The organism is Gordonia polyisoprenivorans NBRC 16320 = JCM 10675, assembly GCF_000241325.1.
GTDB lineage: Bacteria > Actinomycetota > Actinomycetes > Mycobacteriales > Mycobacteriaceae > Gordonia > Gordonia polyisoprenivorans.
In genome coordinates this window covers 57672-115007 of record NZ_BAEI01000085.1, presented here as the reverse complement: position 1 = coordinate 115007, position 57336 = coordinate 57672, and the positions used below count along the sequence as shown (strand labels likewise).

General features: G+C 66.9%; 53 protein-coding genes, 1 tRNA gene, 1 pseudogene and 2 riboswitches (2 of these 57 running past the window's edge). Of the genes and pseudogenes, 34 read left to right on the top strand and 21 right to left on the bottom strand.

All coding sequences use genetic code 11. The features are described 5' to 3' along the window. Both GOPIP_RS23500 and GOPIP_RS23495 read left to right on the top strand, forming a co-directional pair. Window positions 1-235: the 3' portion of a 4Fe-4S dicluster domain-containing protein gene (locus tag GOPIP_RS23500; protein WP_006372331.1), read on the top strand. It extends 29 nt beyond the left edge of the window; only the last 235 of its 264 coding nucleotides appear in the window; the start codon falls outside the window, past its left edge; the stop codon is at window positions 233-235. Continuing rightward, a complete protein-coding gene (locus GOPIP_RS23495) occupies window positions 232-3333 on the top strand; it encodes an FAD-dependent oxidoreductase (RefSeq protein ID WP_006372330.1) in 3102 nt (1033 codons plus the stop codon). The genes GOPIP_RS23500 and GOPIP_RS23495 overlap by 4 nt, the downstream gene beginning before the upstream one ends. Window positions 3334-3412: 79 nt before the next feature. On the opposite strand, the gene cynS is transcribed toward GOPIP_RS23495, so the two are convergent. Continuing rightward, window positions 3413-3865, bottom strand: a complete 453-nt coding sequence (gene cynS / locus GOPIP_RS23490; protein ID WP_006372329.1) for a cyanase — start codon at window positions 3863-3865, stop codon at window positions 3413-3415. A gap of 119 nt (window positions 3866-3984) precedes the next feature. After that, window positions 3985-4221: a DUF4190 domain-containing protein gene (locus tag GOPIP_RS23485; protein ID WP_006372328.1), complete on the bottom strand. Its 237-nt coding sequence runs from the start codon at window positions 4219-4221 to the stop codon at window positions 3985-3987. Between the two features lie 208 nt (window positions 4222-4429). On the opposite strand from GOPIP_RS23485, the gene GOPIP_RS29205 reads away from it, so the two are divergent. Next, window positions 4430-4897, top strand: a complete 468-nt coding sequence (locus tag GOPIP_RS29205) for a hypothetical protein (protein WP_196813425.1) — start codon at window positions 4430-4432, stop codon at window positions 4895-4897. A 498-nt stretch (window positions 4898-5395) separates the two neighbouring features. On the opposite strand, the gene GOPIP_RS23470 is transcribed toward GOPIP_RS29205, so the two are convergent. Beyond that, a tRNA-Leu gene (locus GOPIP_RS23470) sits at window positions 5396-5472 on the bottom strand. A 166-nt stretch (window positions 5473-5638) separates the two neighbouring features. Here GOPIP_RS23470 and GOPIP_RS23465 point away from each other — a divergent pair. The 3 genes from GOPIP_RS23465 (at window position 5639) to GOPIP_RS23455 (ending at window position 9609) form a co-directional block, all read left to right on the top strand. Then, window positions 5639-7996 carry an MMPL family transporter gene (locus tag GOPIP_RS23465; RefSeq protein WP_006372325.1) on the top strand — a complete coding sequence of 786 codons (2358 nt, stop codon included), beginning with the start codon at window positions 5639-5641 and terminating at the stop codon, window positions 7994-7996. Beyond that, entirely contained in the window at window positions 7950-8630 is a 681-nt protein-coding gene (locus tag GOPIP_RS23460) for a TetR/AcrR family transcriptional regulator (protein WP_006372324.1), read from the top strand. The genes GOPIP_RS23465 and GOPIP_RS23460 overlap by 47 nt, the downstream gene beginning before the upstream one ends. Window positions 8631-8751: 121 nt before the next feature. Continuing rightward, the gene (locus tag GOPIP_RS23455) at window positions 8752-9609 is read left to right on the top strand and encodes a Bax inhibitor-1/YccA family protein (RefSeq protein ID WP_035728780.1); all 858 of its coding nucleotides are present in this window, start codon (window positions 8752-8754) and stop codon (window positions 9607-9609) included. 68 nt (window positions 9610-9677) lie between these two features. Here the strand turns inward: GOPIP_RS23455 and GOPIP_RS23450 are convergent, their stop codons facing one another. Further along, entirely contained in the window at window positions 9678-10901 is a 1224-nt protein-coding gene (locus tag GOPIP_RS23450) for an acetyl-CoA C-acetyltransferase (protein ID WP_006372322.1), read from the bottom strand. A 59-nt stretch (window positions 10902-10960) separates the two neighbouring features. Beyond that, a complete protein-coding gene (locus tag GOPIP_RS23445; protein ID WP_006372321.1) occupies window positions 10961-11563 on the bottom strand; it encodes a TetR/AcrR family transcriptional regulator in 603 nt (200 codons plus the stop codon). A gap of 85 nt (window positions 11564-11648) precedes the next feature. Here GOPIP_RS23445 and GOPIP_RS23440 point away from each other — a divergent pair, with 85 nt between their 5' ends. Next, the gene (locus tag GOPIP_RS23440; RefSeq protein ID WP_006372320.1) at window positions 11649-13064 is read left to right on the top strand and encodes an MDR family MFS transporter; all 1416 of its coding nucleotides are present in this window, start codon (window positions 11649-11651) and stop codon (window positions 13062-13064) included. 19 nt (window positions 13065-13083) lie between these two features. Here the strand turns inward: GOPIP_RS23440 and GOPIP_RS23435 are convergent, their stop codons facing one another. Next, window positions 13084-14022 carry an SGNH/GDSL hydrolase family protein gene (locus GOPIP_RS23435; RefSeq protein ID WP_006372319.1) on the bottom strand — a complete coding sequence of 313 codons (939 nt, stop codon included), beginning with the start codon at window positions 14020-14022 and terminating at the stop codon, window positions 13084-13086. Window positions 14023-14161: 139 nt separating this feature from the next. Here GOPIP_RS23435 and GOPIP_RS23430 point away from each other — a divergent pair, with 139 nt between their 5' ends. From GOPIP_RS23430 to ilvA, 3 genes are read left to right on the top strand one after another with little or no spacing between them, the layout of a single operon-like run. Next, on the top strand, window positions 14162-15562 hold the full coding sequence (locus GOPIP_RS23430) for a cystathionine beta-synthase (protein ID WP_014359406.1): 1401 nt from the start codon (window positions 14162-14164) through the stop codon (window positions 15560-15562). A 40-nt stretch (window positions 15563-15602) separates the two neighbouring features. Next, entirely contained in the window at window positions 15603-16757 is a 1155-nt protein-coding gene (locus tag GOPIP_RS23425; RefSeq protein WP_006372317.1) for a cystathionine gamma-synthase, read from the top strand. Window positions 16758-16765: 8 nt separating this feature from the next. Then, window positions 16766-17965, top strand: a complete 1200-nt coding sequence (gene ilvA, locus GOPIP_RS23420) for a threonine ammonia-lyase (protein WP_006372316.1) — start codon at window positions 16766-16768, stop codon at window positions 17963-17965. Between the two features lie 46 nt (window positions 17966-18011). On the opposite strand, the gene GOPIP_RS23415 is transcribed toward ilvA, so the two are convergent. Beyond that, entirely contained in the window at window positions 18012-18530 is a 519-nt protein-coding gene (locus GOPIP_RS23415) for an SRPBCC family protein (protein ID WP_006372315.1), read from the bottom strand. 79 nt (window positions 18531-18609) lie between these two features. On the opposite strand from GOPIP_RS23415, the pseudogene GOPIP_RS29970 reads away from it, so the two are divergent. After that, a pseudogene (locus tag GOPIP_RS29970) lies at window positions 18610-21910 on the top strand (AfsR/SARP family transcriptional regulator). Here GOPIP_RS29970 and GOPIP_RS23405 read toward each other — a convergent pair. From GOPIP_RS23405 to GOPIP_RS23395, 3 genes are all read right to left on the bottom strand, one after another. Beyond that, window positions 21892-22728, bottom strand: coding sequence for an ABC transporter permease (locus GOPIP_RS23405; RefSeq protein WP_006372312.1), 837 nt, complete (start codon window positions 22726-22728; stop codon window positions 21892-21894). The pseudogene GOPIP_RS29970 and the gene GOPIP_RS23405 overlap by 19 nt on opposite strands. After that, a complete protein-coding gene (locus GOPIP_RS23400) occupies window positions 22725-23762 on the bottom strand; it encodes an ATP-binding cassette domain-containing protein (protein ID WP_006372311.1) in 1038 nt (345 codons plus the stop codon). Before GOPIP_RS23400 ends, GOPIP_RS23405 begins: the two co-directional genes overlap by 4 nt. A gap of 89 nt (window positions 23763-23851) precedes the next feature. Next, window positions 23852-24154: a hypothetical protein gene (locus tag GOPIP_RS23395; RefSeq protein WP_006372310.1), complete on the bottom strand. Its 303-nt coding sequence runs from the start codon at window positions 24152-24154 to the stop codon at window positions 23852-23854. Between the two features lie 274 nt (window positions 24155-24428). On the opposite strand from GOPIP_RS23395, the gene GOPIP_RS23390 reads away from it, so the two are divergent. From GOPIP_RS23390 to GOPIP_RS23380, 3 genes are all read left to right on the top strand, one after another. Then, a complete protein-coding gene (locus tag GOPIP_RS23390) occupies window positions 24429-25202 on the top strand; it encodes a hypothetical protein (RefSeq protein ID WP_006372309.1) in 774 nt (257 codons plus the stop codon). 124 nt (window positions 25203-25326) lie between these two features. Continuing rightward, window positions 25327-26040, top strand: a complete 714-nt coding sequence (locus GOPIP_RS23385; RefSeq protein WP_006372308.1) for a DUF4352 domain-containing protein — start codon at window positions 25327-25329, stop codon at window positions 26038-26040. A 94-nt stretch (window positions 26041-26134) separates the two neighbouring features. Beyond that, on the top strand, window positions 26135-26992 hold the full coding sequence (locus tag GOPIP_RS23380) for a hypothetical protein (RefSeq protein ID WP_006372307.1): 858 nt from the start codon (window positions 26135-26137) through the stop codon (window positions 26990-26992). Window positions 26993-27016: 24 nt separating this feature from the next. Here the strand turns inward: GOPIP_RS23380 and GOPIP_RS23375 are convergent, their stop codons facing one another. From GOPIP_RS23375 to GOPIP_RS23360, 4 genes are all read right to left on the bottom strand, one after another. Next, complete coding sequence (locus GOPIP_RS23375; RefSeq protein WP_006372306.1) at window positions 27017-27916, bottom strand: SGNH/GDSL hydrolase family protein; 900 nt, start codon at window positions 27914-27916, stop codon at window positions 27017-27019. 115 nt (window positions 27917-28031) lie between these two features. Beyond that, a complete protein-coding gene (gene greA / locus GOPIP_RS23370; protein WP_006372305.1) occupies window positions 28032-28526 on the bottom strand; it encodes a transcription elongation factor GreA in 495 nt (164 codons plus the stop codon). Window positions 28527-28664: 138 nt separating this feature from the next. Continuing rightward, the gene (locus GOPIP_RS23365) at window positions 28665-29417 is read right to left on the bottom strand and encodes a queuosine precursor transporter (protein WP_006372304.1); all 753 of its coding nucleotides are present in this window, start codon (window positions 29415-29417) and stop codon (window positions 28665-28667) included. Continuing rightward, on the bottom strand, window positions 29414-29902 hold the full coding sequence (locus GOPIP_RS23360) for a DUF4307 domain-containing protein (RefSeq protein WP_006372303.1): 489 nt from the start codon (window positions 29900-29902) through the stop codon (window positions 29414-29416). Before GOPIP_RS23360 ends, GOPIP_RS23365 begins: the two co-directional genes overlap by 4 nt. Before the next feature lie 162 nt (window positions 29903-30064). On the opposite strand from GOPIP_RS23360, the gene mca reads away from it, so the two are divergent. From mca to GOPIP_RS23345, 3 genes are read left to right on the top strand one after another with little or no spacing between them, the layout of a single operon-like run. Then, a complete protein-coding gene (gene mca, locus GOPIP_RS23355; RefSeq protein WP_006372302.1) occupies window positions 30065-30931 on the top strand; it encodes a mycothiol conjugate amidase Mca in 867 nt (288 codons plus the stop codon). Then, window positions 30928-31248: a hypothetical protein gene (locus tag GOPIP_RS23350; protein ID WP_006372301.1), complete on the top strand. Its 321-nt coding sequence runs from the start codon at window positions 30928-30930 to the stop codon at window positions 31246-31248. Before mca ends, GOPIP_RS23350 begins: the two co-directional genes overlap by 4 nt. A gap of 49 nt (window positions 31249-31297) precedes the next feature. Continuing rightward, window positions 31298-33334 carry a thioredoxin domain-containing protein gene (locus GOPIP_RS23345; protein WP_006372300.1) on the top strand — a complete coding sequence of 679 codons (2037 nt, stop codon included), beginning with the start codon at window positions 31298-31300 and terminating at the stop codon, window positions 33332-33334. Window positions 33335-33343: 9 nt separating this feature from the next. Here GOPIP_RS23345 and GOPIP_RS23340 read toward each other — a convergent pair whose 3' ends face one another. Beyond that, window positions 33344-33949, bottom strand: coding sequence for a TetR/AcrR family transcriptional regulator (locus GOPIP_RS23340; RefSeq protein WP_006372299.1), 606 nt, complete (start codon window positions 33947-33949; stop codon window positions 33344-33346). Window positions 33950-34029: 80 nt separating this feature from the next. On the opposite strand from GOPIP_RS23340, the gene GOPIP_RS23335 reads away from it, so the two are divergent. Next, complete coding sequence (locus GOPIP_RS23335) at window positions 34030-34425, top strand: DUF4345 domain-containing protein (RefSeq protein ID WP_006372298.1); 396 nt, start codon at window positions 34030-34032, stop codon at window positions 34423-34425. On the opposite strand, the gene GOPIP_RS23330 is transcribed toward GOPIP_RS23335, so the two are convergent. Together GOPIP_RS23330 and GOPIP_RS23325 are read right to left on the bottom strand one after the other, a co-directional pair. Next, a complete protein-coding gene (locus GOPIP_RS23330; RefSeq protein WP_006372297.1) occupies window positions 34394-35251 on the bottom strand; it encodes a patatin-like phospholipase family protein in 858 nt (285 codons plus the stop codon). The genes GOPIP_RS23335 and GOPIP_RS23330 overlap by 32 nt on opposite strands. Before the next feature lie 32 nt (window positions 35252-35283). Next, entirely contained in the window at window positions 35284-35907 is a 624-nt protein-coding gene (locus tag GOPIP_RS23325) for a histidine phosphatase family protein (protein WP_006372296.1), read from the bottom strand. 151 nt (window positions 35908-36058) lie between these two features. Here GOPIP_RS23325 and GOPIP_RS23320 point away from each other — a divergent pair, with 151 nt between their 5' ends. The 5 genes from GOPIP_RS23320 (at window position 36059) to GOPIP_RS23300 (ending at window position 42026) form a co-directional block, all read left to right on the top strand. Beyond that, window positions 36059-36655 (top strand): TetR/AcrR family transcriptional regulator, encoded by a 597-nt coding sequence (locus GOPIP_RS23320; RefSeq protein WP_006372295.1) that lies wholly within the window; start codon window positions 36059-36061, stop codon window positions 36653-36655. Between the two features lie 63 nt (window positions 36656-36718). Continuing rightward, window positions 36719-37675, top strand: coding sequence for a DUF7064 domain-containing protein (locus tag GOPIP_RS23315; RefSeq protein WP_006372294.1), 957 nt, complete (start codon window positions 36719-36721; stop codon window positions 37673-37675). After that, complete coding sequence (locus tag GOPIP_RS23310) at window positions 37672-40221, top strand: PEP/pyruvate-binding domain-containing protein (RefSeq protein ID WP_006372293.1); 2550 nt, start codon at window positions 37672-37674, stop codon at window positions 40219-40221. The genes GOPIP_RS23315 and GOPIP_RS23310 overlap by 4 nt, the downstream gene beginning before the upstream one ends. A 132-nt stretch (window positions 40222-40353) precedes the next feature. Continuing rightward, window positions 40354-40755 (top strand): YciI family protein, encoded by a 402-nt coding sequence (locus tag GOPIP_RS23305; RefSeq protein WP_244421207.1) that lies wholly within the window; start codon window positions 40354-40356, stop codon window positions 40753-40755. An 8-nt stretch (window positions 40756-40763) separates the two neighbouring features. Continuing rightward, on the top strand, window positions 40764-42026 hold the full coding sequence (locus tag GOPIP_RS23300) for an RNA polymerase sigma factor (protein ID WP_006372291.1): 1263 nt from the start codon (window positions 40764-40766) through the stop codon (window positions 42024-42026). Here GOPIP_RS23300 and rocD read toward each other — a convergent pair whose 3' ends face one another. Then, window positions 42027-44141, bottom strand: a complete 2115-nt coding sequence (rocD, locus tag GOPIP_RS29760; protein WP_081482557.1) for an ornithine--oxo-acid transaminase — start codon at window positions 44139-44141, stop codon at window positions 42027-42029. It abuts the gene before it with no gap. Between the two features lie 97 nt (window positions 44142-44238). Between rocD and GOPIP_RS23290 the strand changes: the two genes are divergently transcribed. From GOPIP_RS23290 to GOPIP_RS23270, 5 genes are all read left to right on the top strand, one after another. Beyond that, the gene (locus GOPIP_RS23290) at window positions 44239-44685 is read left to right on the top strand and encodes an Lrp/AsnC family transcriptional regulator (RefSeq protein ID WP_006372289.1); all 447 of its coding nucleotides are present in this window, start codon (window positions 44239-44241) and stop codon (window positions 44683-44685) included. Between the two features lie 222 nt (window positions 44686-44907). Continuing rightward, window positions 44908-45942: an alpha/beta hydrolase gene (locus GOPIP_RS23285; protein ID WP_014359426.1), complete on the top strand. Its 1035-nt coding sequence runs from the start codon at window positions 44908-44910 to the stop codon at window positions 45940-45942. After that, on the top strand, window positions 45935-46447 hold the full coding sequence (locus tag GOPIP_RS23280; RefSeq protein ID WP_006372287.1) for a hypothetical protein: 513 nt from the start codon (window positions 45935-45937) through the stop codon (window positions 46445-46447). Before GOPIP_RS23285 ends, GOPIP_RS23280 begins: the two co-directional genes overlap by 8 nt. Window positions 46448-46756: 309 nt before the next feature. Beyond that, complete coding sequence (locus tag GOPIP_RS23275) at window positions 46757-47854, top strand: 3-deoxy-7-phosphoheptulonate synthase (RefSeq protein ID WP_006372286.1); 1098 nt, start codon at window positions 46757-46759, stop codon at window positions 47852-47854. A 95-nt stretch (window positions 47855-47949) separates the two neighbouring features. Beyond that, entirely contained in the window at window positions 47950-48339 is a 390-nt protein-coding gene (locus GOPIP_RS23270; protein ID WP_006372285.1) for a helix-turn-helix domain-containing protein, read from the top strand. Window positions 48340-48352: 13 nt separating this feature from the next. Here the strand turns inward: GOPIP_RS23270 and GOPIP_RS23265 are convergent, their stop codons facing one another. The 3 genes from GOPIP_RS23265 to GOPIP_RS23255 all read right to left on the bottom strand — a co-directional run bounded on the left by GOPIP_RS23265 (window position 48353) and on the right by GOPIP_RS23255 (window position 51296). Further along, a complete protein-coding gene (locus GOPIP_RS23265; RefSeq protein ID WP_006372284.1) occupies window positions 48353-48958 on the bottom strand; it encodes a ClpP family protease in 606 nt (201 codons plus the stop codon). Beyond that, the gene (locus GOPIP_RS23260; protein ID WP_006372283.1) at window positions 48955-49569 is read right to left on the bottom strand and encodes a ClpP family protease; all 615 of its coding nucleotides are present in this window, start codon (window positions 49567-49569) and stop codon (window positions 48955-48957) included. Before GOPIP_RS23260 ends, GOPIP_RS23265 begins: the two co-directional genes overlap by 4 nt. Window positions 49570-49679: 110 nt before the next feature. Beyond that, on the bottom strand, window positions 49680-51296 hold the full coding sequence (locus tag GOPIP_RS23255; RefSeq protein ID WP_006372282.1) for an alkaline phosphatase D family protein: 1617 nt from the start codon (window positions 51294-51296) through the stop codon (window positions 49680-49682). Between the two features lie 121 nt (window positions 51297-51417). Then, window positions 51418-51608: riboswitch (cobalamin riboswitch) on the top strand. Window positions 51609-51697: 89 nt separating this feature from the next. On the opposite strand from GOPIP_RS23255, the gene GOPIP_RS23250 reads away from it, so the two are divergent. The 6 genes from GOPIP_RS23250 to GOPIP_RS23225 all read left to right on the top strand — a co-directional run. Further along, window positions 51698-52771, top strand: coding sequence for a FecCD family ABC transporter permease (locus GOPIP_RS23250; protein WP_006372281.1), 1074 nt, complete (start codon window positions 51698-51700; stop codon window positions 52769-52771). A 31-nt stretch (window positions 52772-52802) separates the two neighbouring features. Continuing rightward, on the top strand, window positions 52803-53576 hold the full coding sequence (locus GOPIP_RS23245) for an ABC transporter ATP-binding protein (RefSeq protein WP_006372280.1): 774 nt from the start codon (window positions 52803-52805) through the stop codon (window positions 53574-53576). After that, on the top strand, window positions 53573-54580 hold the full coding sequence (locus GOPIP_RS23240; RefSeq protein WP_006372279.1) for an ABC transporter substrate-binding protein: 1008 nt from the start codon (window positions 53573-53575) through the stop codon (window positions 54578-54580). Before GOPIP_RS23245 ends, GOPIP_RS23240 begins: the two co-directional genes overlap by 4 nt. Before the next feature lie 18 nt (window positions 54581-54598). Next, window positions 54599-54805: riboswitch (cobalamin riboswitch) on the top strand. Between the two features lie 116 nt (window positions 54806-54921). Then, entirely contained in the window at window positions 54922-55962 is a 1041-nt protein-coding gene (locus GOPIP_RS23235; protein ID WP_006372278.1) for an ABC transporter substrate-binding protein, read from the top strand. Window positions 55963-56000: 38 nt separating this feature from the next. Next, window positions 56001-57035, top strand: a complete 1035-nt coding sequence (locus tag GOPIP_RS23230; RefSeq protein ID WP_050955315.1) for a FecCD family ABC transporter permease — start codon at window positions 56001-56003, stop codon at window positions 57033-57035. Continuing rightward, window positions 57032-57336: the start of an ABC transporter ATP-binding protein gene (locus tag GOPIP_RS23225; RefSeq protein WP_006372276.1), read on the top strand. Its footprint extends 505 nt past the window's final position; 305 of the gene's 810 nt are visible here — the first part of the coding sequence; the start codon lies at window positions 57032-57034; its stop codon lies off the right edge, out of view. The genes GOPIP_RS23230 and GOPIP_RS23225 overlap by 4 nt, the downstream gene beginning before the upstream one ends.

Below are 57336 nucleotides of genomic sequence, written 5' to 3'. Positions count from 1 at the left end.
CGCCGACTACTCCTGTGTGGAATCGTGCCCGGTCGGGTGCATCCATCCGTCGCCCGACGATCCGGAGTTCGATCGGGTGGAACAGCTGTTCATCGATCCGGACACCTGCATCGGCTGCGGCGCGTGCGTGGCGGCGTGCCCGATCGATGCGGTGTTCGACGCCGACCGACTGCCCGCGCGGTGGAAGGCCTACGAACAGATCAATCGCGACTACTTCACCGGAGGCCTGAAGTGATCGCGCCCGAGTCCTACCGCATCGCGGTGGTGGGATCGGGGCCCGCGGGGATGTACACCGCGCGTCATCTGCTCTCGGCCGGCATCGCCGGAACCTACCTCGACGGACGAATGGTCTCCTTGACCGATCGGCCGATGGAGGTCGACATGTTCGACAAGCTGCCGACGCCGTTCGGACTGATCCGGGGTGGCGTCGCACCCGATCATCCGGACAAGAAGCTCATCGGTCACCTCTTCGAATCCGTCGCCACCCGAGAAGGATTCCGGTTCTGGGGCAACATCGACGTCGGCCGGGACATCGGCGTCGATGAGCTCGCCCGGTGGTATGACGCGGTCATCCTGGCGGTCGGCGCCGCCGCCGATGCGCCCCTGGGAATTGCGGGTGAGGAGTTGCCGGGCAGCCTGTCGGCGCGTGAGTTCGTCGGTTGGTACAACGGAACTCCCGAATACGCGGCACTCGATCTCGATCTCGACACCGAACGTGCGGTCATCATCGGCAACGGGAACGTGGCGCTCGACGTCGCTCGTGTCCTCGCCACGCCGCCGGCCACACTGCGTCGGACCGACATCGCCGAACATGCCGCCGAGGAACTGCAGCACAGCAGGATTCGGGAGGTGGTGGTTCTCGGTCGGCGCGGGCACCTGGCCGGTGCGTTCGCCGCCGCGGAACTCGAGGAACTCGGTGACCTCCCGGGCGTCGACGTCGTCGCGCACCCGCAGGAGCTGGCGACGGTCGAGGACATTCCGGCCGCCGGGCCACTGCGGCGAAAGCACGACAGCCTGATCCGGTACTCGCAGACGACACCCCTCGACGACAACCGCCGAATAGTGCTGCGGTTCCTCGCAGCGCCGGTCGCCCTGATCGGACAGCAGCGCGTCGAGGCCGTCCGGGTGATGCGCAACCGAAGGGTCGGTGATTCCTGGACCGTCGAGCAGACCGGGGACACCGAAACGCTGCCGTCCGGTGTCGTGGTGCGCGCCACCGGATATCGCGGACAACCGTTGCCCGGCATCCCGTTCGACTCCGCACGGGGGGTGATCCCGAATGTGGACGGTCGGGTGGAGAACATGCCCGGTGTCTACGTCAGCGGATGGATCAAACGGGGTCCGGTCGGCGTGATCGGCACCAACAAGAAGTGCGCCCGAGACACCGTGCGCTCACTGCTGGCCGACCTCGACGCGGACCGCTTGCCGCGAGCGGGTGCGCGTGACCGCGCGGCGCTGGACACCTGGGTGCACCAGCGCCGACCCGAGGTCACCACCTTGCCCGGCTGGCGCGGCATCGACATCCGCGAACGGCTCGACGGCAGCGACGTCGGAAGCCCGCGACGCAAGATCGTCGACGCCGACGAACTGGTGCGCACAGCCCGCTCACATCGCCCGACCCCGCCGCGGCGCCACGATGTGATCGTCATCGGGTCGGGTCTGGGCGGATTGTCGGCGGCGGCATGCCTGGCCGCTGCGGGCAAGTCGGTCCTGGTTCTCGAACAACACGAGATCCTCGGCGGTTGTTCGCAGGTATTCCGGCGTAAGGGCAAGTGGGAGTTCGATTGTGGAGTCCACTATGTCGGGGGATGCGTCCCGGGATCGGACAACTTCATCCCCGCGGTGCTGCGCGGCCTGGGGGTCGAGGACCGCATCGAATGGTCGCGGATGGACGACGATGGCATGGACACCGTCTCGTTCCCGGACCACACCTTCCGCGTCCCCACCGATTGGCATCGCTTCGCCGACGAACTCGCCGCGACGTTTCCCGGTGACGCCGCGGGCCTGGCGAGCTGTGTGCACGAGTTGCGTTCGGTGGGAGAGGCGTTCGAACGTCTCAATGACGTCCCGCATTCGGTCCGCGCGGTGCTGCCGCTGGCCACCCGCCCCCGCGAGGCGGCCCTGGTCGCCCGGGCCCTCGAGCAGCCCATCGCGAGGCTGTTCGACCGTCACCATCTCGGGCTCGAGGCCCGCGCAGCATTGCTGTCACTGATCCACCTGCACAACACGCCGCCGGCCCGGACCCCGGCGTTGCTGGTGGCGGCGCTGCTGCAGCACTACTTCAAGGCGGGGGCATACTTCCCGACCCAGGGTGGGCAGGTATTGGGGGCGAACCTGGCCGAGGTCATCGAGGCCAACGGGGGAGAGATTCGCACCAAGGCCCGGGTGGCGTCGATCGACGTCGAGGATGGACGCGTGCGCGGGGTCACCCTGTGCGACGGCGAAATCTGTCACTCCGACATCGTCATCAGCAACGCCGACGCACACCGAACCTTCTTCGACCTGGTCGGCCCCGAGCATCTGCGTCGTCGCACCCTGGACCGCATGCGTCGGTTCCGGCGCCCCCACTCCATCTTCTCGACGTACATCGCCGCCGACATCGACATCTCGACGATCCGGCCGGCAACCAACTACATCCTGCACGGTCGGTACGACGTCGCAGAGACCTATCGGCTCCTCGATGGCGGGGACTGGGATCCGCAGGGCTGGCTGGCGATCAGTTCGCCGACGCTGAAGACGCAGGGCGTCAAGCACTTCGGCGCCGAAGGGCACAGCAGCATCGAGGCGTTCACCGCGGTGCCCGCCGAGTACGAGTTCTGGGGTGGCGGCGACCCGATGGCCGGCACCGCCTACAAGTGGTCCCCGGAGTACGTCCGTCGCAAGGCCGAGATCGAGGCGGCGGCCATGGAACGGGTCCTCGCCGCGATGCCCGAACTCGACGGCCACATCGTGTGGCAGGAGTCCGCGACGCCGATGTCGCATGAGCGATACACGCTCTCGCGCATGCCGTACGGGCCGGAGAACGCCAAGGACCAGATCGGTCCGGGACGTCGTCTGTCGGTGCGCACGGAGATCGACGGTCTGTTCCTCGCGGGCGCCTCGACGGTGCATCTCTACGGGATCGCGTTCACCCTTCGCGGTGGTGTCGGAACCGCATCGCACATCCTGGGACGCGATCTGCTCGCGGAGTTCCGTCGCGGCGTGGTGCTGGGAGACCGTTCGGCCCTGCCGGACCACGGACCCGACTGGGACCCGTTCGAGGCCTCCGGCGGGTATGCGTGGAAGGGGCAGAACAAGGAACGCTCACGGGCGGAGGCCGTCGCCGCCCGGTGAACCGGTCATACGGCGCTACAACGCGATACACGACTGCGCGGGTGATCGAGAACTTCAGTGACGAACCGACGGGTATCGGTTACCAGCGGTAGTCGAGAAACTTCCCGTCGAAGGTGACGACGACGCGGTCGCCGTCGGGATCGGATCTGCGCGCGAAGTCGACCCTGAAGTTGATGGCGCTCATGATGCCGTCGCCGAACTCTTCGTGGATCAGTTCCTTGAGCGCCGGGCCGTATACGGCGAGCGCCTCGTGGAAACGGTAGATCGTCGGGTCCGATGCGGCGGCGTCGTCGGCGGTGCGGGTCGGTTGGCGCACGAGACTTTCCACGACCCTGTCGTCGAGTCCCAAGAAGGCACACAGCGTGATCGCCTTGTCGGCGGGGACCGGATGTTGGCCCAGTAGCGCCGCGACCGTCCACACCAGCGGTGCGTCGATGTGCTCGGCGATGTCGGCCCAGGTCAGGCCCCGTCGAATGCGTTCGGCGACGATCAATTCCGCGGCGTGTGATTTCGGCATGATGGCGGTGGTCATCGGGTCTCCTCTGCTGGTGCGGATGGCTTATCCACCTTGACCACCGTGGTGGCATTCGTCCACCGGAAAGCCGATCCCGCCGCGCGATACGCGGCGGGATCGGCCCGGGGCTTGGTGACTCAGTGGCTCGTGACGGCGATGATCACCCCGATGATGCTCAGCACGATGGAGATCCAGCCCAGCACGATCCCGGCCTGGGCCTTGCCGTGCCCGACGGGGGATTCGGTCTGCGCCTGACGACCGACGATGATCGCCGGGATTCCTGCGATCAGGCCGAGACAGAAGATCGAGACGATCCCCAGCACCAGACTGACCGTGGCCTTCGTATTCTTCTGCACCGGGTTGATGACGTTCATGAATTAGTCGGTCCTTGAATATGGCCGTGTCGGAGCACGGTCGTGGATATGGCCGTCTGTCGACTGTCGGATTCCCGGATGTGGATGATTTGGTGATCGCCGATCCGGGGTCAGCAGACTTTATACAGAAGCGGTGGACAGCGGCAACACGAGTGCGGTATTTGTTCATCGGACACTTTCGTGTCCGTTCACGACGAGGAGAAAATCGATGCGCCGCTCCACTCTCATTGCTGCCACCGCCACGATGGCCGCCACTGTCCTATTTGCCGGATGCGGGACGAGTTCCGATTCGTCGTCGACGGACAACAGCAGTTCGGCGACGTCATCGATGGCTGCGGTGGCCCTGTCCAAACCGGATTTCATCAAAGCCGCCGACGCCATCTGCGCAGCAGATAATTCCCAGGCGTCGCAGAGCGCGTCGAGTATTCCGGCCGGCCCGTCGGGCGCCGAGCAGCAGAAGGATCTCTTTCTCAGCACATATCGCACCGAACTCCAGAAGCTGCGCGCCCTGACGCCGCCGCCCGAGGACCAGGCCGCCGTCAACGACATCTGGAACGCCCTGGACCAGGGCCTATCCGCCGTCGCCAGCAGCCCGGCGGGTCAGTTCGAGAACCCATCGCTCGACAAGGCCAACCAACTGGCGAAGGCCTATGGGATGAAGGTCTGCGGCAGCTGAGTGACCGGGTGTGAACGACCGGTTACCGGGGGCAGTTGTTTCCCGGTAACCGCGTGTTCAGTTATTGGTGGAGCCGAATATCGATTACCGCCGTTTCGCTCGTACAACCCAGGGGCTGCACCGGCGCATAAATGTTGAGACCAATACCGAATATCGGGAGAATTCAGACCCGAGTTCTGCTGCGATATCGCTGTGGATCGGTTTGTCGCTTTTGCCGATTGATCACTGGTGGGAAACCTGTTGCGGAATTCGCCATATTATTTCCCTCGGTAGCGGTGGCCAAGCCCATTGATTCCTCTTGGTGGCCGATATTCTCCCGACGGGTGTGCCGCTTTCGCGGATATTGCTGGAGTGCGTTATGGCCGTTTCGGCCGATTCGATTGCGCCTGTTTTCTCGGTGACGGCGGGGACTGGATATCGGGACGACTGCTTCATGGGAGCCGATGCGTGCGATGTGCTCGCTCGTCGGCCGTGGCCGCGGCGAAGGCTCGTCACCCGTGGTGCCCCCAGTCGGACTCGAACCGACACTGGGCGGATTTTAAGTCCGCTGCCTCTGCCAATTGGGCTATAGGGGCGCGTCAACAGCATGCCACGGCCGCCTCGGATCGTCGTCGGCGGATCGCATCCATGCGGCGGGTGCTGAGCGAAGGATCGTCGTCACACGGTGGACACGGCCTTGACCCGTTGACTTACTACCGATAACTTAACGGGGGTAACTCACCTTCCACGGCTGGAGTGGCCATGCTGGATCGTTTGACCCGGTTCTTGACCGGATTTCCCAAAACCGTTCTCGCCGTGGCCTTTGTGCTGCTCGTGGGGTGTGGACTGTACGGCGCGTCCGCGGCGGGTCATCTGCTTGCCGGCGGCTACGAGGATCCGAACTCCGAGTCGGCGAAGGCGGCCTCGGTCATCGACAAGACCTTCGATCGGGGTGGTCCGCAGTTCGTTCTCAAGCTCGACGGCGCGCCGGGCGTCGACATGGCGACCGACCCGGCCGCGAAGACGACCGGCCAACAGATCGTCTCCGAATTGAGCTCGAGTGGTCATGTGCAACAACCGATCCTGTCGGTCTGGACCAATCCCGACCTCGCTCCGGCGTTGTTGAGCAAGGACAAGTCGTCGGCGCTGATCGTCACGACTCTGGCCGGCGGTGAGAACGATGCGCCGCGCTACGCCGAGGAACTCGCCCAGCGCTACAGCGGCACGCGTGAGGGCATCACCATCCGGGCCGGTGGGCAGGCGATGGTCTTCCACGACGTCAACGCGCAGACCACCCGCGACCTCGCGGTCGCCGAGGCCATCGCGATCCCCATCAGCTTCCTCGTGCTCATCGTCGTGTTCGGGGGAGTGGTGGCGGCGCTGCTGCCGATCCTCGTCGGCGTCGTCGCGATCGTTGCGACCTTCGCGATGCTGCGCGTCATCGGGTCGATGACCGACGTGTCGATCTTCGCGCTGAATCTCACCACCGCAATGGGTTTGGCGCTGGCGATCGACTACACCCTGCTGATGGTCACCCGATATCGCGAAGAACTCGCCGCCGGCCGGGACACGCGGTCGGCGATCGCGGTGATGATGCAGACGGCAGGCCGGACGGTCACCTTCTCCGGCGTCACCGTCGCACTGTCGTTGTGCGCCTTGGCGATCTTCCCGATGTACTTCTTGCGGTCGTTCGCCTACGCGGGGCTCGGGGTGGTCGTCGTCGCCGTACTCGCCGCACTGGTGCTGACCCCGGCCATGCTCATGCTGCTCGGCCCGCGTATCGATGCACTCGACGCCCGCAGACCACTGCGCCGCCTCCTCGGTCGGAACGCGCCCGCACCGGTCCCGATCGAGCAGGGCCGGTGGTATCGGTTCGTCCGTGGTGTTCTGCGGCATGCTGTTCCGGTGGGTGCCGGTGCGATCCTGGTGCTCCTGGTCCTCGGTGCGCCGTTCGCGTCGATCACCTTCGGCTTCCCCGACGACCGGGTCCTGCCGAAGACGGCCACCGTGCACCAGGTGTCGCAGGAGATGCGCGCCGACTTCGCCGAGAACCTCTCGGGCGCACTGACCGCCGTCGTCACCGGTGGCACCGACCCGACACGCATCGACTACGCGCAAACCCTGTCGCGTGTCGACGGGATCAGTTCGGTGTCGGGTGCCGCCGGCACCTTCGTCGACGGCAGGCAGGTGGCACCACCGCAGCCCGGTGACCTCCACACGGCGGCCGACGGCACCACCACCGCGCTGCTGTCGGTCAGCGGCAGCGCCGAGCCACTGACCGACGCCGGCGCCGACGAGCTGGCAGCCCTGCGTGCAGCGCCCGTCCCGGAGGGCATGACGTCGCAATTCGCGGGGCTACAAGCCAGCAACACCGACACCGTCGACTCCATCTACGCGCATCTGCCGTGGGTGCTCGGTGTCATCGCCATCGCCACGTTCATCCTGCTGTTCCTGTTCACCGGCAGCGTCGTCCTGCCGCTGAAGGCGCTGGTCCTCAACGTGCTGTCGCTGTCGGCGACGTTCGGGGCGATGGTGTGGTTTTTCCAGGAGGGCCATCTCGGCGGACTGGGAACCACCGCAACGGGGTTCCTGGTGGCCACCATGCCGGTGTTGATGTTCTGCATCGCCTTCGGGCTGTCGATGGACTACGAGGTGTTCCTGCTCGGCCGAATCCGTGAGGAGTGGCTGGCCTCGGACCGCACACGGGCGGCCAACGATCACGCCGTGGCCATCGGTTTGGCACGCACAGGTCGCGTGATCACCGCAGCAGCCCTGCTGATGAGCATCGTGTTCGCCGGAATCGCTGCCTCTCAGGTGTCGTTCATGCGTATGTTCGGCGTGGGGCTGACACTGGCGGTCCTGATGGATGCCACGGTCATTCGCATGTTGCTGGTACCGGCGTTCATGCGGATCGCCGGCCGCGCCAACTGGTGGGCGCCACGTCCGCTGCGGGCGCTGCACGATCGCATCGGCCTCACCGAGGCAGCACCGTCCGACCCTCCGGATGCCGACGAACGCCCACCAGCAGAGGACCCCACCGACCACCAGCCCATACCGGACCTTCAGGAGAAACGTGACCATCCAGAGGCGGCGGACCCGATCCCCCCGCGGATCGGGTGAACTGCTCGCCGACGAGATCATCGACGCCGCCACCGACCTGCTCCTCGACGAGGCAGATGCCTCGGCGGTGTCGATCCGTGCCGTCGCCACCCGCGTCGGGGTGACGCCGCCATCGATCTACCTGCACTTCGCCGACAAGGACGCACTCCTCGACGCCGTGTGCGCCCACTACTTCGAGCAACTCGACGAGAAACTGGCCGACGCCGAGGCCGGGGTCGGCGACCCGCTCGAGCGGGCACTGAGCCTCGGGATGGCCTACATCCGGTTCGCGCTGTCGACCCCGGTGCTGTATCGGCAAGCGTTCTCCCGTGTCACCGCCGACACCCCGACAAGGGTCGACGAGGTCCTCGCCACGTCGGCGGTCGTGCGGTTCTCGCGCACCGTGACCGAACTCGCCGAGGCGGGGATGTTCGAGGCAGGGGAAGTTGCCGACATCGTCCTCGAATGGTGGTCGGCTGCCCACGGTATCGCCTCGCTGATGATCTCCAAGCCCAGTCTGAACTGGGGCGATGACCTCGAACGTGCCGAAACGATGCTGCGGGCGATGTGTGTGGGCCGGGCCGTGATGGGCGTGACCGCGGCCTGTGAGCCCGACGAGGTCCGCCGGCTGTTGTCCGAGCTGAGCACCCGCTGACCGATTTGTCGGACCCGGCTCCTGACGCGAATGGTCAAGAGAAGGTAAAGTCGGAACTCTGACGGGTGATCGCCCGTTGTCCAGACGAGATACCCACTCACGTTCAGATAGGGAGCGCCAGGTGCGAGATAGCAGCAATCCGGTGATGCGCGGCGTGGTCCGCGACAATCAAACCGCCGGCGGCTATGCGGGCTTCGGCACCGGTGCGGCCGGTGCCGGTCAGGCAGCCATGTACAACCAGTACGGCCAGCAGGTGCCGCCGTACACCCAGCAGCCCACCACGACGACCCGGCAGCTCACCATCGATGACGTCGTCACCAAGACCGCCATCACCCTCGGCGTGCTCACCACCTCGGCGATCGCGGCCTACTTCCTGGTGTCGGCGAACGAAGCGCTCGCGATGCCGCTGTTCGGCATCGGTGCCATCGTCGGGCTGGTCCTGGTATTGATCGCTTCGTTCGGGCGCAAGCAGGACAATCCGGCGATCGTGCTGGGGTATGCGGTGTTCGAGGGCTTGTTCGTCGGATCGATCTCCTACGTCTTCGCCAACTGGATGGTCAGCGGCACCAGTGCCGGCGCACTGATCGGGCAGGCCGTCCTGGGCACGTTCGGTGTGTTCTTCGGCATGTTGCTGGTCTACAAGGTCGGTGCGATCCGCGTGACCCCGCGGTTCACTCGGATGTTGTTCGCCGGGCTCATCGGGGTCATCGTGCTGATGGTCGGCAACCTGATCATGAGCCTGTTCACCGGCGGTGCCGGCATCCTGCGTGACGGTGGCCCGATCGCGATCATCTTCTCGCTGATCTGCATCGCGCTGGCCGCGTTCAGCTTCCTCGTCGACTTCGATGCCGCCGACCGCCTCATCCGAGCAGGCGCCCCCGACCGCGCCGCCTGGGGTGTGGCCCTGGGCCTGACGGTCACCCTGGTCTGGCTCTACGTCGAGATCCTGCGACTGCTGAGCTACTTCCAGTCGGACTAGTTCCTTCGGTACAAAAGAAACCCCGCTCCTTCTGCGAAGGAGCGGGGTTCTTCTTTGTTCTGATCAGCTCAGCTCAGGCGCTCGAGCACCATTGCCATGCCCTGGCCGCCACCGACGCACATCGACTCGATGCCAAAGGTCTTGTCGTGGGTCTGCAGGTTGTTCAGCAGTGTGGTGGTGATGCGGGCACCGGTCATGCCGAAGGGATGGCCGAGGGCGATCGCACCGCCGGAGACGTTGAGCTTGTCGTGGTCGATGCCGAGGGCGTCGGCCGAGCCGAGCACCTGCACCGCGAAGGCCTCGTTGATCTCGACCAGGTCGATGTCGGACAACGACATCCCCGACACCTTCAACACCTTGCGGATCGCCTCGATCGGGCCGAGTCCCATGATCTCCGGCGACAGTCCGGTCGCGGCGGTGGCGACCACCCGGGCCAACGGGGTCAGCCCGAGCGCCTTGGCCTTGGTGTCGCTCATGATCACCAGGGCGGCCGCGCCGTCGTTGAGCGGGCAGGCGTTGCCCGCGGTGATGGTGCCGTCGGGGCGGAACACCGGCTTGAGCTGGCTGACCTTCTCGTAGGTGGTGCCGGCGCGCGGACCGTCGTCGGTGCTGACCACGGTGCCGTCGGGCAGGGTCACCGGATCGATCTCGCGCTCGAAGAAGCCGGCCTTGATGGCCTCTTCTGCGAGGTTCTGGCTGCGCACACCCCAACGATCCTGATCCTCGCGGGAGATGCCGGTGAAGCTCGCGACATTCTCGGCGGTTTGACCCATCGCGATGTAGACGTCGGGCAGGATGCCGTCCTCACGCGGATCGTGCCACGCCGGGGCACCGCCCTGAGCGGTCTTCTCGGTGCGGGCGATCGCGTCGTCGAAGATGGGGTTCTTGGAGTTCGGGGCGCCGTCGGCACCACCGGAGATCCCGAAGCTCGAGACGCTTTCGACGCCGCCGGAGATGAAGACGTCACCTTCGCCGGATCGGATGGCGTGCAACGCCATCCGGGTGGTCTGCAGCGACGACGAGCAGTAGCGGTTCACCGTGACACCGGGGATGTGGTCGTAGCCGAGTTCGACGGCGAGCACGCGGCCGATGTTGTAGCCACCCTGTCCGGCGGGCTGGCCGATACCCCAGTGGATGTCCTCGATGTCGGTCGGGTCGAGTTCGGGAACCTTCGCCAGTGCGGCGGCAATCATCTGGCGAGAGAGCTCGTCGGGGCGGATGTCCTTCAGGGACCCCTTCCCGGCGCGGCCGATCGGGGAGCGGGCATGGGCGACAATCACGGCTTCAGGCATGTGGCCCAGATTACTGGACCGCGCGATGCGGCCGATCGGGCGCCATCGGGTGCGGGCGGCTATCCGGGGCGCGGCGTGACCAACGGCAGGAAGACCTCGTCGACGATCTCCTCGAGCGTTTCATCGGCGACCGGCGCCAGCGTCATCATCACCTCATGACGGTAGAGGTCGAACGGCACCGCGACCACTCGCGCGGTGAGTCGGGCCGGGTCGACCTCGCCGCGGGCGACCGCTCGCTCGAGGATCGTGTCGAGGTTCGACGGCCGACCGCCGAACAGCACTGCGCGGAGATCGCGTGGGGTGTCCCCGGTTTCGGCGTAGAACTCGCCGAGCGCGGCGCTGAGCATGACCAGGAAGTTCGACCGGTTGCGGTTGGCGTCGCGTAACGCGGCCAGCAGATCGCCACGCAGCGTCCCGGTATCGGCGAGGACAGGAGCGGCCAGCTCGCCGCGGCGTCGGATCACCGCACGCACCAGGTCCGCGCGGTCGGACCATCGGCGATAGAGCACCGGTCGGCTCGTGCCCGCTCGCTCGGCCACCGCCTCGAACGTCAGACCGCCGTAGCCGCGGTCACGCAACTGATCCCATGCGGCGTCGAGGATCGCCGCCTCGAGTTCCGCCCCACGGCGACGGGTCGGTTTCGCCCGCTCCTCAAGATCCACTTGCGTATCTTATCGCGCCGGTCTACGGTCGAGAACTAGATACACCAATGTATCTTAATGACTCTATGGGGAACGAGGCCCGCTCATGTCCACCGTGCGGCACGACGAAGGTGCGAACGGCCACGAGACCGTCGGCGAAACGCCGCCGACGCAGGAGGTACCGCGCGAGGTCCGGAGGGTGGCGATCGCGGTCATCGTCGGACTCGTCGCGCCGATTCTGGACACCACGATCGTGACCATCGCGCTCGACGCGTTGAGTCGGGATCTGCACGCGACGGTGAGCACCGTGCAATGGGTGAGTACGGGGTATCTTCTCGCACTCGCGGTGGCTGTTCCGCTGGCGGGTTGGGCGGCAACCCGATTCGGCTCCCGCGCAGCATGGACTGGCGGGCTCGTGCTGTTCCTCGCCGGATCGGTGATGTGCGCGGCGTCGTGGAACATCGACTCGCTCATCGCCTTTCGGGTGATCCAGGGATTCGGTGCCGGGCTGATCATGCCGCTGATGACGTCGATCCTGGTGGCGGCCTCCGGCGGGGTGGCGCTGGGCCGGCTGGTGGCGATGGTGAGTCTGCCGACGGCGCTCGGGCCGATCCTCGGGCCGGTGGTCGGCGGGATCATCCTGAACTGGCTCGATTGGCGATGGCTGTTCCTGGTCAACGTGCCGTTGTGTATCGCCGCGCTGATCCTGGCGAGACGTATCCCCGCCGACCGCAGCTCCGCGGCACCGCTTGACATACTCGGACTGCTGCTGCTCGCGCCAGGGCTGGCGGCGTTGCTCCTCGGTCTCTCCAACGCGCACAACGGAATCGGGCAGATGGACGTGATCGTTCCGGTCGCTGCCGGCGTGGTGTTGACCGCCGCCTTCACCTGGCATGCGCTGCGTCGGAATGGAGTCGCCCTGGTCAACGTCGGTGAATTGCGGCGGCGTTCGGTGAGCGTGTCATCGCTTGGATTGTGCTTCTTCGGCATCGCCTCCTTTGGCGCGATGTTCTTGATGCCCTTGTACTTTCAGCAGATCAGGGGTGACACTGTCCTGCAGGCCGCGCTCGTGCTCATCCCGCAGGGGGTCGGGGCGCTGGCCACCCGAAGCCTGGCCGGACGGTTCACCGACACGATCGGCGCGCGCTGGGTAGCGGTCACCGGCTTCGCGGTGGTGGCCGCGGCGACGCTTCCGTTCGCGCTCGCCGGTGATCACACCAACACGGTCTGGCTGATGGTGGTGCTGCTCGTCCGCGGCTTCGGTCTCGGGACGCTGCTGTCGCCGCTGATGTCGGCCGGCTTCATCGGGCTGCCGGGCTCGGCACGTCACGACGTCAGCATGTTGAACCGGACCTTCCAACAGGTGGGCGGATCGTTCGGCACGGCTTTGCTCGCAGTGGTGCTGACCGCCGGGATGGGTGCCGGCACCGGCTTCCACGACGCGTTCTGGTGGGCTGCGGGTCTCGCCGCCGTCGGCGCCGCGGCCTCGCTGCTGCTGCCCGACGGCCGCGCCGCGGTCTGACAGCGACAACCGGCAACGCTCAGCGCACCGTGCGCGCGATCCGCAGGATCCTCTCGGTGAGTTTGCTGTTGTCCACCGACGGCGACACCTCGGGCGGCTCGGGCAGCGGCTCGGGACCCCACTCGCCGAGCGCCGCGAGCACCTCCGGAAGCAGGATGTCGGCGGCGAGCCCATATCCGTCGGCCGAGGGGTGGTAGCGGTCGAAGGAGAACATCCGGTCCGGGGCGTCGCGGAAGTCCTCCGCCAGCAGATCGGCCATCGGGACCGCACGCCCGCCTGCCGAGACGACCGCGGCCTTCTGCCGCGCGGCCAGTCGCATGCCCCATATCCGCAGCACCGAGCGCAGCGGTTGGGGAATCGCGGTGATCACACCGAAATCGGGGCAGGTACCGACGACCACCTGGGCGTCGATGGCGCGCAGCCTGCTCACCGCCGACCGGAGTCGGCCCGCCGAGGCGCGAACGCCGTTGCGGGCGGTGACGTCGTTGGCGCCCACCAGGATCACCGCGATGTCGGGACGATCGCCGGCGATGAGCATGGCGTCGATCTGCGCGGCCAGGCCCTTCGACGTCGCACCGACGATCGCCTTGTTGCTGTAGCGCACCACGTGCCCGGTCTCGACGGCCACTCGACGGGCCACCCGCGCGCCCGGCGTCTGCGCGCCGGTGTCGGCGCCGAGACCGGCGGCGGTGGAATCCCCGAACACCGCCAGATGTAGTTCGATCTCATCGCGGTTGTCGCGGGTGACCCGATGCGGGCCACTGCCGTCGGGTCGATAGATCCCGTCTCCGTCGGGAGCGTTGTCGGTGCGGTGCGGGATGACGGTGCGCGCCTTCTGCGCCTGCCACACCAGCAGGTTGTAGCCACCCCACGTGATGCCCGCAGCGGCGGTCGTCGCGGCCGCGGTGGCCCCGAGATCGCGCAACAGATGGTGGTCGGTGGGGCGCGGACCGGTCACGGGTGACAGCTTACCGATGCTTCTGCCGACGACCGGTGACCTGCGGGTCTGCGGGTCGCCATCGGCACGGCGATGTTCGGCGATCCGGGAACCGACGTCGGATGGAAACGACGGAGACGGTTCTGGGACCATGGAAGGCATGCGCATCGCCAATCACGTCGTCGACCTGGTGGGCAACACGCCCCTGGTCAAACTCAATTCGGTGGTCACGCCCGGCTCCGGGCTGGTGGCGGCCAAGGTCGAATACCTCAACCCCGGGGGCAGCAGCAAGGACCGCATCGCGCTTCGCATGATCGAGGCCGCCGAGAAATCCGGTGCGCTCAAGCCCGGCGGCACCATCGTCGAGCCGACGTCGGGTAACACCGGGGTCGGTCTGGCGCTGGTCGCACAGCAGCGCGGATACCACTGCGTGTTCGTCTGCCCCGACAAGGTCGGCGAGGACAAGCGCAACGTGCTGCGCGCCTACGGCGCCGAGGTCGTCGTCTGCCCCACGGCGGTCGCACCCGAGCACCCCGACAGCTACTACAACGTCTCCGACCGGCTGGTCCGCGAGATCGACGGTGCGTGGAAGCCCAACCAGTACGCGAATCCCGCTGGGCCGCAGAGTCACTACGAGACGACCGGTCCGGAGATCTGGGCCGACACCGACGGTACCGTCACCCACTTCGTGGCCGGTGTCGGCACCGGCGGCACCATCACCGGCACCGGGCGCTACCTGAAAGAGGTCTCCGGCGGCGCGGTAAAGGTCGTCGGTGTCGACCCCGAGGGGTCGGTGTACTCCGGTGGCACCGGACGGCCCTACCTGGTGGAGGGTGTCGGCGAGGACTTCTGGCCGGAGGCCTACGACCCGAGCGTGCCCGACGAGATCATCGCGGTCTCCGACGCCGACTCCTTCGACATGACGCGACGTCTGGCCCGTGAGGAGGGCCTGCTCGTCGGCGGATCGTGCGGGATGGCCGTGGTCGCGGCACTGCGGGTAGCCGAGCGCGAGGGGCCCGACGCCGTCGTCGTCGTGCTGTTGCCCGACGGTGGCCGCGGCTACATGGCCAAGATCTTCAACGACGAGTGGATGAGCAGCTACGGCTTCCTGCGGACCCCCCTCGACGCGAAGGCCACCGAACCGCTCGTCGGCGACGTGCTGCGCGGCAAGACCGGTGCACTGCCCGACCTGGTGCACACCCATCCGTCGGAGACCCTGCGCGACGCCATCGAGATCCTCCGTGAATACGGGGTGTCGCAGATGCCGGTCGTCGGTGCCGAGCCGCCGGTGATGGCCGGCGAGGTCGCCGGAGCGGTCACCGAACGGGATCTGCTCAGCGCCGTGTTCGAGGGCCGCGCCAACCTCGCCGACCCGGTGTCGGCGCACATGGGAGAACCGTTCCCGCTCATCGGTTCCGGCGAGCCGGTGTCGGCGGCGACCAAGGCGCTCTCGGACACCGACGCGCTGATGGTGGTCGAGGACGGCAAGCCGATCGGCGTCATCACCCGCCACGATCTGCTGGCCTTCGTCAGCACCCATCCGACCATCACCGCCGGCTGACACCGGCTTCCCCCGACGTCCACCGACGAGGAGTTATCCCGTGAGTTCCCAGCAGCGTCCCCGCGGTTTCGCGACCGACGCCATCCACGCCGGCTACGAGCCCAACCCGCTCAACGGGGCGGTCAACGTCCCGATCTATGCCAGTTCGACCTTCGCCCAGGACGGCGTCGGCGGCATGCGCGACGGATTCGAATACGCCCGCACCGGCAACCCGACGCGCCGGGTGCTCGAGGCGAACATCGCCGCGATCGAACACGGCACCTACGGACGGGGTTTCGCCTCCGGGATGGCCGCCACCGACGCGTTGCTCCGTGCGTGCCTGCGCCCCGGGGATCATCTGGTCATCCCGAATGACGCCTACGGCGGCACCTTCCGGCTCATCGACAAGGTCTTCACCCAGTGGGGCATCACCTATTCGGTTGCGCCGGTCACCGACGCCGACGCCATCCGTGCGGCGATCACCCCGCAGACGAAGCTGGTGTGGGTGGAGACGCCCACCAATCCGCTGCTCAACGTCGGCGACATCGAACAGACCGCCGCGATCGCCCACGACGCCGGCGCAAAGTTGGTGGTGGACAACACCTTTGCCACACCGTACCTGCAGCAGCCGCTGTCGCTGGGGGCCGACGTCGTGCTGCACTCGACGACGAAGTACCTCGGCGGGCACTCCGACGTGGTCGGCGGCGCTCTGGTCACCGACGACGCCGAACTCGACGACGCGATCGCCTTCCTGCAGAACGGGGCCGGTGCGGTACCCGGGCCCTTCGACGCCTACCTGACCATGCGCGGCATCAAGACCCTGGCAGTGCGGATGGAAAAGCACTGCGACAACGCCGAAGCCGTCGTCGATTACCTGTCGAATCACGACCGGATCGACCGCGTGCTCTACCCGGGACTGCCGATGCACCCCGGTAACGAGGTCGCGAGCAAGCAGATGAAGCGTTTCGGCGGGATGGTCTCGGTCCTCGTGGCCGGCGGCATCGAGGACGCCCAGAAGTTCTGCGCGCGCACCGAGGTGTTCACCCTCGCCGAATCCCTGGGCGGGATCGAGTCACTCATCGAGCATCCCGGCGCGATGACCCACGCGTCGACGGCGGGCTCGCTGCTCGAGGTGCCCGCCAACCTCGTGCGGCTGTCGGTCGGCATCGAGGACGTCGACGACATCCTCGCCGACCTGGAGCAGGCACTGCAGTAGCGACGCCCATGCTGATCACCGCGTCCGAGATCGCCGACGCCGTCACCGAACTGCGCGGCGTCATGCGTCGTACCCCGATGGTCGCGTCCCGGGTGCTCAGCGAGCGCGCCGACCGCGAGGTCTGGCTCAAGTGCGAGAACCTGCAACGCACCGGATCGTTCAAACCCCGCGGGGCCTACTACCGGATCAGCCGGCTGAACCCGGCCGAACGCGAGCGCGGTGTGGTCGCGGCCAGTGCGGGCAACCACGCGCAGGGCGTGGCGTGGTCGGCGAGCAGACTGGGGATCTCCTCGCGGGTGTACATGCCGGTCGGCGCGGCCCTGCCGAAGATCGCCGCCACCCGCGCCTATGGCGCCGAGGTGGAGCTCGTCGGTGCCACCATCGACGAATCCCTGGTCGCCGCACGCGAATTCGCCGAGCGCACCGGAGCAGTACTGATCCACCCGTTCGATCATCGCGACATCGTGATCGGGCAGGCGACGGTCGGCGTGGAGATCTGTGAGCAGATGCCCGACGTCGGCACGATCGTGGTGCCGCTCGGCGGTGGCGGGCTGCTCGCCGGTATCGCGGCCGCGGTCAAACCCGTTCGCCCCGACGTGCGGATCATCGGTGTGCAGGCCGCAGAAGCGGCCGCGTGGCCACAGTCGCTGGCTGCCGGATCGCCGACGGCCGCGGCGCGGATGGCGACGATGGCCGACGGCATCGCGGTGGCACTCCCGGGGGAGGTCCCGTTCGCCCACGTGACCGAACTCGTCGACGACGTCGTCACCGTCGACGAGGACGCGTTGGCGACCGCGTTGCTCCTGATGCTCGAGCGCGCCAAACTCCTCGTCGAACCGGCCGGGGCCGCCGGGGTCGCGGCGGTGGTGGAAGGCGCGTGTGGACAGTTGTCGGGGCCGGTGTGTGTGGTGGCCTCCGGCGGCAACATCGATCCGCTCGTGCTCAGCCACGTCACCACGACCGGACTGAGCGCCGCCGGACGGTTCCTCACCGTCACCGCCACCGTGCCCGACCGCCCCGGGGGTCTGATCTCGCTGCTGGAAATGCTGCGCGACCAGGGTGCCAGCGTCGTCGACGTGGTCCATTCACGTGTCGCCGAGGGACTCGCGCTCGGGCAGGTGCAGGTGACCGTCAGCGCCGAGACCCGGGGGCCCGACCACCAGGCGACGGTGCGCGAGGCGCTGGCTCAGGCGGGTTTCCTGCGCTGAACCGTTGGGGTGGCAGGGCCTTGAGGGGCTGAGCGCCCGGTCCGGGTCAGGCCTGCGGGGTCAGATGCGCGAAGTGCCGCAGGGTGTCCGATTCGATGCTCTTGAACACCGGCACCGAGGCCGGGTTGGAGAACGCATTCAGCGCCCGCGACGACGGGCCGAGTTCGAGGGCGAACGCCCACACGAGACGCGACCCGACTGCCGCCGGGGTTATCTCGGTGTACTCGCCGAACCGCCGCATCCCGGGGACATTGACCTTCGCGACGCGAAAAGCGTTGTGGTAGCTCGAGTTCTCGGCATCCTCGGTCCAGTCGAAGAACACCTCCGAGAGGGTGACATAGCCCGGGGCGAGTGACGCCTGCCGGGTGGTGCCGACTCCGTAGGGCGCCGCCGAGGTGAACTCGATCGACTTGATCGCCTTGCACCAGTCCAGTGTGTTCTGCCTGGTCAGTTCGGCCCACGCGCGCTGCGGTGACACCGGGATGTTGATGTCGATGCGATAGGAGATCGGGGCCGTGTCGAAGAAGTCGAGGTCGAACGGTTCGAGGTCATAGGTGCGCGCCATGAGTCGAGATTAGGGCATCGCCTCCCCGTGCACCGCCACGATCCGTCTGTCCGTCGGCGGAGTCCACTACGCTGGCGGGGTGGCTCATGACGGGGAGGTGATCATCGGACTGCTCGGTCCGGTGTCGGTGATCGCTGCGCCGCACCCGGATTCGGACTCCGACGCACCGCAGGCCACTCCGGTGCCCGGTCTTCGTGCCAAGCGCCTGCTGACGTCGCTGGCCTTGGCCGATGGACGGACCCGATCGGCCGAGCGACTCATCGACGACGTGTGGGGCGACGACGCGCCCCGGTCGCCGAGCTCGGCGTTGCACACCCAGATCTCCCGGTTGCGGCAGTTGCTCGGCGCCGCCCACCTGCAGGGGTCGGGCAGTGGATACCGGCTCGTCGGCTGCCGCACCGATCTCGACGTCGTCACCGAGATGATCGCCTCCACCGACGACGCGGAGTGCGCGGCGATCTGGTGGCGCGGGACCCCCGGCGATGATCTCGGTACCGACGAACCGGGCGGGCTGATCGACGAGCTGACCGCCCGCGCCCGGCAGGTCGCCGATCGCCTCGACCGTTCCCGCTACGCTGCGGCCATGGCAGCCGGCGACCATGTCACGGCACGCTCGATCGCCGAAAAACGGTGCCTCGCCGACCCTCTCGACGAGTCCGCGCATCTGGATCTGATGCAGGCATTGGCCGCTGCGGGGCGGGTCGCCGACGCCATCGCGGTCTACACCGGACTCCGTCGGCGGCTCTCGGCCGAACTCGGGGTGGACCCGGGCGCCCAGATCAGTGCGCTGCACACCCAATTGCTCAGCGGCACCGACACTTCGGTCGCGGAGCCGACAGAGGTGCCCCGGACCGTTCGTCGCGGTCGGGGCATCGGATTGCTCGCCGACACCACCGCGCTGATCGGTCGGGACGCCGACGTCGATGCGATTGTGTCGGCCATCGAGACCGGTCGGGTGGTGACCATCCAGGGTCCGGGTGGCGTGGGCAAGACCCGCGTGGCCAACCGCGTCGGTCATCGGCTCGTCGAGACCGGCGCCTCGGTCTTCTATGTCCCCCTGGCGCCGATCCGTGCCGACGACGACGTGGTCCCGGCGATCGCTGCGGCGCTCGGCGTCGGTGAGTCCGATCTGAGCGGTAACCGCCCGCGCATGAGCGTCGGTGACCTGCACGACCGGCTGCTCGACGCCGTGCGCGGTCGCGACGCGGTGCTCGTCCTCGACAACTGTGAACAGGTCATCGACCGGTGCGCCCAGATCGTCGCCGACCTACTCGCCGCCGACGACCACATCCGGGTCCTGGTCACCAGCCGCTCACCACTCCATGCTGCCCTCGGAGCGCATCCACCTGCTACCGACCCTCGACGCGCGAGAGGCCGGACCGGCAGTGCAACTGTTCGTCACCCGTGCCCGCGCGGTGAGGCCCGACGCGTTGTTGCCGCCGGGCCGAGTGGCGGCATTGTGTCGCCACCTCGACGGTCTGCCGCTGGCGATCGAACTGGCCGCCGCCCGAATCCGCACGATGACCGTCGAGGAGATCGCCGATCGCCTCGTCGAACGGTTCGCACTGTTGCGCGGTGCCGACCGCAGCGCGCCCGATCGGCACCGCACCCTCTATGCGGTCATCGACTGGAGCTGGGAACTGCTCGACGAGGACGCGCGAATCGCGTTGTGCCGGTTGTGCCGATTCCCCGGGGGATTCACCACCGACGCGGCCGCAACGGTGTTGGGCTACCGCGGATTCCGACTCGACGACACGCTCGCCGCACTGGTCAACCAGTCCTTGCTCGAGGTCACCGAGAGCGGTGGACGCGTGCGGTACCGAATGTTGGAGACGGTGCGCGAGTTCGGGGAGGACAAACTCGGCGCCATCCCGGAGGAGTCCGCGGAGGTCGACCACCGGATGTGGCGGTGGGCGCGTGAATTCTGCGTCGACGCGGCCGCACGCTACGACGCGGGGGTCGACGATGTTCTGCTGAGCACGGTGGCCGCCGACGCCGAGAATCTCGTCTGGGTGATGCGCAGATGCCTGGATCGTCTGGCCGACGGAGAACCGGGGCTGACGGCCGAGGGCCCGACCCAGACGCTGCTGACCGTGATCCGGATCTTCCCGGTGCTGTCCGGACTGTGGATGGCGCGGGGGTTGCATGCCGAGGTGTTGACCTGGGGGACAAGGATTCTCGCGGTGGTTCCGACCCCTCCGCGAGAGCTCGCCGACGATGTGCGGCGAGACTGGCAGGCGTCGTTGCTCGCCGCGCTCGCCCACCAGGTGATGCGGCGAGATCTGCGTGCACTCGCGAAGGGCCGCTATCACTTGCGCCTGCTCCATCGACCCGATCATGCCTATGACGAACCGACCGACCTGATCACCGCGTGTGCGCTCAGTCGTACTGCTTTCGAGGCGATGCGTCACATCGTCCGCGGCACACGGTCTGCCGAGTATCGGGTGGCCACTGTGGCATTGGGGGCGCGGATGAACATCCGCGAGAACATGGGCGATCTCGAGGGTGCCCTGCGCGACGGGGAGACACTGCGGCACCGAGCTGTCGACAGCGGCGACACCTGGATGTCGGCGATGGTCGAGGTCAGCGTCGGCAGCGTGCTGGGACAACAGATGCGGTGGTGGGAGGCGGTGGAGCATTATCGCAAGGGCATCGCCGACCTCATCCGGCTCGGCGCCTATGAGGACGAGATCCAGACCCGCACCTACCTGGTGGTCACGCTGATCGCGATCGGCGAACTGGATTCGGCGGCAATCGAACTCGACGTCGTCTCGGACGGGTGGACGCCGGATCAGCCCGACCCGCAGGGCAGCGCCGAACTCGGTGCGGCGTTGATGCTCGCACATGCCGAGTACCGATTCGCCACGGGTGAGCAGGAACTCGCCGGCGACCTCTATCGGCGGGCGGGGCGGCAGTTGATGCGTGAGCATCCCCTCGGTGCCCAGGATCCCGGTGTGCTGATGATGGTCAGCGTTGCCGTCGTCGGTCTGATGCGGGTCGGACTGACAGAGGTGGCGCGAGAGTACCTGTCGGTCCTGGGTGATGGTGTGACCGCGACGTTCTCGGCGTTGGGGTGGCACGATTCGCCGCAGGCCGGGTCGATGGCCTTGGCCGCGGGGTATGTGCTGTGCGCCGATCAGCGGACCCGCCGCGACGGTGCGCAACTGATGATGCTGTCCGAACGGCTACGGGCCCGACGCGACTATCCGGGTTTCGTCTACGTCTCCGAGCACATGCAGGAGCTGTCGGGGCTCACCGAGGAACAGTGGGACGGTGCGACCGCCGCGGTGGCCGAGATGTCTCGACGCCAGGCGGCCGCACGGTTGCAGGCCATCCTGGCGTCGAGGCGTGTCGATGATGCTCAGGCGTTGCGCATATAGGCGCGCACCGCGAGCGGTGCGAACACCGCGGTGATGACGGCCGCACCGATCAGCGACCATACAACGTGAATCCCGATGTGTCCGTTGGCGGTCAGTTCCCGGACCGCGGTGACGAGATGGCTGATCGGATTGACGTTGACGAAGCCCTGCAACCAGCCGGGCATGGTGCTGACCGGGACGAAGGCATTGGACATGAAGGTCAGCGGGAACAGGATCAGCATCGAGATGCCCTGCACGGCTGAGGCTTTGCTCATCAAGCAGCCCATGAGTGCGAAGATCCAGGAGATCGCGAAGCTGCACACGATGACCAGCAGGGCGGCACCGATGGCGCCGAGGGCGTCGGGGCGCCAGCCCATGATGATGCCCATCACGATGGTCAGTGTGGTGGCGATCAGGTAGCGGATCATGTCGGCGAGCAGTGCGCCGGCGAGCGGACTGATCCGCGCGATGGGTAGGGCCCGGAATCGGTCGAAGACACCCTTGTCCATGTCCTCACGCAGCTGCGTGCCGGTGACGATGGAGGTGGTGATCACCGTCTGCACCATGATGCCGGGGATGATCACCGGCAGATACGAGTGGATGTTGCCGCTGATCGCGCCACCGAAGATGTAGGTGAACATCAGCGTGAAGATGATCGGCTGAAGCGTCACGTCGAACAGCTGCTCGGGGTTGTGCCGGATCTTGAGCACGCCGCGATAGGCCATGGTGAACGACTGGCGGATGGTCTCGCCAAGGCTCACAGAGGTTTTCACCTTGTCACGCACTTCGCGCGTGGTGATGGCCGACGGGGTGGACGTCCGGTTGAGTGTGGTGGTCATGACTGGGTCTCCTCGGTGGAGTCGTCGGTGGAGGTGTCGGCATCGGTCTCCGCGGGCTTGCCGGTGAGCGTCATGAACACCTCGTCGAGGCTGGGCTTCTGGACGTTGATCTCGTCGACGGTGATGTTCTGTTCACGCATGGCGATGAGGATGTCGGGGACGAGGTCGGGGCGGTGCAACGACGCCGAGACCCGGCCGGCCTCGGCCGACAGTGCGGCGGGTTCGCCGAGCATCTGCTCGACGATCTCCGCGACGCGCGGGGCGTCGGCACGGTCCGCGGGCCGCAGCTGCAGGGTGGCCGCGCCGATCGAGTTCTTGAGCCCGTCGGCGGTGTCGTCGGCGATGACCCGTCCGTGATCGATGACGGCGATGCGATCGGCGAGTTGGTCGGCCTCGTCGAGGTACTGCGTGGTCAACAGCACCGTCGACCCACCGCGGACGAGATTGCGGATGGTGTCCCACATCTGGGCGCGGGTACGGGGATCGAGGCCGGTGGTCGGCTCGTCGAGGAACAGCAGCGGCGGGGTGTCGATGAGACTGGCAGCGAGATCCAGGCGGCGACGCATGCCCCCGGAGAAGTTCTTCAGCGGCCGGTCGGCGGCGTCGGTGAGGGAGAACTCGTCGAGGAGTTCCTCGGCGCGTGACTTCGCGGCCTTGCGGGAGAAACCGAGGAGCCGGGCGAAGACGACGAGGTTCTGGGTGGCGGTGAGGTCTTCGTCGACCGAGGCGTACTGCCCGGTGACACCGACGAGCGAGCGGACCGCGACGGCGTCGGAGACGACGTCGTATCCGAAGACCGTCGCCGACCCCGCATCGGGTTTCAGGAGGGTGGCCAGCATGCTGACCGTGGTGGTCTTGCCGGCGCCGTTGGGGCCGAGGACGCCGTAGACCGAACCGGTGGGGACGGCCAGGTCCACGCCGTCGACGGCGCGGTTGTTACCGAATGTCTTGACCAGGCCGTGGGCGTCGATGGCGAGGTCGGTGGTCCGAGCCGCGCCACCCGGAGCCGGGCTGGTATGCAGTGCTTTGGTCATGGACACCACTGTGCCCGGTGTGGCTGTCGTCGCGCTTACGTCGGCTTACGCGTGGTGTCGGCGACTGACAGTGCGACTATCTCTGCAGGTCAGGCGGCTGAGGACACCGAGGTTGCCGGAAGGTCGGTGGCGTAGCGGACGACCGCACCGACCGGGCCGAGGCGGCGTTCGACCGTCACGATGGCGCCGGCGAGTTGCTCGGGGTCGTCGACATCGGCGACGAGTGCCACGGTGTGGCCGTTGTTGCCGAGCATGTAGGGCACGACGTCGGAGTAGGTGCTGCTGACGACGGCGAGCGGCATCCCCGCGTCGAACAGCGTGTCGGCGTAGGCGTGGACGGCCCGATCGTCGGTGAGGACGATCATCGGCACCTCGGGTGCGGGCTTGTGCATTCTCATCGGTCTCTCCGTTCGCGAGTTGTGGTGAACGCGATAGAACCACTGTGAACCCGCAGGTTGTCGGCGGTCTGCGACCAACCTGTGGATCGTCTGTGACCCATCGCACTGGTTGTGGACAGCTTCGCGGCGAATGCCCGAAATGCGCCTAGCCTCCTCGGCCATGGGAAAACGCAAACGCCATCGCAGAGCTCCTCACACCCCGTCGCACGCGCGGCGCGCCAACCGGTCGTCGTCGCGATCGCTCCAGGCGCGGTGGTCACCCGAACGGATGGTCGTATTCCGCGATGAGCTTTCCGACGCCTATGACCGGACCCTGCGTGACTGCGCTGCGGTGACCGAAGACTTGGAGCCACGTCTGCGAGCATTGAACGCCCGATACCACGAGCTGGCCGGCCTGGGTTGCGAGACCGGTGACGAGGACTACGACTGGCTGCTCGGTGAAGTGCGAGCTCAGTTGTCGATGTATCGCATGGCGGACGAGGTGGCGAATCGCTGCGTCGATGCGAGCGAGGCACTTTCGGGCCTTGCGCCGATCTGGTTACCGACGTCGGCGCTGACGGTGGCGTCGGCGGTGACCGATATCGCCGGTCAGAACACCTTCGGATTGGCCGGTCTGCTTCCGAAAGGGCTGATGGTGTTCGCGAAACCCTTCGTCAAGGCCGGCGAGATCTATGAATGCGACTGTCCGCAGACACCGGACGTCGATGTCGACGCGGTGCTGTGGTGGACGGCCGAACCCGAGGACGACGGGATGGTCGACGACGGTGTCGACGAAGGGGAGGTCGACGAGGTCCTGGAGGTGGTGGCGTTGGCTCGTCGGAGTGGCGCACATTCGCCGCGGCTTGAGAATTGGGCGTCGTCGACCCTGATCGAGGTGACCGGTGTGCGCGTGCCGATCGGAAGCACTTTCGACGTACCCGATGGGGCGCGACCGTTGATCGAGATGTTGTGTCGAGTCGGAAAGGCGTTGCAGAACAACACCGTCGGTCTCGTCGAGATCAACGGGGGACGGATGGTGCAGGTGACTGCGAAGGCCGCATGACGGGCCCGGGACGCATGCGTCATCCGGTCGAATGACAGATTCGTCGGAATTGTCGGACCCTCTATGTTGAGTGAGTCGGGAGGCGGTACCGACCGGTTACCGCACCAAGTCAAAGGAGATCGACGTGACCACTCCCCAGGATCCGAATGCCCAGAATGCCGGGCCCCAGTACGGAGCACCCCAGTACGGAGCACCCCAGTACGGGTCGCCCGAATACGGTGCACCCCAGTACGGCCAGACCGGTTATGGGGTTCCGCCGCAACCGATTCCGGCGCCTCCCAAGAAGAAGCGCAAGTGGCCGTGGATTCTCGGCGCCATCGTGGTGCTGATCATCATCATCGCTGTGGCGACGAGTGGCGGCTCCGATGATTCGTCTCCGAGCGGGTCGCAGAACGGATCCGCGCAGAATGCGCCCGCGAACGGCGGTGGGGAGCAGGCGGCCGGGCTCAACACCCCGGTGCGGGACGGCAAATTCGAGTTCGTCGTGACCGGTGTCGAGAAGGGGCTCGCCAGCGTCGGCGACAACCCGTATCTCACCGAGCAGGCGCAAGGGCAGTTCGTGGTCGTCACGATGACCGTCAAGAACATCTCCGACAAGGCCTACGGATTCAGCCCGTCGGATCAGAAGCTCCTCGACGCGCAAGGGCGCGAATTCGAGCCGAGCACGAGTGCGCAGATTGCTCTGGGCGGCTCCGATATCCCGGTGTGGGACAACATCAATCCCGGCAACACCGTGATCGCCAAGGTGGTCTTCGACATGCCCAAGGACGCGGTGCCCACCGCCATCGAGTTGCACGATTCGATGTTCTCCGGTGGCGCGAAGGTCACCCTGGGCTGACCCGAGGAAGCCGCGACGTACCGGTGTCCGCACCGCCCGCAATGGGTGTGCGGACACCGGAGGGTGTCGGCACGAGGGAAGGTTCCCCGCGAATGTGAACCGTGCGACGCCTGCCCCGTGCCGACGCAAGCATCTCGAGGACGAGTTCGCGCAGGCGAAAGCGACTGATGGTCAGGAGATCTCGCCGTGGGGCCCGGGTTGGGCGCCGACGGTGTACTCCCGTCTCGTGCAGGCCTACCGCACTCTCCTGACCGAATGGCCGCACCATCTCGCACACATCGAGAAGCGCCTCGAACACTATGATCGGGTGCTCGACGCGATGAAGGCCAACGGCCGGCAGGACACCGACGCGTTTCGCGAACTCGACGCCCGATCGTTTGAACACGCCGACATGTATGTGACCGTGTATCGCAGCATGCTCACCACCGAGGCCGTCAGCGAGGCGGTGGCCGGGTTCGGCCCGGTCTGGGTGCCCGATACCGTGATGACGGAACTGGGTGTGCCCGGAATCGATATGCGCGACACCCGAATCCTCGCTTCACTCGGGCCGAGTGGGTTGTTGCTGTTCGAGCGGCCGCCGGCGCGCATGCATGAGGACCTCGGGCCGGGTACCCCGGTCATGCCCGAGGTGACTGTCGACGGATTGCTCTGGCATCCCAAGGCGATCGGTGCGTGGGCCGCGCATGCCGACGACATGGCGCCGATGGTGGTCCTGCGCCCGCTCACCCGGAGTACTGCGCTGCAACCACTGCGGGGTATGGGATGGAAATCGTCGATCCTCACCGAGACGACAGTGATCGATGTTCTGCTCCAGCAGCATCATTCGGTCGCCGCAAACCTGTCACCGGTCGTCGAACTCGCCGTCATACTCGCGCATGCCATGCACGACGGTGCGGTGCGAACGGACGTCGGCGCACCTGGGGCGGCCCTGACCATGGTGCGTGCTACGTGAGCGGCAATCCGGGTGGTGTGGCCCTCAGCGCCCCAGACCCAGCGCAGCGGTAGCGATCGAGGCCAACTCCCGCTCGCCCAACGCATTCGGATGGACCGGAACGATTTGCTGGGTGGTCAGGATCGGTTCGATCCAGCGGGTCCCGACCGGCTTGCAACTGTCGTGGCCGACCGACGGGGTGGTGGCGTCGACGAAGGTCACACCGGTCTCGGTGGCCGAGCGTCGAATCGCGTCGTTGAGCGTTGCCTGGATGTCGTAGGTGTAGGCGACATCGCCTGCGGCGACCGGGAACGCGGGACAGGGCTCGTAGGTCGCCGGCATGATCCACGGATAGCTGATCACCGCGATGCGAGCGTGCGGTGCCTTGCTGCGTATCGCTCTCATGGCATTCACCAGCTTCGGAAAGGTTTGTGTCCGAATCTCATTCGCGATGGTGTCGCCGTAGGTGTCCTTACACGGTGAGCCGCGGCCCAGGGTGGTCGCGGCGGCTGCGAGGCACTTGCCCACGGTCCCGGCGAAGACCATTCCGTCGTTGCCGCCGATCATGAAGGTGACCAGGTCGGTGCCGGGGCCGAGGGCGTCGAGTTGTGGATGAAGGCCCGGGTATTGCACCCCGAAGAAATCGTCGGTGGTCGCGCCGCCGCAACTGACGTCGGTGAGGTGATAGCCGAACCGCTGCGCGATGAGGTGGGAGTAGTTGTCGGCCGATTGTGCGCATTGCTCGAGGGTGCCCGGTGCCGTCGGCACGACACCGGAACCGGCCGAATAACTGTCGCCGAGATTCACGTAGGTCAGCGCAGAGGTGGTCGGCGCAGAGGTCGGTCCAGGGGTGGCGAGGGCAGGTCCGGCGCCCATCAACGCGGCCGCGACGACGGCGGATGCGATGAGGCCCCCGACCCTGCGTGCGCGTGCATGCAGGTTCACGCCGAATGTTGTAACACGTTCTCGTTCGCCACGTGGCCCGATCAGCGCACCCGGAGACGACGATCGCGGCCGTCCGGTGAGGACGGCCGCGATCGCAGATCTCGGGATGAACCGGTCAGCTGTGGTAGGGCTCGGCCTTGACCAGCGTCACCTTCACCGTCGCTCCGCTGGGGACGGTGTATTCGCGGGTTTCGCCGACCTTGGTGTCGATCAGCGCAGCGCCCAGTGGTGAGCTGGGGGAGTAGGTCTCCAGCTTCCCGCCCTGAGCGCCTTCCTCGCGGGTGGCGATCAGGAAGGTTTCGGTGTCGTTCTCGTCACCGTCGTAGTAGACGGTCACGACCGATCCGGGCAGCGCAACACCCGACTGGGTGGGTGCCTCGCCGACCTTGGCGTTGTTCAGGAGTTCCTGCAGCTGGCGGATACGCGCTTCCTGCTGGCCCTGCTCTTCGCGGGCAGCGTGGTAGCCGCCGTTCTCCTTGAGGTCACCCTCTTCACGACGCTCGTTGATCTCCGCAGCAATGACCGGACGGTTGGCGATCAGGGAATCCAGCTCGCCCTTGAGGCGGTCGTAGGACTCCTGGGTCAGCCAGGTCACCTGGGTGTCGGTCATCGGTCACTCCTTTGTGTTGTCCGCGCCCTGTCGCGATGTCTTCACGATGGGCATGTGGACTGCTCTAAATGCAGCAACACGACCCCTTGCGGAGCCGTGTATCCGCCTAGGGTACCAGCGAATGAGATCGAACGCACATCACGACGGGGTCGCGCGTGCCTCCGCGAGAGCTGCCACATAAGAGGGCTCGGCCTTTTTCAGCCACGCGCACACCAGATATGTGATGGGCATGATGATGATTTCGACCAACGTCTTCCACAAGAATCCGACGATCGTGTAGTTCCAGAAGTCACCCCAGGTCGAGATGCCCAGCGCCGAGGCGGCGACCGAACAGAACACGAGGGTGTCGGCGAATTCGCCGACGACGGTCGAGCCGAGCAGCCGCGCCCACAGTCGTCGCTCTCCGGCTCGTTCCTTCATCTTCACCAGGACAAAGGAATTGAGGAATTCGCCGGCGAGATATCCGAGTAGTCCGGCCAACAAGAACTGTGGTACCACCCCGGCGACGGCTTTGAACGATTCCTGATTGGAATAGAACGGGGCCGCCGGAAGGTGAATGGTCAGCCAGAAGCACGCGGAGGCGATGAGCAGGACGACGAATCCGGCGAGAATCACCCGACGCATGGTTTTGAAGCCGTACACCTCGCTGATGACGTCGCCGAGCACATAGGCGAGGGGGAACAGATAGAAAGCGCCGTCGGTGACCAAGCCGTTGAGGTGAAAGGGGCCGAGATCGAGATGCAACCACTGGTCGAACAGCAGCACACCTTTGGTGCCGGTGATGTTGCTGATGAGCATGACCCCGACGAACAGCGCGGTCAGCATCGGTAGATGGTGGCTCGTCACGGTCGCGAAGACCGCGCGGTTGGTACGCGTGTCGGTCGCGGTCATCCGGCCGATCCTGCCGACGGCGGAGCGGTGAGATAGGCGGGCACGCTGGTCGAGCAGCCGAACACCTCACCGATCACCGGTGGCTCGGAGGTCTTCACCTCGACCCGGTGTCCTTCTTGCACTTGTCCGGGGCCGATCAGGACCTCGCGGCGTCCGGTCTCCGACCCGTCCTTGGAGCGGGCGCGGATGACACAGGCGACCGGCTGTGACGGGTCGGCCCGGTTCACGGTGAACTGCACCGCCACGGTCGACGAGTTGAGGATGTCGTATCCGGTGGCCTGACCGGAGACGTCCGGATCGGCGAATTTGTGGTAGCCGATGACCGCGAGGATGACGCCGACGACCACGACGAGCACCGACAGTGCGATGAACCACAGTCGACGGCTCGACGCCGATTGTGCGACGGGATAGGTCGCCCGCGGGCCGCTCTGCGGGCGATCCTGCAGGTCGGAGCCCGGTGGCGTGCCCCCGTCTGAACTGTTCACGGGTCAATACCTACCATGAGAGAAGTACCGACCCGAAGGCGAGGAACCGTGCGCGAGACCCACACCGCCGAATCCCACCCGTCGACATCGTCGACCCAGGGTGCCGGCGCGTCGACGCCGACCGGGGTTGTCACGACGTCGTCGGGTGGTGGATTCCGATTGATGGCGGTGCATGCCCACCCCGACGACGAATCCAGCAAGGGCGCGGCGACGTCGGCGAAATACGCCGCGGAGGGCAACGACGTTCTGATCGTGACGCTGACCGGTGGTGAGCGCGGTGACATCCTCAACCCGGCGATGGATCGCCCGGGCGTCAAGGAGCGGATGAGCGAGGTTCGCAAGGAAGAGATGGCCAAGGCCGCCGCGGCGCTCGGTGTGCAGCAGCGGTGGCTCGGCTTCGTCGACTCCGGGCTACCCGAGGGCGATCCGCCGCCGCCATTGCCGGAGGGGTCGTTCGCCACCCTGCCGCTCGAGGTGCCCACCGAAGCGCTCGTGAAGCTCGTCCGCGAGTTCCGGCCGCACGTGATGATCACCTACGACGAGCGCGGCGGATACCCCCATCCCGACCACATCATGTGCCACAAGGTGTCGGTCGCCGCGTTCGAGTCCGCCGGTGACCCCGACGCCTACCCCGGGACCGGTGAACCGTGGACCGTCTCGAAGCTGTACTACACCCACGGCTTCATCCGGGACCGGATGATCCTGTTTTCCGACGAGTTCGAACGCCACGGACAGGAGAGCCCGTTCAAGGAATGGCTGAGCAAGTGGGATTCCAGCCGCGGCGACCTGATGGCGCGGGTGACCACCCAGGTCGAGTGCGGCAAGTACTTTCCCCAGCGTGACGACGCGTTGCGCGCGCACGCCACCCAGATCGACCCGAACGGGATGTTCTTCGCCGTCCCGCTCGAGTGGCAGCAGCGTCTGTGGCCGACCGAGGAGTTCGAGCTGGCGCAGACCCGGGTGACCACCTCGATTCCCGAGAGCGATCTGTTCGCCGGGGTCGAGGCGAACAGCGAGGTATCCCGATGACTTCTGTTTCGATCGCCGCCGGGGTGCACAGCGTGCTCCTGGCCGCCGACCAGCAGCCCCAGGGGCCCGAGTTCGGCAAGGCCTCACCGCTGGGTCTGCTGATCATCATCCTGCTGCTGATCTGCACGGCCCTGCTCATCTGGTCGATGAACCGGCAACTGCGCAAGCTGCCCAAGACCTTCGACACCGAGCACCCCGAAGCCGATCAGGCCTTCGACGAGGGCACCGATTCGGCTGGCCCCACGACGCCGCAGTCGCTGGGCGACGTGAACGCCATCGGTGACGCGGGTACGGCGAGGAAGCCGGCCGACACCTGACCCGGCAGGTGGATCGTCGGACACCCGAGCACCGGATGCGAGGACACCGATGACCAGTGAGTCCAGCGCAGCGCGCAATGAGCTCGGCGCGGCGACCAGCCCCTATCTCCGTCAGCACGCCGACAACCCCGTGCATTGGCGGGAATGGGGTGACGGCGCGCTCGCCGAGGCTGCCCGTCGTGATGTCCCGGTCCTGTTGTCGGTCGGGTACGCCGCATGCCACTGGTGTCATGTGATGGCGCACGAATCGTTCGAGGACGAGGCGACCGCCGCACAGATGAACGCCGAGTTCGTGTGTATCAAGGTCGACCGTGAAGAGCGGCCCGACATCGACGCGATCTACATGAACGCCACCGTCGCGATGACCGGGCAGGGTGGTTGGCCGATGACCTGCTTTCTCACGCCCGGCGGGGAGCCGTTCTATTGCGGCACGTACTTTCCGGACTCGCCGCGCAACGGCATGCCATCGTTTCGGCAACTCCTCACCGCCATCACCGAGGCGTGGACGCAGCGGCGCGACGAGGTCTCCGATGTCGGGCGCAAGGTCCGAGATCATCTGCACGCCAATGCCGCGGCGTTACCGGCCGGGGCGCTCGAGGTCGACGACCGGCTCCTCGCGCACGCGGTGAACACGGTCCTCGGTGACGAGGACCGGGAGTCCGGCGGATTCGGCGGAGCGCCGAAGTTCCCGCCGTCGGCGTTGCTCGAAGCGTTGCTGCGGCACACCGAATACACCGGAACGCCCGAGGCGCTCGACGCGGCCCGCCGCACGTGTGATGCCATGGCGCGCGGCGGTATTCACGACCAGCTCGCCGGCGGGTTCGCCCGCTACGCGGTCGACAACGACTGGGTTGTGCCGCATTTCGAGAAGATGCTCTACGACAACGCGCAGTTGTTGCGGGTGTACGCGCATCTGGCCCGGATCACCGGCGATCCCCTGGCCACCCGCGTCACCGGTGAGATCGTGGAGTTCCTACGACGGGACTTGCGGGTGCCCGGGGGCTTCGCGTCCGCACTCGATGCCGACGCCGCCGGCGTCGAAGGATCGACCTACGTGTGGACGCCGATACAGCTGACCGAGGTGCTCGGCGATGCCGACGGCCAGTGGGCTGCAGAACTTTTCGGTGTGACCGCGTCGGGCACCTTCGAGCACGGTACGTCGACGTTGCAGTTCCGGCTCGACCCCGACGGATTCGACACCCCTGCCGTCCGAGAGCGATTCGACGACGTGCGCCGGCGTTTGCTGGCCGCGCGTGCCGAGCGGCCACAACCGGCCCGCGACGACAAGGTGGTCACCGGCTGGAACGCGATCGCCGTCACCGCCCTGGCGGAGGCCGGCGCGGGGCTCGGTCATCCGGAATGGACCGACCTCGCACGCGAGGTTGCCGCGACGCTGCTCGCCGAGCACGTCCGAGACGGTCGACTGCGCCGGGCCTCACTCGGTGGCATCGTCGGCGATCCTGTTGCCGCACTTGATGATCACGCAGCGTTGGTCACCGCGCTGCTGACCCTGCACCAGGTGACCGGTGAGATCTCCCATCGTGATCAGGCGCTGGAACTCCTGGACACCACGATCGAGATCTTCGCCGATGCCGACGAGCCGGGAAGCTGGTACGACGCCGCGGGTACGGACCTGATCGCACGACCCCGCGACCCGATCGACGGGGCCACTCCCGCGGGTGCCTCACTGCTGGCCGAGGCCCTGCTCGCCGCGTCGGCTCTGGCCGACACCGCTCCCGCCGCGCGCTACGCGGAGCTCCTCGACGCCACTCTCGGCCGGGGTGCGGTGCTGTTGGCGAAACTTCCGCGCTCGGCCGGCCAGTGGCTTGCGGTGACACAGGCACGCGTCGCCGGGCCACTGCAGATCGCCGTGTCCGAGACAGCGAGCAGCGCCGGGGCACTCGCCGGCCTCGCGCGGACGGTCGCGCCTGGCGGATCGATCATCGTTGCCGGTCAACGAGATTCGCTGCCGTTACTGGAAGACCGCGGGCCCGTCGGGGATGTCGATGCCGCCTATGTGTGCAGAGGTACGGTGTGTGATCTCCCGGTCACCGACGGGCAGGCGCTGCGGGCTGCGCTGGGGTGACCCGGCCATTCAGCTCCGAGGCTGCGTGGTGAGGTCGACGTGCGTTCCGACGGTGGAATCGAGCGCGGCCATGCAGAGGTCGCGGTTCTCCTGGGGTGAGATCTTGTTGTCCAGCAGGGACGCGATGGTGCTGGCTCGAACGAAGGCAATCCACCCGGCGAATCCCACCTCGGCCAGATCGCGTGCGTGGCCGTCGCTTCCGGCCGCGTCGAGCATCGTGTTCCAGAGTGACTCCATGTCGCGATCGATGGGACCGCGTACCGCCGGATCGGCCGATACCGAACTGCGATTGGCGATGAGTACCAAAGCCAGATTGTCGGCGTAGAAGGTCAAGTACGTATCGAGTGCCGTGGCGATGCGGTCGCGCACCGTGTCGGCGGGTGCGGTGGCTGTGTTCTCGCGCAGTCTGCTGTGGGCGCGTTGCCATACGGCACCGAAAAAATGGGCCTTGGTCGGGAAGTAGTGATACAACAATCGGCGCGTGACGCCCGCCGCGGTGGCGATGTCGTCCATCGAAAGGTCTTCGAACCGACCGGAGGATCCGAAGAGTTCCTCGCCGGTATCGAGGAGCGCCTCTCGGCGCTGCTCCGGAGACATCCGACGTCGGCTGGACATTGCTCCATCCTAAGTCTTGCGGACAGCAGGTCCGGCGATCTATCGTCTAGCTATTACACATACGTGAAATAGAGGTCGCCATGCTCACGGTTTTCCGGATCTGGCTCGTGGTCTTCGGTCTTGTCGTACTCGGTATCGCGTTGGCGCACTTGCTGTTCGGGCAAACAACCTATATCGGTGGTGGGACCGTCAATGCCACGATGGACTCCGATCTGCGGTTCTTCAACGTTCTCTTCGCGGCGTACGGCATCGGATTTCTCTGGGCGGCAGGAGATCTGGTCGGCCGAGCACGCGTCGTCGATCTGCTCGGACTTCTGTTCTTCCTCGGTGGCCTCGCCCGGCTACTGGCTTGGGCGACCAGTGGCGCGCCGAGCTGGTTCTACATGCTCATGACGCCGATCGAGCTGGTCATCCCGATTGTGAATCACCTGCTCTTGCGTGCGGTCACGCCGACGCCGACCACTCCGATGACGTGAGTGCGAGGACGCCGTCGTCGTAACCGAGAACCGCTGCCACACCACGGATGTCGGGATCAAGGGGATTGGTTCCGAATCCGGCGGCCGAACGTTGCGAGGGGGTGATCACGCGCGCCGCGCACAGGACCGTCGCGACCTGTGGGGTGACGGTATCGGGATCGTCGAGCATCGGCGCGATGACGATGACCTCGTCGAATCCGGCGGCCAGGTGGGCGTTGGTGGGTGAGAACGATCCGCCGTCGATGTATTCGGCGCCGCCGATGGTGACGGTCGGCCAGATCCCCGGGACGGCGCAACTCGCGGTCACCGCATCGGTCAGGTCGTCGCCCGCGACGGATCGCGCTCCGTCGGGCACCGCGCGCTCCTCAGCGGTGAAGACCGTCAGCTCGCCATCCTCGCGCAGTGCGGTGATCTGCAGGTTCTCCGGCCAGATCTCGGAGGTGTAGCGACCGCGGACCGCGGCCCGACGGCGGCCCGGCTCCGTGCCGGCGTGAGTGTGTGACAGTTCGACGAATCGCCGGGCCCGCTCGGCGCGCGGTGCGCCGGACGACGCCACCTCGAAGAATGCCTCGAGCGCCGAGGCGACGTCGCCCTCGGGTGTCAGTTCGTCATTGCGTCGAGACGCGCGCACCATGATGTCGAATTGGTCGGCAGCCGAGCCTGATTGAAGAATGGCGGTACCGACGGCCGATCCCGCGGACGTGCCGATCACTGCTGCGGCGTCTCCGAGGCGCAGCGCACCGGCCTCCTCCAATGCCGCGAGTACACCGGTCATCCAGCCGATACCGACCAGACCGCCACCGCCGAGCACGATTGCTGTCGCCATCACCGGTCTCCTCTCAGATCCCTCCGGACTTGTCAGATCGAGGTGGGTTTCGCCCATTCGCCCACGGGCCCACGCAATTCGGACAATCGGCGATCGCCGCCCGCCTCGGCGAGCAGGGCCGAACCCGCGGGCCGCAGGTCGATGTCGGCGCCTTGGCTGATGGGCCATCGCAGGAATCGGCAGATGAACGACCGCGAGAAATGCCCATGCGACACGACCACCACATCGCTTGCACCGAGCTGACTTTCGACGCGATCGACGGCGGCGTCGACTCGTCTGGTCATGTCCGCGACCGATTCGCCACCGGGTGCGCCGTGGGTCCAGATCGCCCACGTCGGATCGTGATCCGCCTGGATCTGCACCCGGGTCAATCCCTCGTAGTCGCCGTAATCCCACTCCGCGAACAACTCGTTGGTCTCATCGACGGTGAGGCCGGCGAGTTCGGCGGTCCGCTGGGCGCGGCGTCGGGGAGAGGCGAACACGAACGGCTGGTGCAGACCGATGCGCTCGGTGATGCCCTTCAGTGCAGCGGCATCCTGCTCGCCTTTTGCGGTCAGGTCGATGTCGGTGCGACCGGTGTGCTGATCGGACAGCGACCATTCGGTCTGTCCATGGCGGATGAGCAGAACACGGCGGCGGGTGCGATTGGTGGACACCCAATTCAGCGTAGTCGCCGGGTCTCGCGGTGAGGGCACATCCGGGCCGGTGGAGGGTCTCGACGATGGTTGATTTGCCGTGACACGTCCCGACACCGGCGGGCCGTCAAGGAGGAATCGGTACCGGGGTATTGCTTCCTATACTGGGCCGATGCCCCGTCCCCTGGTCATCGGTGAGGCCGATCTCCTCGACAACCTGTTGCGCGCATTCGCCGATCTCGGTTTCGAGGGGGCGAGCGTACGCGCTCTGTGCCGGCACCTCGGTATCAGCCACAACCTCATTCACAGTCGATACCAGTCGAAGGAGGCGGCCTGGTACGCGGCCGTCGATCACGGTTTCGCGCAGCTCTTCACGGACTTGACCATCGAATCCGACGAATCCGATGACGACCCGCTGGAACTGCTGCGGATCGGAATGCGCAAGTACGCCTTGGCAACTCTGGACCATCCCGCGCTGGCGCGGATCATCCAACAGGAATCGGCACGTCCGGGCCCGAGATTCGACTACATGCTCGAGCGATACATCACCCCGACCCGGGAGCTCACCGCGGCGCTGCTCGAGGACCTGCAGAGCGCGAAAGTCGTTCGTGCCGGCGCGGTCGAGGCGGTCTATTTCTTCCTGACCACGTGGGGGATCGGCGGCCTGGCGAGTGCCACCGCGGAGATCCGGGGCCGCGAGTCGCTGCGCAGCAGAGACGTGGCGTTGCTGGCGGTCGACGTGGTGATCGACGGGCTGCGCCAGCCTTAGATTGACAAGTGTCAATTAATGGTGAGAGTGTGTTGGGCGTCACTCTCATGAATGGATCTTTCCGTGATCACAGTTGCCGACGAGCACATGCACCCTCCCACCGACCAGCGGTCGTGGCAGGAGAGTTTCTACTTCAACTGGTCCGACGTCGACGGTCGGTCGTTCGGGCTGACGCGCATCGGTCTGAACCCGGCCGACGGGAAAGCTGACGCGCTGCTCATCCTGATCCGCGACGGACAACTCGAATACGTCTATCCCGGTGTCGGTATCGCCGTCACCGCCGAGGAGCGGTCGGTACCGGTCGAACGCGGTCTGGCCGTGGGTAGGCTCACCTACACCATGCGTGAGCCGTTCCAACGGTGGCGTATCGAGTTGACGGGTCGCACCGAGGTCGCGCTGACGTGGACCGCGGTGGGTCCGCCGCACGACTTCACCGCCCTGCGCGACGCCACCGACGGAGCCCATCACTTCGAGCAGGTCGGCACCGTCGAGGGCACCATCAGGATCGGCGGACAGACGCGCCGCGTCGAGGCCCTGGGTCATCGAGACAAGTCGTGGGGTGTGCGCGACTGGGCGTCGATCACCGGATGGGAATGGCTGACAGCACAATTCGGTCCCGACTTTGCCTTCAACGCGACCCTGGCATTGCTCGCGGGTAGCGATGACCCCGCCGGGTTCGTGTTCCGTGACGGTGAGAACAGAGCGGTGACCGCAATCGACGTCGACTACACCTTTGGGCGGGTGCCGCAGGTGCCGGAGTCCGCGCGCATCTTCCTTCGTGACGAATGCGGCACCACGTATGCGATCACCGCCACGGCGATCGCACAGGTGCCACTGGTGAAGAAGGGGCTGTTCCTCCAGGAGACGTACGCCCGATTCGAGACGGTCGTCGACGGAGTCCACCGCCACGGGCACGGTGTTCTCGAACACGCTTGGCATGCCGACCGCCGACAGATCGCGCGCCGGGTTCCCGACCTGATGCCCATGGTCGGTGCTGCGCTGAAAGGGCGACTGCGATGATCCTGCGACTCGAACCCGCTCTCGCGGCAGACATCGCCGAGATCGGGGGCAAGGCACTCGGATTGGTGCGGCTGCTGCGAGCCGGACTGACCGTGCCCGAGGCCTGGGTGATCCCGGCCGAGGTATCGCTGAACGACGATCTGCAGCAGCGGTGTGCTCACGAACTGGAACGCTGGTGGACCCAGGTGCATGCGGAGTATCCCGACGCGCGTTGGGCCGTGCGGTCCTCAGCTGTCGCCGAGGACCTCGACGGCGCGTCCTTCGCGGGCGTGTACGAGACCGTTCTGGGCGTCGACGGACTGGCCGAACTCGAAGCGGCGGTTGCGCAGTGCTGGCGTGCACATGGTGCCGCCCGCGCCGCGGTGTATCGCGAGGGCCGCGACATCGATGGCGCCGGAGGCATTGCGATCGTGCTGCAACGGATGCTCGAACCGCGATGCTCGGGGGTGATGCTGACGGCCAATCCGCACCGACCCTTCGCTCACGACATCGTCATCGACGCATCCTGGGGTCTGGGCGAGTCGATCGTGTCGGGAAAGGTGGATCCCGACCACGTGGTGCTCGACCGAGTCACCGGATCGGTGCGAGAGCAACGCGTCGCCCACAAGAAGATCGAAACCGTGTATGACGGAGCACTTCTCGACCGGCCGGTGCCACCGGAACGCGCGGAGGTGGCATGTCTCGACGACACGGACCTCGCGGCACTGCACGCCACCGCTCGTCAGGTGGGGAGCACCATCGGGCCCGCCCGGGACATCGAATGGGCGATCTGTGACGGATCGGTGTACGTCCTGCAGGATCGTCCCATCACCTCGCTGCCGAGCGCCGACCCGGACAACGTGTGGTCGAGACGATGGGGCGACGAGTACAAATCCGAATACTCGCTGCCCATGTCGTCGGCGGTGATGGGCGCGTGGATGGACATCCCGATGTTCGTCGAACTCCCGCGGCTGCAGAGACGCGGTGATCTGGCGGTCCGTGAGCCGTTCAAGTTCTTCAACGGGTACATGTACATGGACGGAACCTACGCGGCCAGTATGGCGCGTGCCCTGCCGAAAGGCAGACGCGACACCATCTTCGGTGCATGGTTCACCCCACTGTGGATGTCGCGGATCGAGCAGGAACCGTGGAATCCGCGACTGACATGGGAGATGGCGCGGTCGCTGCGCCGTGACCCCAACCGCGGCGGGCAGCGCGCCAATCTGGAGGCGATGCGGGCCCATTGCCGCCGGATCGAGGACCGTATCGCACCCAAATTGGGGCAGGACTATGCAGCACTCGGTGACGAGGAGTGGCGACGACAGTTCGATGAGCTGGAAACCTTTGGGCTCGAACACTTCCGGATCATCCGGTGGGGTATGGGCCTGCACAACACCTTGCTGCATCAGGTTCTCGCCGATCTGCTCCGGCAGTGGTGCGACGACGACGGCGAGCTCTACCGCAGCGTGATCGGCGGACTGCCGGGAACCCGCACGGCGGAGATCAACTCCGAGATCTGCGACCTGGCTCGTGCGGTGCGCGCCGATGAACCGTTCGCGGCCCGATTCCGCGAGTGCGAGAACTGGGATCGATTGCGAGCGGCCGAACCGGACGCGACCGTGTGGACCGAGCTGGATGCCTTCCTCGCGCGGCACGGACACCGCGCCGCGAGCCGCGACATCGCTGCTGCCCGGTGGAGCGAAGAACCCGACGTCGTACTCGGCCTTGTCCGCGCGCAGGTTCGCGGCGGCGCCCGCAGCGCAGGCACCGGCGAGACCATGGCCGCGGCAACCCGCGTCAAGGCCACCGACGCGGCACTGGGACGCGCTGCGCGAGGCCCGCTCGGCCGCATTCGACGGGCTGTTCTGCAGATCGTCATCAAGCGGACGCAGGAGTTCACCGTCTACCGCGAGAACCAGCGGTATCACCTCGACTACCTCATCGCCCACGCCCGCGCGCTGGTCGCCGAGAAGGCACGGAGACTGGTCGACGCGGGGATACTCGAGGCCCTCGACGACGTCTACTATCTGACCGCGCCGGAGTTCTGGTCCTGCGTGAGCCCGTGGCCGGACCTGCGGACACCGGTGAATCGCGACGAGATATGCAAGCGACGTCAGAACCACCTGACCTTTCGCAATCGCATGCCCGCCACCTACCTCTTCGACGACATCGAGACCGAAGGCGAGATCGCCGACGGCGATCGGGCTGCCGGCACGGACGACGGTGACATCACGGGCATCGGCGCATCCCGGGGCCAGGCACGAGGACACACCCGGTGCGTGGACGACATCTCGGGGCTGGAGGCGGTGCAACCCGGCGACATCCTGGTGGCCAAGAACATCGATCCCGCCTGGACCTCGGTGTTCCCACTGTTGGGCGGACTCATCACCGAGACCGGAGGGGTACTGAGCCACGGAGCGATCCTGGCGCGCGAATACGGCATCCCCACGGTCACCGGCGTGGCCGATGCGGTGTCGCTTCTCGGTGACGGAACTCTCGTCGACGTCGATGGCGGTGCAGGCGCCGTCCGGATTGCACACGCCGAAGTTCTCGACGCCCTTCACTGACACCGGCAAAACAATCTCCGCTCGAGGTGTCGAGGTGCGCGTTCCATTTCGTCATAGGGGTGATCGCGCCGCTCGGATGCGATCATGGATCCGGCGAACGTCGTCGGATCGCACCCGATGAGAGGAATCGACATGCAGTATCTTCTGGCGATCACCACCGACGAGAGCGTTCCGCGACCCGCACCCGGCGAGCCCGGTTTCGACGAGATGCGGCAGGCGTTCGCGACCTACGGGAGGGCGCTGGCCGCAGCCGGGGTGCTATGCGACGGGGGAAGTCTGCAGCCCAGCGCGTCGGCGACGACGCTGCGTCTGACCCTGGGGGAGAAGCCCACGGTGACCGACGGTCCGTACACCGAGTCCAAGGAACAACTCGCCGGGTACTACCGGATCGAGGTCGACGACCTCGACGCGGCGCTGGAATGGGCCGGCAGGATTCCGGTCCCGTTCGGCGTTGTCGAGATCCGCCCGATCCTGCTGGTCCCGGGCCCCGACGGAACCCCCACCCCGGTCGGCGACGCGGCTACGACGGGATAGCCGCTGTCGTGACCGACGATCCGGTCGGGGTCGCGGTGACCCGCGTGGCGCGTGAGGAGAGCGGGCGCCTGCTCGCTCTCCTCGCCGCCCGGTACGACGACGTCGACCTCGCCGACGACTGCGTCCAGGAGGCGTTGCTCAAGGCGATCGGGGCGTGGCGCCGCACCGGAATCCCCGACAACCCGACCGCATGGATCCACACCGTGGCCCGCAACGCGATGGTCGACGCGCTGCGCAGGCGCGCCGCCGATCGGCGACGGCTGGCGTCGGCGGCGCGAGATCTCGTGGCCGCGGATGAGATCGGCCCCTCGAGCCCGGAGCCGATCGTCGACGAGAGCGCCGTTCCCGACGAGCGGCTTCGCCTCATGTTCCTGTGTTGCCATCCCGCACTGGACCTCTCGGCGCAGACGGCGTTGACGCTTCGGCTGGTCGGTGGATTGACCACGGCCGAGATCGCCGCAGCCTTCGGTGTCACCGAAGCGACTCTGGCGCAACGTATCGTGCGGGCCAAACGCAAGATCCGCCAGGCCCGCATACCGCTGCGGGTACCCACCGATCTCGACGATCGGGTCGCCGCGCTCCTCGGGGTTCTCTATCTGATCTTCAACGAGGGCTATCTCGCCTCCGCGGTCGATGCCCCGGCATTGGTCCGCGTCGACCTCGCCGCGGAGGCGATACGGCTGACCGAGACGTTGGCGATGCTGCTGCCCGACGACGGAGAAGTTGCCGGGCTGCTCGCACTCGAGCTGTTCCAGCATTCCAGGGCGGCAGCACGCACCGACGACGGCGGTCGTCTCGTCACTCTGGATTGCCAGGACCGGACCCGTTGGGACACCGGGATGATCGGTCGGGCGCAACACCATCTCCGGGAGGCGGTGGCGCGCCCGGGTGTGGGGCCCTACCGCTTGCAGGCGCTGATCGCCGGCATCCATGCACGAGCCGCCGGCAGCGCCGACACCGACTGGGGTGTCATCGTCGAGATCTACCGGATACTCGAACGGTTGACCCCCGGCCGGTTCGTCGCGTTGAACAGTGCGATCGCTCTCGCGATGCACGAGGGACCGGAGGCCGGACTGGCCGCCCTCGATCGTATCGACGGGCTCGACACCCACCATCTGTGGCATGCGGCCCGCGCCGAACAGTTCGACAAGCTCGATCGGCGAGAGGAGTCCGTCGAATCCTTCTCTCGAGCACTGGAATTCGTACGCAACCCGGCAGAGCGACGGCACCTGGAGCGGCGACTGGAGCAGGTGCGGGGGATCGAGTGGTGATCAACCGCATAGTGCGAGGGCGAATCGTTCGATCATCCAGTCGATCTCGTCGTGGGTGATCACCAGCGGCGGCGCGAACCGGATCGTCGAGGAGTGGGTGTCCTTGGCGAGCACACCCCACTGCGCGAGCCGTAGGCAGATCTCCTTGCCGGTTCCGAGCTGCGGGTCGATGTCGAGGCCCGCCCATAAACCCTTGCCACGCACCGCGAGGACGCCGTGGCCCACGAACTCGCGCAGCCGTGCATGCAGGTGCTCACCGAGGTCCGCGGCGCGCGCCTGCCAGGTCCCGTCGGCGAGCATGCGCACCACGGTGTGACCGACCGCTGCCGCCAACGGGTTTCCGCCGAATGTCGACCCGTGCTCACCGGGATGCAGGACCCCGAGCACGTCGGCGTCGGCGACGACCGCCGACACCGGGAGTACGCCGCCACCGAGCGCTTTGCCCAGGGTGTAGACGTCGGGGACGACGTCCCAGTGTTGACATGCGAAGGTCTTTCCGGTGCGGCCGAGCCCGGATTGGATCTCGTCGGCGATCATCAGGACGTCATGATCGGTGCACAACCGGCGCACGGCGGGCAGGTAGCCCTCGGGCGGCACGATGATGCCGGCCTCGCCCTGGATCGGCTCGACGAGCACGGCGACGGTGTGGTCGGTGATCGCCGCGGCCATCGCGTCCACATCGCCGAACGGGACCCGCACGAAACCCGGTGTGTACGGACCGAATCCGTCGCGTGCGGAGTCGTCGTCGCTGAAGCTGATGATGCTAATGGTTCGCCCGTGGAAGTTGCCGCCGGCGACGATGATCTCGGCGGCACCCGCAGGAACCCCCTTGACGTCGTAGCCCCACTTGCGGGCCACCTTCAGTGCGGACTCCACCGCCTCGGCGCCGGTGTTCATCGGCAGCACGAGGTCCTTCTCGCACAGGGCCGCCAGCGCTGCGCAGAACGGTTCGAGTTGATCGGACCCGAAGGCGCGGCTGGTCAAGGTCAGACGATGGAGTTGTTCGGTTGCCGCCGCGACGATCTCCGGATTGCGGTGACCGAAGTTCACTGCCGAGTAAGCGCCGAGACAATCGAGATACCGGTATCCGTCGACGTCGGTGATCCACGCGCCCTCCGCGGTGGCCGCGACCACCGGCAGCGGTGAATAGTTGTGGGCCACATGAGGTTCGGGCGACGATTCGAGATGTCGGGGTGCCCCGATGGTGTTCGGTCCGGTCATGAGTGCCTCCGATGCGGACTGCCCGGCGTCGGCGGCCGGGCGCAATTCCAGTGTGCAGCATTTGATGCCGCCACCACCCTTGAGGAGTTCGGACAGATCGAGGGTGATCGGTTCGAATCCGGCACGACGGATCTGCGACTCCAGATGTGGTGCGGCGTCGGTCATCACGACATGACGGCCGTCGGAGACCAGGTTCAGTCCGAGGACCTGTGCGTCGGCATCGGTGGCGATGATGGCGTCGGGATGGAGTTCGGCGAGCAGGCGGCGAGAGGCCGCCGAGAAGGCCGGCGGGTAGTAGGCGATGGTGCGCTCGTCGAGCACCCCCAGGGCGGTGTCGAGGTGGTAGAAGCGCGGGTCGACGAGGTCGAGGGTGATCACCGGCAGACCGGTCAGTGCGGCGATCTCGGCATGGGTGTCGGGGTGGGTGCGGAAGCCGGTGCCTGCGAGGATGCGGTCGCCGACGACGAGGAAGTCGCCCTCGCCCTCCTGCACCCCGGTGGTCTGGTGGACCTGACGGATTCCCGCGGTGCGGAACCACCGTGCGTAATGCCCGGCCTCGGCCGCCCGTTCCGGGAAGGTGAAGCGGGCCGCGATCGCTGTGCCGTCGACGACCAGGCCGCCGTTGGCGGCATAGACCATGTCCGGCAGACCCGGCTGCGCATCGACCGTGTGGACGGTGTGGCCGAGGGCTTCGTAGGTGCGGCGCAGGCATTCCCATTGCGCCATCGCGCGGTCGGAATCAACACCGACCGACGGATTCATCCATGGATTGATCGCATAGGTGACGGTGAAATGCGTCGGCGGGGTCATCGCATAGGAGCGTGTGCGCGCCACCCTCGCCGGGAATCCGGTGGTGGCTGGGCGCACAGAGACATCGGGGGTCGTCAGCGTCATGAATCGAGCGTAAGCTCGCGCATCGTTGCAATCAATCGACGAAAATTGCGCACATGATGAAGATTTCGTGCGTCGGTGTCGAGGAAGGATCGATACGTTGCGTGGACTCGACGAACTGGACGAGAAGGTGCTGGCGTGTCTCACCCGGGATGCGCGCGCGACCTATGCGCAGATCGGTGATGAGGTCGGGCTCTCGGCGCCGGCGGTCAAGCGGCGAGTCGACCGCCTCGTCGACGACGGCGTGATCAAGGGATTCACCACGGTGGTCGACCCGGCGGCGATGCAGTGGACCACCGAGGCCTATGTGCAGATCTTCTGCCGCGGCAACATCTCGCCGGAGATCCTCAAGGAGTCGTGGGAACCCATTCAGGAGGTCGTCAGTGCGGCCACCATCACCGGGCAGGCCGACGCGATCCTGCGGATCATGGCCCGCGACGTGCATCACCTCGAGCAGGCGCTCGAACGAATCCGGCAGGCCGGTGGCGTCGATCGCACCGAATCGATCATCGTGCTCAGTCATCTCATCGATCGCGGCCATCCCTGACCGAGGTGTCCGGTATCAACCGATGGTCACATTTGGGGTGTACCCATCGTGCCCGACCGGCGGTGTAGGTTGATTCCGACGGTGACAAATGTTGTGCCACTGGGAAGTTCGTCCGATTTGTCGCGGAGGTCGGTGCGCGGAATCGGTAACGGGGGCGGCGTATTCGCCGATAGTCGTCATGAGTTGTGGCAGAGACGAAGTGCTGTCGACGGGAGTGGGTAGATGGTGAGAGGTGTTCGGGCGGGCGCGAAGTGGCGTCGCCGATCGGGTCGGTCGGTGGGCGCCAGGGCGCTCACCCTGGTGCTGGCCGCGGTGAGTGTCGGGGTGTTGTCGGTCATCGGCCAGGGCGTCGCGCAGGCGGCACCTCCGGCACAGACCTGGTGGATCAATTCGTGCGGCATGCCGACGCAAAGCCCTGGCGGACCGCCCAATTCGGTCAAAGTGCGCGCCTGGACGCGACCGCAGAACACCAAGACCGTCGTCCTGCTCGACGGTCTTCGGGCCACCAACGACCTCAGCGGGTGGGAACACAACACGCACATCCAGGATCTCGCCGACCGCGGCGTCAATGTCGTTGAGCCGGTGGGGGGTTACGAGAGCTTCTACACGAACTGGGACACACCGGACAATTTCAGCCGACAGAGCTACACCTACGAGTGGGGATGTGTGATCAGTCGGAGCCTGGTCGCCGCGATGGACGCGCACGGGTTGCGCGGGCCGTCGGGCCACTACGCGATCATGGGGATCTCGATGAGCGGTAGCTCGGCGTTGATCACCGCCGCCGACGATCACCGCGACTTCGACGCGGCCGGGTCGCTGTCGGGTCTGCTCAACACCACCGCCCCCGGCGTGCGCGAAGCGATCCGGGTCGCGATGATCTTTCCCGCGATCGACGGGGGCACCCCGGCGATGAACGTCGACGCCATGTGGGGCCCGCCGTGGTCGACTCGCTGGCTCGACAACGATCCGCTGGTGCAGATCGGCAAGATGCGTGGACTGCGACTGTTCCTCTACACCGGCAGCGGTATCCCGGGCTACACCGCGACCGCAGGCGCTGTCCTGACCGATCCGGCGCTGATCATCGAAGGGGTGCCGCTGGAGGTGCTCTCCTCGGCGCTGACGCACACCTTCGACGTGCAGGCGATGATCAACGGGGTGCCCGTCATGACCGACTTCCCGGTCTCGGGGATGCACGACTGGCCCTACTGGCAGGACGCGGTCAACAACGCCTTCGCGAGAGGTTTCTTCCATGCGTGACCCCGACGGCACGGATCGTCGATACCGGTCGACGCCGTGGACCGTGGTCGGGGTGGGGTGTTTCGGACTGGTGTTGTTCGTCGCCGGCTGCGCCCAGTCCGACAACGGCACCACCGCAAACGCATCGAGGACGTCGGCGTCGGTGAGTTCGGTGACGGCGACCAGCCCGGTGTCGGCCGCCGCCGGGTCGGCGTCGACCGCCGCATCGACCCAGGCGCCGCCACCGACACCGGTGACCCTGCCCAGCGCGGGCACCGCCGAGACGGTGGCGCCGCCGCCGACCTCCGCGCGCACCGCCTTCCTGAACTCGCTGCGCGCGAAGGGGATCGACATGGACGCCGACACCGCGGTGTCGCTCGGGTCGTCGGTCTGCCGGGTTCGCAAGACCGGCGGCGAGGACGCGGCGCGCACGTTCGCGGCGCCGGTGATGAAGCAGGCCATGGGCGCCGAGCCCTCCGACGCACAGGTCGCGGCGTTGGTCGACTCCTCGGGCGGGCTCTGCTGAGCGGGTGGGCTCTGCCGAGCGGCGGCCCGGGTATCCGATCGGGTGCCTCGCAGGCGGTCGTTGGGTCCGGACCGCGGCCCGTGGTAGCCTCGCTGTCGTGATCAGCACCGTGCGCGCCTATTGGCGTTTCTTTATCGAGGCTCCGGGTGAGCCTGCGATGAAGCGCTGATCGCGCCGCACGCCACATCCCGGAGCCCCGAGCAGTGACCACCAGGTCACTGCTCTTGTCATGTCAGGGGCTTTCCGGCGACCACGATGCGGGCGGGCCCAGCGGACAACCAGGGCCCACAACCCGCGAAAGGCATACCAGTGACCACCCTCGGAGATCTCTCCCGAACTCCCGCCGACCGCTCTCTTTCGGCTGAATCGACCTCGGACCGCCGGATCCGCTCGTTCCGGTCGATCCCGTCGCCGGACACCATTCGCACCGAATTGCCACTGACCGCGCGGCGGGCCCTTGCGGTGCAACGCGACCGCGACGAGATCGCGGCCATCCTCGCCGGCGCCGACGATCGGCTGCTCGTCGTCGTCGGCCCGTGCTCGGTGCACGACCCGATCGCCGCACTCGACTACGCGCGCCGGTTGGCGCCGCTGGCCCAGCAGTACTCCGAGCGGCTCAAGATCGTGATGCGGGTGTACTTCGAGAAGCCCCGCACCACCGTCGGATGGAAGGGCCTGATCAACGACCCCGGCATGGACGAGACCTTCGATGTCGAGCGCGGTCTGCGGACGGCGCGGTCGTTGCTGCTCGACATCATCGACCTCGGGCTGCCGGTGGGATGTGAGTTCCTCGAACCGACCAGCCCGCAGTACATCGCCGACGCGGTCGCCTGGGGGGCGATCGGAGCCCGCACCACCGAATCCCAGGTGCACCGCCAACTCGCCTCGGGACTGTCGATGCCGATCGGCTTCAAGAACGGCACCGACGGCAACGTGCAGGTGGCGATCGACGGCGTGAAAGCCGCTGCGGCATCGCATGTCTTCTTCGGCGTCGACGACTTCGGGCACGGCGCGCTGGTGGAGTCGGCGGGCAACTCCGACTGTCACATCATCCTGCGCGGTGGCACCGCCGGACCCAACTACGATGACGACTCCGTCGCCGATGCCGTTGCGGCACTGCAACGTTCGGGTCTGACGCCGCGGGTGATGATCGACGCCAGCCACGCCAACTCCGGGAAGGACCACCTCCGCCAGGCGGAGGTCGCCACACAGATCGCGGCATCGATCCGCGCGCGCCGGGAAACCGGCAACCCGGTGCAGGTGAGCGGCGTCATGCTGGAGAGCTTCCTCGAGGCCGGAGCCCAGTCTCCCGATGCCGATCCGCTCGTCTACGGCAAGTCGGTGACCGACAAATGCATGGACTGGGCGGTCAGCGCCGCGGTGCTCGCCGAATTGGCGCGTGGCTGAACCATTTCGGCGTGGCACCGTCGATCTGCCGCGACGGTTCTGCTCACAGCAGAAGGTGGCGGGTACCGCTCGGGTGCCGTCGTAGGATCGACCCCATGATCGAGCAGACGTCCAAGTCCGAGACCGCCGGAGCCCGGTCGTCGGCACCGGTGGAACCGCTGTTGCGCGAGGTGACCGGCAAGGTTCTGCGACGCCATCGCCACGATCGGGCCGAACGTCTCGTCGAGACCGCTGGTCGGGCCGGTGTCTCGAGCCAGTATCTTTCCGAACTCGAGCGCGGCCGCAAGGACGCGTCGAGCGAACTGCTCGGTGCCGTCGCCGGGGCTCTCGGCCTGTCACTGCTCGACCTCACCCGCGAGGTTGCGGCGGAGTTGGCCCGGTCGATGAGCGTTCCGGTGCTCGGTTCGGTGCCGGCGCGGGGCGGGGATCGGGTGACCACTCGGTGGCGCAACGCCTCCCGGGCGCCACTCGCGCTGGCCGCGTGAGTACTGCGGGCCGTCACCGGCGGGCGAGCACGGCGCGCTCGTCGATGACGTGGTCGGCGATTCCGTAGTCGACGATCTCAGACGCTCGCAGGACCCGATCCCGGTCGGTGTCGTGGCGCAACGTCTCGACGTCGTTGCCGGTGTGGCGGCTCAATGCACGTTCGATCTCCTCGCGGGTCCGCAGGATCTCCTCGGCGGCGAGGATCAGATCGGGAATGGTGCCGCGGCCCTGCCCCGACGGCTGGTGCAGTAACACCCGCGCATGCGGCAGCACCGCACGCCGGCCTGGTCGGCCCGCCGCCAGCAGCAGGGCGGTCGACGAGAGTGCCTGTCCCACACAGGTGGTCGCGATGGGCGCGTGACAGTACTGCATGGTGTCGTAGAGCGCGAAGGTGGCCATCACCGATCCCCCGGGAGAGTTGATGTAGAGGTCGATCGGCGCCTCCGGGTTGTCGGAATCGAGGTGGAGCAATTGTGCGATGAGTGCGTTGGCGACGCCGTCGTCGAGTTCGGTTCCCAGATAGAGGATTCGGTCGTCGAGCAATCGGCTGTAGATGTCCATGACGCGCTCGCCCTGCGGCGTTCGGCTGATGACGTTGGGAATCGTGTAGGTGCTCATCGGATCACCCCGAATCCGGCCGGTGTGGTCGCGGCCGGACGCAACTGTGCCACCGAGTCGACGACGTGATCGACGAAGCCGTACGCAAGCGCCTCCTCCGCGGTGAACACGTGATCGCGCAGCGAGTCGGCGAACACCCGATCACGGGTCTGGCCCGTGCGCTCGGCGATGACCCCGAGAACGGTGTCCCGAACATGGCGCAGGTCCTCGGCCTGCAACTCGATATCGGGGGCGTAACCGCCGATCCCCGCAGATCCCTGGTGCAGCAACACCTTTGCGTGCGGCAAGATGAATCTTTTTCCGCGGGTGCCGCAGCAGAGCAAGAATTGTCCTGCGCTGTAGGCCATTCCGAGGTTGACCGTCACCACGTCGTTCGGGATGATCCGCATCGTGTCCATGATGGCGAGCATCGCGGGCACCGAGCCGCCCGGAGAGTTGATCCACAGGCCGATGTCGGCGACCGGATCGTGTGCCGACAGCATCACCAACTGTGCGCACAGCGCACTGCCGATCTCGTCGTCGAGTGCCGAATCGAGCATCAGGATGCGTTGGTTCAGCAGGCTCTCGGCGGTGCGTTTACGGAGGGGTGGGGAGGTCTTCTGTTCGCTCATGTGTCCAGGTTGTCGAGCGCTTCGCCAGTGGTGCCATACGATGCTGCTGTGCGCGGAACCGCGCGGCGCACAGCAGATGTGGTGTGGGCACAGCAGATCTGATGGTCTCCTCAGAGCACCTCGACCTCGGGGCGTCCGGCCGGAATGGTCACGACTGCGCGTGTGTGGAGCCGGGCGTCGGCGGTGCTGACGGTCGGGCAGACCCGGAACCGCGCCTCCCACCGGTCGTGGGTGATCGTATTCAGGACGTATCCGCGTTGGGCGTTGCCGAATCGTACGTGGGGTGAGGCGGCCTTGAGTTGTCGATCGGACTCGTCACTGTCGGCTCCGTCGCCGCCGGAGCTGATGGATGTGCCCGCCAACTCGACACCGACCGTGGGCGCAGGTCGGGTGTAGGTGGATCGCAACTCCGACACCACATTCCGGTGGATGTCGCCGACGATCGACACGAGGTTGGGGGTTCGGCGTTCGCGGGCGCCGTCGAGGACACGCGCCCGCGACGCCTCGTACCCGCTCCATCCGTCCATGCTCACCGCGCGGACCCCGTCACGCTCTCGCGCGAGGTCGGCGATCGTCGTCTGGTGGGCCAGGACGTTCCATCGGCAACCGGAGGCCGCGAGACCGTCGAGTATCCACCGCTCCTGGGCTGCGCCGGTGATGGTGCGGCGTGGGTCGGCGGTGGCCGCGTTCTGCCCGGTGTCGTTGTCGCCGTTCACCTGATCGCTGCGGTGGGTGCGCGTGTCGAGGACGCTGAACCGAGCGAGATCGCCGAACGTGAAGCGACGATAGGCACGAAATCCGCGCCCGGGCGGGGCGAGCCGAACGGCGGTGTTCTCCCACCAGGCGCGCATGCCCGCAGCCCGGCGGAGCAGGAACTGCGGAATGGGTTGGTCGTCCTCGGGAGTGTCGGCGGCCCAGTTGTTGTCGACCTCGTGGTCATCGAAGATCGTGATGAACGGGCTCATCCGATGCGCCGCTTGCAGGTTCGGGTCGAGTTTGTACAGGGCGTAGCGCTCGCGGTAGTCGTCGAGGTCACGGCATTCGCGATACGCCGACGCCGGTACCACCGCGGTGTCGCGTGCACCTCCGCCCATGGGGATCGGCTTCTCGTAGATGTAGTCGCCCAGATGAAACACCACGTCGGGGGCCTCGCGGGCCATGTCACCGAACGCCGGGTAGTGGCCGTCGGCCCAGGCCTGGCAGGAGGCGAAGGCCAACGACAGTGCGCCGGTGGGTGTTCCGACGCGCTGTGCGGTTCGGGTTCGGCCGACCTCGGAGATCTCGCCGAGCGCGCGAAATCGGTAGAAGTAGTCGGTCCCGGGCGTCAGGCCGCGGACGTCGACGTGCACGCAGTGCCCGGTGTCCGGGCCGGCACGGGTCACCCCACGCGCCACGACGCTCCGCATCCGTTCGTCGCGGGCCACTTCCCACCCCACATCGTGGGTGTCGGCGCCCATGCCTCCGCCGGGTGCGAGGGGGTCGGTCGCCAGCCTCGTCCACAGGATGACGGCGTCGGGGAGCGGGTCGCCGGAGGCGATTCCCAGGGCGAACGGGTGGCCGGCACCTCGGACCCGTGGAGCGGAGGCGGCGTCGGTGGCGAACAGGGTGGGGGCGGTGGCCAGCCCGGCGGCCAGCGCGGTCCAGGTGAGGAATCGACGGCGGGTCGTCCCGGCGCGCAGCACCTTGTCCGGGGTGACGCGTAGCGGAATATGGCTGGGGGAGGACATGCATCGAGGCGATCACCGCACGGTGTCGTCGGGGACGACGACCGGCCACGACTCGGTGATGCGGTGGTGAAGACCTGGGCAACGCCTTGGTGAGATGCCTGCTACGCTCAGCGCGCGTCGGTTCCGACCGGGTCACTACGGTCCGGTCGGTGAAAAGGGAATCTGGTGAGAATCCAGAGCTGCCCCGCAGCGGTGACGGAAACGACAGCGGCTCCTCGCACTGGACTTCACGGTCCGGGAAGCGGCCGCGGGTAGGTGGCATCTCGGTGCCGGGTCCGAAGTCCGAAGACCTGCCGCCGTGGCCATGGGGGACCGTGGTCGACACTTGCCTCGCGGGATATGGCCGGTGCGCCGATCTGTCGTGCGCGGCTGTCTTCCGCCCGACGAGAGACCGTGCCACAGTGGACGATCACACCTCACCGCAGGCCGCGCCACCCGCGCCGACCTGGGCGCGTGTCGGCGTGTTCGCGGTGCTCGGTGTGCTCGCGCTGTTCGTGGTCGCATGGGCGGGTGTGGCGTTCGGTACCGCCGACGTCGGTGGAACCGATGTGCCGCGCTTCGTGTGGACCGCACTGACCGGCGGCTCGATCTCCGCCGACGACGCCGCCGCGTACTGGATCGTCATCGATTCGCGGGTACCACGGGTGATCACCGGAGCGGTGGTGGGCGCCGGGTTGTCGGTGGTGGGAGTGGTCGTGCAGGCGATGGTGCGCAACCCGCTCGCCGACCCGTACGTGCTCGGTATCTCCTCCGGCGCATCGGTGGGGGCCACGAGCGTGGTGCTCTTCGGCGTCCTGTCGGGCATCGGGCTCTATGCGATGCCGGTCGCGGCCTTCGCCGGAGCGCTGCTCGCGACCCTCATCGTGTTCGGGATGGCCTCCGGGGCAGGCGGATTGACACCGTTGCGACTCGTGTTGACCGGCACCGCGGTGGGCTACGGCTTCTCGGCGCTGACCACGGTGTTGGTGTTCCTCGCACCCACCGGCGACGCCGCGCGCAGCGTGATGTTCTGGCTCCTGGGCAGTCTGGCCGCGGCCGGCTGGTATTCGGCGGTCCTCGTGGGCGTCGTGACCGTCGGCGGGGTGATCGCGGTGGCAGGCTTGGCGCGCTCGCTCAATGCCCTCGCCATGGGCGACGAGGTCGCCGCGTCTCTCGGGTTGTCGGCGTCGCGGTTCCGCGTCATGGCATTTGCGTTGTCGGCGTTGATGACCGGTGTGATGGTGTCGGTGTGCGGGGCGATCGGCTTCGTCGGGCTCGTCGTTCCCCACGTCGCGCGGCTCCTCGTCGGCGCCGACCATCGCCGCCTCGTGGTGATCGCTCCGCTGATCGGCGCGGTGTTCCTCGTCGCCGCCGATCTCGTCGCCAGAACCGCCGTGCCGCCACAGGAATTGCCGCTGGGCGCGATCACCGCCGCCGTCGGGGTGCCGATGTTCCTGATCCTCATGCACCGCCGACGCAGCGTGGTCGATCGATGAAACGGGTTGACGACCACCGGGGGTGGGGAAGATGACGACAGCGGGCTATCACGGGGTCGGCGTCGACATCGGTTCGGCAACGTTGCTGCGCGAGGTGACCTTCACCGCTGCGCCGGGGAGTTTTCTCGGCGTGATCGGACCCAACGGCAGCGGGAAATCGACACTGCTGCGTTGTCTGTATCGCGCCCAGTGCCCCACGACCGGCCACGTCGAGGTCGACGGCGTCGACGTCACCGCCATCTCGATGCGCGACAACGCCCGTCAGGTCGCCGCGCTCACCCAGAGTTCCACGCTGGACTTCGATTTCACCGCAGCCGAGGTGGTCGCCAGCGGTCGGTTCCCACATCGGTCGATCGCGCGGACGTCCCGGGCGAGGGATGCGGCGGCGGTCGAGGAGGCCATGGGTGTCGCCGGGGTCGGCCATCTCGCGGATCGTGTCTTCACCTCGCTGTCCGGGGGTGAGGCGCAGCGGGTGCTGATCGCGCGGGTACTCGCCCAGCAGCCACGGGTCATGGTGCTCGACGAACCGACCAACCATCTCGATGTGCGACACCAGTTCTCGGTGCTGGCCGCAGCCCGCGACTCCGGCGTCACCGTGGTGGCGGCCCTGCACGATCTGAACATCGCCGCCCAGTTCTGTGACACGCTGCTCGTCCTCGTCGGCGGTCGGGTCGTCGGGACCGGCACTCCCGAGCAGGTGCTGGTCCCCGCGAATCTGCGCGCCTGGTTCGACATCGACGCCCACATCGTCCGGCATCCCCGCCTCGACGTCCCCCAGATCCTCTTCGATGAAAGGCAACCATGAGAAGACTTCCGCTGCTCGCGCTGGTCTGCGCGGCACTGCTGACACTCGCCGGATGCGGCGCCGACGTGGCGTCGCCGTCGCAGAGGTCCGCCGGGGCCTCGGTGACCGTCACCAACTGTGGTGCGCCCCTGACGGTTCCCGGCGTGCCGGACCGCGTACTCACCAACGACACCGGTATCACCGAGTTCATGTTCGCCCTCGGGCTCGCCGATCGGATGGTCGGCTACACGACCTACGCGGGCAAGGAACGTGACATCGCCTCCTCGCCGTGGAAGTCGGATTTCGCATCGACCAAGAACCTCGGTGACGCCTTTACCCGAGAGGTCATCGCGGCCGCCGAACCCGACTTCGTGTTCGCCGGATGGAACTACGGGTTCAAGGAGTCCACGGGAGTCACCCCGGACTGGATACGCACCATCGGCGCGGTCCCGTATCAGTTGACCGAGGCGTGCCGGCAGGCCGGCAGCACCGCGCGCGGCATCATGCGGCCCTTCGATGCGCTCTACGCCGACATGAGCAATCTCGGTGAGATCTTCGGCGTGCAGCGCCGCGCCGGTGACCTTGTGTCGCAGTACAAGTCACAGGTCGCCGAGGCCGGGCGCGGAGCCCCGCAGGCCGGTTCACGGGCCAAGGTGTTCCTCTTCGACAGCGCCGACCCGAGCCCGTTCACCTCCGGGCGCAACGCGGCGCCGGATCAGATCATCGACGAGGCCGGCGGCACCAACGTGTTCGGCGATCTCAACGACTCCTGGACCACCACGTCGTGGGAGGCCGCGGCGCAGCGCAACCCCGACGTCATCGTCATCGTCGATTACGGTGCCGGCGAGCAGAACACGGTGGACGCCAAGATCCGCCAGCTCGAGTCACAGCCGCTGATGGCCAACACCACCGCCGTACGGGAGCGGCACTTCATCTCGTTCCCGTACGCCGCACTCGTCGAGGGCCCGCGGAATCCGGCGACCACGGTGGCGCTGGCGAAATACCTACGGTCGATCGGTCGGTGACGGCCTGAGCAGGCCTGCTATCCTTTCGGCGCGTCGGTTTCATCCGGTTCGTCCGGTTGACCAAGAGGGAATCTGGTGTGAATCCAGGACTGCCCCGCAGCGGTGACGGAAACGACAGCGGCCACACAGCACTGGGTTGTGACGACCTGGGAAGCGGCCGCCGGTAGGTGGTGCGCAACGTACCGGGTCCGGAGTCCGAAGACCTGCCGGCGTGGCCGCGGCGGGCGCCGCGGCCGCCATTGACCTCGCGGGATCAGGTCGGTGCGCTTCGCCGTTGCGATGCCCTTCGGGGTGGAAGCCGGTGTCGACGCCGTCGATGATCCTGCCCAGAAAGGGTGCTCATGGGTGTGTCTCGGTCGGGTCGCCTGCGCCGACTGTTCGTCGGCGTCATCGCGGTGGTGGCGGTGTGCGTCGGATCTTGTTCGACATCGGAATCCGGTGACGATTCGGTGACCTCCGATGCGGTCTCGCTCGACAACTGCGGCCGCACGGTGACGGTGGACGCGCCGCCGCAACGGGTGGTCTCGCTCAATCAAGGGTCGACGGAGATCTTGTTGTCGCTCGGGCTCGCCGATCGGATGGTGGGTACGGCGACATGGACGGACCCGGTGAAGGCCGATCTCGCCGAGGCCAATTCGACGGTACCGCGCCTGGCCGACAACAAACCCTCACTGGAGTCGGTCCTGGCCACCGAACCGGATTTCGTGACAGCGTCTTTCGGCGGGACGCTGGGCCCCGGTGGCGTCGCCGACCGGGACCAGTTCGCCAAGCTCGGGGTTCCCAGCTATCTCTCGCCCACCGATTGCGTCGGCAGGTCCGACAAGAGTGTCAACGCCGACGGCGCACGGTCGGAACCGTTCACCATGGACCTGGTGTATCGCGAGATCCGGGAACTCGCCCGGATCTTCGGTGTCGGAGACCGCGGCGATTCGCTCGTCTCCTCGCTGCAGCAGCGATATGACGACGCCGCACGCGGACTGAACGCCGAGCACGTGTCGCTGGCGTTCTGGTTCGCCGACATCAAAACGCCGTACATGGCCGGATGCTGTGGCTCCTCCGGTGTCATCGCCAGGTCCGTCGGAGCACGAAATGTCTACGCGGACACGACCGACGAATGGCCGCAGGTGAGTTGGGAGAGCATCGCCGATGCGGACCCCACTGCACTCGTCCTCGCCGATCTGAGTCGACGCAGCATCGACGGCGACGCCCTCGACTCCAAAATCGCCTTCCTCGAATCGAACCCGGTCACCCGCGAACTCGATGCAGTGCGTCATCGTCGCTACATCGTCGTCAACGGTGCGGACATGAATCCCTCCATACGTACCGTGGACGGTATCGAGAAGACGGCAAAGGCGTTGCGGCAGTGGGGTCTGACGGGGTGAGTCCATCGGCGGCGCCGGCCGTGGCCCGCCGACTCCGGGTGCCCCGTACGCCGGTCGGTGGCGCACGCTGGTATCGGCTGGGGTGGGTGATCGGCGTGGTTGCTCTAGTCCTGTCGTTGGGCACGTCGGTGACCATCGGCGTCGCCGATCTGTCGATCGCCGATGTCTACCGGGTGGTGTTCGCTCATCTCGGTGGGCCGGAGTCGGAGTTGTCCCGGGTTCGGCAGGGGATCGTGTGGGAGTTGCGGGTTCCGCGGGCCCTGATGGCCGCGGTGTGCGGTACCGGGCTCGCGCTGTGCGGCGTCATCATGCAGTCGCTGCTGCGCAACCCGCTTGCCGACCCGTATGTTCTCGGCGTGTCCTCGGGAGCGTCGACCGGCGCGGTCGCGGTGGTCGTGCTGGGCGCGGGGGCCGGGGCGCTGTCGCTGTCGGGCGGGGCGTTCGTCGGTGCGGTGATCTCGTTCGTGCTCGTCATGCTCTTGGCGTGGGGAGCCGGCGGCGGTACGTCGCGCATTGTGTTGGCGGGCGTCGCGGGCACCCAATTGTTCTCGTCGCTGACGTCATTCATCGTGATCTCCTCCGCTGATGCCGAACGGACACGCGGAATCCTGTTCTGGCTGTTGGGTTCGATGTCGGGGGTCACCTGGCGACAGGTCGCGATCTGTGCGACGGCCACCATGATCGGTCTGACCATGTGTCTGTGGCGGGCCCGGGCGTTGGATGCGTTCACCTTCGGCACCAGTGCCGCGGCGACACTGGGGATCTCGGTGGCGCGCGAGCGCGCGACGATGCTGACGATCGTCGCTCTGGTGACCGCCACCCTGGTCAGTGCCGTCGGAGCCATCGGCTTCGTCGGTCTGGTGCTGCCGCACGCCACCCGGCTGCTGGTGGGCGTCGGCCATCGGCGGCTGTTGCCGGCGGTCGCGCTGACCGGAGCGATCTTCATGATCTGGGTCGATACGATCTCGCGCACGGTGTTCGCGCCACAAGAGGTTCCGGTGGGTGTGGTCACCGCTCTCATCGGGGTACCGGTCTTTGCGCTGCTGCTGTTCCGGATGCGCAGGCCCGCATGACCATTCGAGCCTTGTCGGTGTGCTGGTCGCGTGGGGGTCAGCTGGTCCTCGACGGCGTCACGCTCATCCCGCAGGAGGGCGAGACGATCGGTGTGCTGGGTCCCAACGGATCCGGGAAGTCGTCGTTGCTCCGGATTCTCGGTGGGCTGTCTCGGCCCGACGACGGTCAGGTGTTGTTGGACGATGCCGACCTGGCCGGGCTGCGCCGCAGGCACGTCGCCCGTCGGGTGGCGGTGGTCTCCCAGCATGCGAGTACCGACGTCGACATCTGCGTCCGCGACGTGGTGCGGCTGGGCCGGAC

Coding starts and splice junctions, on each gene's coding strand:
- GOPIP_RS23365 (WP_006372304.1), bottom strand. CDS start 29,417: ATGACCGCGACCGACACGCGTACCAACCGCGCGGTCTTCGCGACCGTG.
- GOPIP_RS29205 (WP_196813425.1), top strand. CDS start 4,430: ATGCGCCGCTCCACTCTCATTGCTGCCACCGCCACGATGGCCGCCACT.
- GOPIP_RS23305 (WP_244421207.1), top strand. CDS start 40,354: ATGCAGTATCTTCTGGCGATCACCACCGACGAGAGCGTTCCGCGACCC.
- mca (WP_006372302.1), top strand. CDS start 30,065: ATGGCGGTGCATGCCCACCCCGACGACGAATCCAGCAAGGGCGCGGCG.
- GOPIP_RS23240 (WP_006372279.1), top strand. CDS start 53,573: ATGAGAAGACTTCCGCTGCTCGCGCTGGTCTGCGCGGCACTGCTGACA.
- GOPIP_RS23465 (WP_006372325.1), top strand. CDS start 5,639: ATGCTGGATCGTTTGACCCGGTTCTTGACCGGATTTCCCAAAACCGTT.
- GOPIP_RS23485 (WP_006372328.1), bottom strand. CDS start 4,221: ATGAACGTCATCAACCCGGTGCAGAAGAATACGAAGGCCACGGTCAGT.
- GOPIP_RS23310 (WP_006372293.1), top strand. CDS start 37,672: ATGATCCTGCGACTCGAACCCGCTCTCGCGGCAGACATCGCCGAGATC.
- GOPIP_RS23235 (WP_006372278.1), top strand. CDS start 54,922: ATGGGTGTGTCTCGGTCGGGTCGCCTGCGCCGACTGTTCGTCGGCGTC.
- GOPIP_RS23395 (WP_006372310.1), bottom strand. CDS start 24,154: ATGCACAAGCCCGCACCCGAGGTGCCGATGATCGTCCTCACCGACGAT.
- ilvA (WP_006372316.1), top strand. CDS start 16,766: ATGCTGATCACCGCGTCCGAGATCGCCGACGCCGTCACCGAACTGCGC.
- GOPIP_RS23345 (WP_006372300.1), top strand. CDS start 31,298: ATGACCAGTGAGTCCAGCGCAGCGCGCAATGAGCTCGGCGCGGCGACC.
- GOPIP_RS23320 (WP_006372295.1), top strand. CDS start 36,059: ATGCCCCGTCCCCTGGTCATCGGTGAGGCCGATCTCCTCGACAACCTG.
- GOPIP_RS23270 (WP_006372285.1), top strand. CDS start 47,950: ATGATCGAGCAGACGTCCAAGTCCGAGACCGCCGGAGCCCGGTCGTCG.
- rocD (WP_081482557.1), bottom strand. CDS start 44,141: ATGACGCTGACGACCCCCGATGTCTCTGTGCGCCCAGCCACCACCGGA.
- GOPIP_RS23430 (WP_014359406.1), top strand. CDS start 14,162: ATGCGCATCGCCAATCACGTCGTCGACCTGGTGGGCAACACGCCCCTG.
- GOPIP_RS23415 (WP_006372315.1), bottom strand. CDS start 18,530: ATGGCGCGCACCTATGACCTCGAACCGTTCGACCTCGACTTCTTCGAC.
- GOPIP_RS23280 (WP_006372287.1), top strand. CDS start 45,935: ATGCGTGACCCCGACGGCACGGATCGTCGATACCGGTCGACGCCGTGG.
- GOPIP_RS23340 (WP_006372299.1), bottom strand. CDS start 33,949: ATGTCCAGCCGACGTCGGATGTCTCCGGAGCAGCGCCGAGAGGCGCTC.
- GOPIP_RS23350 (WP_006372301.1), top strand. CDS start 30,928: ATGACTTCTGTTTCGATCGCCGCCGGGGTGCACAGCGTGCTCCTGGCC.
- GOPIP_RS23265 (WP_006372284.1), bottom strand. CDS start 48,958: ATGAGCACCTACACGATTCCCAACGTCATCAGCCGAACGCCGCAGGGC.
- cynS (WP_006372329.1), bottom strand. CDS start 3,865: ATGACCACCGCCATCATGCCGAAATCACACGCCGCGGAATTGATCGTC.
- GOPIP_RS23260 (WP_006372283.1), bottom strand. CDS start 49,569: ATGAGCGAACAGAAGACCTCCCCACCCCTCCGTAAACGCACCGCCGAG.
- greA (WP_006372305.1), bottom strand. CDS start 28,526: ATGACCGACACCCAGGTGACCTGGCTGACCCAGGAGTCCTACGACCGC.
- GOPIP_RS23405 (WP_006372312.1), bottom strand. CDS start 22,728: ATGACCACCACACTCAACCGGACGTCCACCCCGTCGGCCATCACCACG.
- GOPIP_RS23400 (WP_006372311.1), bottom strand. CDS start 23,762: ATGACCAAAGCACTGCATACCAGCCCGGCTCCGGGTGGCGCGGCTCGG.
- GOPIP_RS23255 (WP_006372282.1), bottom strand. CDS start 51,296: ATGTCCTCCCCCAGCCATATTCCGCTACGCGTCACCCCGGACAAGGTG.
- GOPIP_RS23450 (WP_006372322.1), bottom strand. CDS start 10,901: ATGCCTGAAGCCGTGATTGTCGCCCATGCCCGCTCCCCGATCGGCCGC.
- GOPIP_RS23330 (WP_006372297.1), bottom strand. CDS start 35,251: ATGGCGACAGCAATCGTGCTCGGCGGTGGCGGTCTGGTCGGTATCGGC.
- GOPIP_RS23285 (WP_014359426.1), top strand. CDS start 44,908: ATGGTGAGAGGTGTTCGGGCGGGCGCGAAGTGGCGTCGCCGATCGGGT.
- GOPIP_RS23245 (WP_006372280.1), top strand. CDS start 52,803: ATGACGACAGCGGGCTATCACGGGGTCGGCGTCGACATCGGTTCGGCA.
- GOPIP_RS23440 (WP_006372320.1), top strand. CDS start 11,649: ATGTCCACCGTGCGGCACGACGAAGGTGCGAACGGCCACGAGACCGTC.
- GOPIP_RS23390 (WP_006372309.1), top strand. CDS start 24,429: ATGGTCGTATTCCGCGATGAGCTTTCCGACGCCTATGACCGGACCCTG.
- GOPIP_RS23335 (WP_006372298.1), top strand. CDS start 34,030: ATGCTCACGGTTTTCCGGATCTGGCTCGTGGTCTTCGGTCTTGTCGTA.